The organism is Streptomyces sp. NPDC025793 (assembly GCF_055558375.1).
Genome location: NZ_JBVHMR010000008.1, coordinates 1 through 56,449 on the forward strand (window position 1 = coordinate 1; position 56,449 = coordinate 56,449).

48 protein-coding genes, 2 tRNA genes and 3 pseudogenes (1 of these 53 cut by a window edge) are annotated in these 56,449 nt (G+C 69.3%); 12 read left to right on the top strand and 41 right to left on the bottom strand.

The window, feature by feature from the left end:
• A pseudogene (locus tag ACZ4MF_RS17340) lies at positions 1 to 117 on the top strand (UTP--glucose-1-phosphate uridylyltransferase); the annotation flags it as partial.
• A 66-nt stretch (positions 118 to 183) separates the two neighbouring features.
• Here ACZ4MF_RS17340 and obgE read toward each other — a convergent pair.
• The 10 genes and pseudogenes from obgE to ACZ4MF_RS17390 form a co-directional block, all read right to left on the bottom strand.
• On the bottom strand, positions 184 to 1,629 hold the full coding sequence (obgE, locus tag ACZ4MF_RS17345; protein WP_356022708.1) for a GTPase ObgE: 1,446 nt from the start codon (positions 1,627 to 1,629) through the stop codon (positions 184 to 186).
• A gap of 125 nt (positions 1,630 to 1,754) precedes the next feature.
• Positions 1,755 to 2,009 carry a 50S ribosomal protein L27 gene (gene rpmA / locus ACZ4MF_RS17350; protein WP_071384751.1) on the bottom strand — a complete coding sequence of 85 codons (255 nt, stop codon included), beginning with the start codon at positions 2,007 to 2,009 and terminating at the stop codon, positions 1,755 to 1,757.
• A 14-nt stretch (positions 2,010 to 2,023) separates the two neighbouring features.
• A complete protein-coding gene (gene rplU, locus ACZ4MF_RS17355) occupies positions 2,024 to 2,344 on the bottom strand; it encodes a 50S ribosomal protein L21 (RefSeq protein ID WP_009188585.1) in 321 nt (106 codons plus the stop codon).
• A 189-nt stretch (positions 2,345 to 2,533) separates the two neighbouring features.
• Positions 2,534 to 3,595 (bottom strand): iron-containing alcohol dehydrogenase family protein, encoded by a 1,062-nt coding sequence (locus ACZ4MF_RS17360; protein ID WP_467492836.1) that lies wholly within the window; start codon positions 3,593 to 3,595, stop codon positions 2,534 to 2,536.
• Positions 3,596 to 3,754: 159 nt separating this feature from the next.
• Entirely contained in the window at positions 3,755 to 7,933 is a 4,179-nt protein-coding gene (locus tag ACZ4MF_RS17365) for an Rne/Rng family ribonuclease (protein WP_467492837.1), read from the bottom strand.
• Positions 7,934 to 8,195: 262 nt separating this feature from the next.
• Entirely contained in the window at positions 8,196 to 8,972 is a 777-nt protein-coding gene (locus ACZ4MF_RS17370; RefSeq protein ID WP_467492838.1) for a TIGR03936 family radical SAM-associated protein, read from the bottom strand.
• A gap of 46 nt (positions 8,973 to 9,018) precedes the next feature.
• Positions 9,019 to 9,747 (bottom strand): annotated as a pseudogene (locus ACZ4MF_RS17375) (hypothetical protein); the annotation flags it as partial.
• 122 nt (positions 9,748 to 9,869) lie between these two features.
• Positions 9,870 to 10,397, bottom strand: a complete 528-nt coding sequence (locus ACZ4MF_RS17380; RefSeq protein ID WP_467492839.1) for a peptidylprolyl isomerase — start codon at positions 10,395 to 10,397, stop codon at positions 9,870 to 9,872.
• A gap of 198 nt (positions 10,398 to 10,595) precedes the next feature.
• Positions 10,596 to 10,871: a hypothetical protein gene (locus ACZ4MF_RS17385; protein WP_356022722.1), complete on the bottom strand. Its 276-nt coding sequence runs from the start codon at positions 10,869 to 10,871 to the stop codon at positions 10,596 to 10,598.
• Positions 10,872 to 10,947: 76 nt separating this feature from the next.
• Positions 10,948 to 11,484: a hypothetical protein gene (locus tag ACZ4MF_RS17390; RefSeq protein ID WP_467492840.1), complete on the bottom strand. Its 537-nt coding sequence runs from the start codon at positions 11,482 to 11,484 to the stop codon at positions 10,948 to 10,950.
• Between the two features lie 724 nt (positions 11,485 to 12,208).
• Here ACZ4MF_RS17390 and ACZ4MF_RS17395 point away from each other — a divergent pair.
• The 3 genes from ACZ4MF_RS17395 to ACZ4MF_RS17405 all read left to right on the top strand — a co-directional run bounded on the left by ACZ4MF_RS17395 (position 12,209) and on the right by ACZ4MF_RS17405 (position 13,691).
• On the top strand, positions 12,209 to 12,676 hold the full coding sequence (locus tag ACZ4MF_RS17395) for a hypothetical protein (protein ID WP_356022726.1): 468 nt from the start codon (positions 12,209 to 12,211) through the stop codon (positions 12,674 to 12,676).
• Between the two features lie 210 nt (positions 12,677 to 12,886).
• Positions 12,887 to 13,174: a hypothetical protein gene (locus tag ACZ4MF_RS17400; RefSeq protein WP_071384760.1), complete on the top strand. Its 288-nt coding sequence runs from the start codon at positions 12,887 to 12,889 to the stop codon at positions 13,172 to 13,174.
• A 235-nt stretch (positions 13,175 to 13,409) separates the two neighbouring features.
• Positions 13,410 to 13,691: a hypothetical protein gene (locus ACZ4MF_RS17405; protein WP_356022729.1), complete on the top strand. Its 282-nt coding sequence runs from the start codon at positions 13,410 to 13,412 to the stop codon at positions 13,689 to 13,691.
• A gap of 96 nt (positions 13,692 to 13,787) precedes the next feature.
• On the opposite strand, the gene ACZ4MF_RS17410 is transcribed toward ACZ4MF_RS17405, so the two are convergent.
• The 8 genes from ACZ4MF_RS17410 to ACZ4MF_RS17445 all read right to left on the bottom strand — a co-directional run bounded on the left by ACZ4MF_RS17410 (position 13,788) and on the right by ACZ4MF_RS17445 (position 21,755).
• Complete coding sequence (locus tag ACZ4MF_RS17410; protein ID WP_467492841.1) at positions 13,788 to 14,132, bottom strand: hypothetical protein; 345 nt, start codon at positions 14,130 to 14,132, stop codon at positions 13,788 to 13,790.
• Between the two features lie 333 nt (positions 14,133 to 14,465).
• A complete protein-coding gene (locus tag ACZ4MF_RS17415; RefSeq protein WP_356022734.1) occupies positions 14,466 to 14,714 on the bottom strand; it encodes a hypothetical protein in 249 nt (82 codons plus the stop codon).
• A gap of 111 nt (positions 14,715 to 14,825) precedes the next feature.
• Positions 14,826 to 15,197, bottom strand: coding sequence for a hypothetical protein (locus tag ACZ4MF_RS17420; RefSeq protein ID WP_467492842.1), 372 nt, complete (start codon positions 15,195 to 15,197; stop codon positions 14,826 to 14,828).
• 30 nt (positions 15,198 to 15,227) lie between these two features.
• On the bottom strand, positions 15,228 to 15,473 hold the full coding sequence (locus ACZ4MF_RS17425; RefSeq protein ID WP_467492843.1) for a hypothetical protein: 246 nt from the start codon (positions 15,471 to 15,473) through the stop codon (positions 15,228 to 15,230).
• 259 nt (positions 15,474 to 15,732) lie between these two features.
• Positions 15,733 to 17,145 (bottom strand): condensation domain-containing protein, encoded by a 1,413-nt coding sequence (locus tag ACZ4MF_RS17430; protein ID WP_467492844.1) that lies wholly within the window; start codon positions 17,143 to 17,145, stop codon positions 15,733 to 15,735.
• 184 nt (positions 17,146 to 17,329) lie between these two features.
• A complete protein-coding gene (locus ACZ4MF_RS17435; protein ID WP_467492845.1) occupies positions 17,330 to 18,196 on the bottom strand; it encodes a tyrosinase family protein in 867 nt (288 codons plus the stop codon).
• A 199-nt stretch (positions 18,197 to 18,395) separates the two neighbouring features.
• Positions 18,396 to 20,948, bottom strand: coding sequence for an amino acid permease (locus ACZ4MF_RS17440; RefSeq protein WP_467492846.1), 2,553 nt, complete (start codon positions 20,946 to 20,948; stop codon positions 18,396 to 18,398).
• 201 nt (positions 20,949 to 21,149) lie between these two features.
• Positions 21,150 to 21,755 carry a hypothetical protein gene (locus ACZ4MF_RS17445; RefSeq protein ID WP_467492847.1) on the bottom strand — a complete coding sequence of 202 codons (606 nt, stop codon included), beginning with the start codon at positions 21,753 to 21,755 and terminating at the stop codon, positions 21,150 to 21,152.
• A 333-nt stretch (positions 21,756 to 22,088) separates the two neighbouring features.
• Between ACZ4MF_RS17445 and ACZ4MF_RS17450 the strand changes: the two genes are divergently transcribed.
• Positions 22,089 to 22,775, top strand: coding sequence for a hypothetical protein (locus ACZ4MF_RS17450; RefSeq protein WP_467492848.1), 687 nt, complete (start codon positions 22,089 to 22,091; stop codon positions 22,773 to 22,775).
• Positions 22,776 to 23,404: 629 nt separating this feature from the next.
• Here the strand turns inward: ACZ4MF_RS17450 and ACZ4MF_RS17455 are convergent.
• Both ACZ4MF_RS17455 and ACZ4MF_RS17460 read right to left on the bottom strand, forming a co-directional pair.
• Complete coding sequence (locus tag ACZ4MF_RS17455) at positions 23,405 to 23,623, bottom strand: hypothetical protein (RefSeq protein WP_467492849.1); 219 nt, start codon at positions 23,621 to 23,623, stop codon at positions 23,405 to 23,407.
• A 186-nt stretch (positions 23,624 to 23,809) separates the two neighbouring features.
• Entirely contained in the window at positions 23,810 to 24,277 is a 468-nt protein-coding gene (locus tag ACZ4MF_RS17460; RefSeq protein WP_467492850.1) for a DUF6083 domain-containing protein, read from the bottom strand.
• Positions 24,278 to 24,601: 324 nt separating this feature from the next.
• Between ACZ4MF_RS17460 and ACZ4MF_RS17465 the strand changes: the two genes are divergently transcribed.
• The 4 genes from ACZ4MF_RS17465 (at position 24,602) to ACZ4MF_RS17480 (ending at position 29,164) form a co-directional block, all read left to right on the top strand.
• Positions 24,602 to 25,063, top strand: coding sequence for a DUF7144 family membrane protein (locus ACZ4MF_RS17465; RefSeq protein WP_467492851.1), 462 nt, complete (start codon positions 24,602 to 24,604; stop codon positions 25,061 to 25,063).
• Between the two features lie 1,205 nt (positions 25,064 to 26,268).
• A complete protein-coding gene (locus ACZ4MF_RS17470) occupies positions 26,269 to 26,709 on the top strand; it encodes a hypothetical protein (RefSeq protein ID WP_467492852.1) in 441 nt (146 codons plus the stop codon).
• A gap of 9 nt (positions 26,710 to 26,718) precedes the next feature.
• Positions 26,719 to 28,548 (top strand): alpha/beta hydrolase, encoded by a 1,830-nt coding sequence (locus ACZ4MF_RS17475; protein ID WP_467492853.1) that lies wholly within the window; start codon positions 26,719 to 26,721, stop codon positions 28,546 to 28,548.
• A gap of 85 nt (positions 28,549 to 28,633) precedes the next feature.
• The gene (locus ACZ4MF_RS17480; RefSeq protein WP_467492854.1) at positions 28,634 to 29,164 is read left to right on the top strand and encodes a hypothetical protein; all 531 of its coding nucleotides are present in this window, start codon (positions 28,634 to 28,636) and stop codon (positions 29,162 to 29,164) included.
• Positions 29,165 to 29,673: 509 nt separating this feature from the next.
• On the opposite strand, the gene ACZ4MF_RS17485 is transcribed toward ACZ4MF_RS17480, so the two are convergent.
• The 4 genes and pseudogenes from ACZ4MF_RS17485 to ACZ4MF_RS17500 all read right to left on the bottom strand — a co-directional run bounded on the left by ACZ4MF_RS17485 (position 29,674) and on the right by ACZ4MF_RS17500 (position 32,852).
• Complete coding sequence (locus ACZ4MF_RS17485; RefSeq protein ID WP_467492855.1) at positions 29,674 to 30,804, bottom strand: catalase family protein; 1,131 nt, start codon at positions 30,802 to 30,804, stop codon at positions 29,674 to 29,676.
• Positions 30,805 to 30,844: 40 nt separating this feature from the next.
• On the bottom strand, positions 30,845 to 31,531 hold the full coding sequence (locus tag ACZ4MF_RS17490) for a Dyp-type peroxidase (RefSeq protein WP_467493095.1): 687 nt from the start codon (positions 31,529 to 31,531) through the stop codon (positions 30,845 to 30,847).
• 260 nt (positions 31,532 to 31,791) lie between these two features.
• A pseudogene (locus ACZ4MF_RS17495) lies at positions 31,792 to 32,202 on the bottom strand (Dyp-type peroxidase); the annotation flags it as partial.
• A gap of 101 nt (positions 32,203 to 32,303) precedes the next feature.
• Entirely contained in the window at positions 32,304 to 32,852 is a 549-nt protein-coding gene (locus ACZ4MF_RS17500) for a hypothetical protein (protein ID WP_467492856.1), read from the bottom strand.
• A 491-nt stretch (positions 32,853 to 33,343) separates the two neighbouring features.
• Here ACZ4MF_RS17500 and ACZ4MF_RS17505 point away from each other — a divergent pair, with 491 nt between their 5' ends.
• Positions 33,344 to 34,021: a GAP family protein gene (locus tag ACZ4MF_RS17505; protein ID WP_467492857.1), complete on the top strand. Its 678-nt coding sequence runs from the start codon at positions 33,344 to 33,346 to the stop codon at positions 34,019 to 34,021.
• A gap of 310 nt (positions 34,022 to 34,331) precedes the next feature.
• Here ACZ4MF_RS17505 and ACZ4MF_RS17510 read toward each other — a convergent pair whose 3' ends face one another.
• The 11 genes from ACZ4MF_RS17510 to ACZ4MF_RS17560 all read right to left on the bottom strand — a co-directional run bounded on the left by ACZ4MF_RS17510 (position 34,332) and on the right by ACZ4MF_RS17560 (position 49,807).
• Positions 34,332 to 36,293, bottom strand: coding sequence for a TIGR03960 family B12-binding radical SAM protein (locus tag ACZ4MF_RS17510; protein ID WP_467492858.1), 1,962 nt, complete (start codon positions 36,291 to 36,293; stop codon positions 34,332 to 34,334).
• 70 nt (positions 36,294 to 36,363) lie between these two features.
• Positions 36,364 to 37,887, bottom strand: coding sequence for a CYTH and CHAD domain-containing protein (locus ACZ4MF_RS17515; RefSeq protein ID WP_467492859.1), 1,524 nt, complete (start codon positions 37,885 to 37,887; stop codon positions 36,364 to 36,366).
• A 91-nt stretch (positions 37,888 to 37,978) separates the two neighbouring features.
• On the bottom strand, positions 37,979 to 39,172 hold the full coding sequence (gene rodA / locus ACZ4MF_RS17520) for a rod shape-determining protein RodA (protein ID WP_467492860.1): 1,194 nt from the start codon (positions 39,170 to 39,172) through the stop codon (positions 37,979 to 37,981).
• Complete coding sequence (gene mrdA / locus ACZ4MF_RS17525) at positions 39,169 to 41,427, bottom strand: penicillin-binding protein 2 (protein WP_467492861.1); 2,259 nt, start codon at positions 41,425 to 41,427, stop codon at positions 39,169 to 39,171. The genes rodA and mrdA overlap by 4 nt, the downstream gene beginning before the upstream one ends.
• A gap of 116 nt (positions 41,428 to 41,543) precedes the next feature.
• Positions 41,544 to 42,221 carry a rod shape-determining protein MreD gene (mreD, locus tag ACZ4MF_RS17530; RefSeq protein WP_467492862.1) on the bottom strand — a complete coding sequence of 226 codons (678 nt, stop codon included), beginning with the start codon at positions 42,219 to 42,221 and terminating at the stop codon, positions 41,544 to 41,546.
• A gap of 14 nt (positions 42,222 to 42,235) precedes the next feature.
• A complete protein-coding gene (gene mreC, locus ACZ4MF_RS17535; RefSeq protein ID WP_467492863.1) occupies positions 42,236 to 43,177 on the bottom strand; it encodes a rod shape-determining protein MreC in 942 nt (313 codons plus the stop codon).
• Positions 43,178 to 43,339: 162 nt separating this feature from the next.
• Entirely contained in the window at positions 43,340 to 44,359 is a 1,020-nt protein-coding gene (locus tag ACZ4MF_RS17540; RefSeq protein WP_071374336.1) for a rod shape-determining protein, read from the bottom strand.
• A 335-nt stretch (positions 44,360 to 44,694) separates the two neighbouring features.
• Positions 44,695 to 45,108 carry a nucleoside-diphosphate kinase gene (gene ndk / locus ACZ4MF_RS17545; protein ID WP_071374337.1) on the bottom strand — a complete coding sequence of 138 codons (414 nt, stop codon included), beginning with the start codon at positions 45,106 to 45,108 and terminating at the stop codon, positions 44,695 to 44,697.
• A gap of 63 nt (positions 45,109 to 45,171) precedes the next feature.
• Complete coding sequence (locus tag ACZ4MF_RS17550) at positions 45,172 to 45,534, bottom strand: DUF4233 domain-containing protein (protein WP_467492864.1); 363 nt, start codon at positions 45,532 to 45,534, stop codon at positions 45,172 to 45,174.
• Positions 45,535 to 45,544: 10 nt separating this feature from the next.
• Positions 45,545 to 47,059, bottom strand: coding sequence for a bifunctional tetrahydrofolate synthase/dihydrofolate synthase (gene folC, locus ACZ4MF_RS17555; protein ID WP_467492865.1), 1,515 nt, complete (start codon positions 47,057 to 47,059; stop codon positions 45,545 to 45,547).
• Positions 47,060 to 47,176: 117 nt separating this feature from the next.
• On the bottom strand, positions 47,177 to 49,807 hold the full coding sequence (locus ACZ4MF_RS17560; protein ID WP_467492866.1) for a valine--tRNA ligase: 2,631 nt from the start codon (positions 49,805 to 49,807) through the stop codon (positions 47,177 to 47,179).
• 137 nt (positions 49,808 to 49,944) lie between these two features.
• Here ACZ4MF_RS17560 and ACZ4MF_RS17565 point away from each other — a divergent pair, with 137 nt between their 5' ends.
• A complete protein-coding gene (locus ACZ4MF_RS17565) occupies positions 49,945 to 50,955 on the top strand; it encodes a hypothetical protein (RefSeq protein ID WP_467492867.1) in 1,011 nt (336 codons plus the stop codon).
• 147 nt (positions 50,956 to 51,102) lie between these two features.
• Here the strand turns inward: ACZ4MF_RS17565 and clpX are convergent, their stop codons facing one another.
• The 5 genes from clpX to ACZ4MF_RS17590 all read right to left on the bottom strand — a co-directional run bounded on the left by clpX (position 51,103) and on the right by ACZ4MF_RS17590 (position 55,914).
• On the bottom strand, positions 51,103 to 52,389 hold the full coding sequence (gene clpX, locus ACZ4MF_RS17570; protein ID WP_071374342.1) for an ATP-dependent Clp protease ATP-binding subunit ClpX: 1,287 nt from the start codon (positions 52,387 to 52,389) through the stop codon (positions 51,103 to 51,105).
• A gap of 170 nt (positions 52,390 to 52,559) precedes the next feature.
• A complete protein-coding gene (locus ACZ4MF_RS17575; protein WP_467492868.1) occupies positions 52,560 to 53,234 on the bottom strand; it encodes an ATP-dependent Clp protease proteolytic subunit in 675 nt (224 codons plus the stop codon).
• 67 nt (positions 53,235 to 53,301) lie between these two features.
• Positions 53,302 to 53,907 (bottom strand): ATP-dependent Clp protease proteolytic subunit, encoded by a 606-nt coding sequence (locus ACZ4MF_RS17580; RefSeq protein ID WP_351026752.1) that lies wholly within the window; start codon positions 53,905 to 53,907, stop codon positions 53,302 to 53,304.
• A gap of 350 nt (positions 53,908 to 54,257) precedes the next feature.
• Entirely contained in the window at positions 54,258 to 55,646 is a 1,389-nt protein-coding gene (tig, locus tag ACZ4MF_RS17585; protein WP_467492869.1) for a trigger factor, read from the bottom strand.
• Between the two features lie 191 nt (positions 55,647 to 55,837).
• Positions 55,838 to 55,914 (bottom strand) — tRNA-Pro (locus ACZ4MF_RS17590).
• A 191-nt stretch (positions 55,915 to 56,105) separates the two neighbouring features.
• Between ACZ4MF_RS17590 and ACZ4MF_RS17595 the strand changes: the two genes are divergently transcribed.
• Positions 56,106 to 56,179 (top strand) — tRNA-Gly (locus tag ACZ4MF_RS17595).
• A 66-nt stretch (positions 56,180 to 56,245) separates the two neighbouring features.
• Here ACZ4MF_RS17595 and ACZ4MF_RS17600 read toward each other — a convergent pair.
• Positions 56,246 to 56,449: the end of a tyrosine-type recombinase/integrase gene (locus ACZ4MF_RS17600; RefSeq protein WP_467492870.1), read on the bottom strand. 966 nt of this gene lie beyond the right edge of the window; only the last 204 of its 1,170 coding nucleotides appear in the window; the start codon falls outside the window, past its right edge; the stop codon is at positions 56,246 to 56,248.

A 56,449-nucleotide genomic window follows, 5' to 3' on the forward strand; every position in this document is an offset into this window, starting at 1 on the left:
AGCGACTATCTGCGTGCCATTGTCAGACTCGCGTGCGAACGTGAAGACCTGGGCCCGGACTTCCGGGCCTGGCTTCGCAGTTACGTAGCCGAGGACATGACGGACGCGGACAGCTGACGTCTGAAACACAAGAGGGCGGGCCCGGAGGAAACCTCCGGGCCCGCCCTCTTGTCCGACTGCCGCCTAGAACGGCTCGAAGTCGTCGAACTCCCGGCCGGCCTCGTCCCGCTCCGCCTGCTTGTCCCTACGGCGCTGCGCCGCGGGCCGCTGCGCGTCGAAGCGGTGGTCCTCACCGCGGCGGCCCAGCATCTCCGCGCCGGCCATGACCGTCGGCTCCCAGTCGAAGACGACCGCGTTCTCCTCGGGGCCGATGGCGACGCCGTCGCCGTTCCGGGCGCCCGCCTTCATCAACTCCTCCTCCACACCGAGGCGGTTGAGGCGGTCGGCGAGATAGCCGACGGCCTCGTCGTTGTTGAAGTCGGTCTGGCGGACCCAGCGCTCGGGCTTGTCGCCGCGCACCCGGAACAGCAGCTCGCCGCCGACCTCCTCGCGCGTGACGGTGAAGCCCGCGTCGTCCACGGCCTGGGGCCGGATGACGATCCGCGTCGCCTCCTCCTTCGGCTTCGCGGCACGCGCCTGGGCGACCAGCTCACCGAGCCCGAAGGACAGCTCGCGCAGCCCGATGTGGGCGACGGCCGACACCTCGAAGACGCGGTAGCCGCGGGCCTCCAGGTCGGGGCGGACCATCTCGGCGAGGTCCTTGCCGTCGGGCACGTCGACCTTGTTCAGGACGACGATCCGGGGCCGGTTGTCGAGGCCACCGTACTGGCGCAGCTCCTCCTCGATGATGTCGAGGTCGGAGACCGGGTCACGGTCGGACTCCAGGGTCGCGGTGTCCAGCACGTGCACCAGCACGCTGCACCGCTCCACGTGCCGCAGGAACTCCAGGCCGAGGCCCTTGCCCTGGCTGGCGCCCGGGATCAGACCGGGCACGTCGGCGATGGTGTAGACGGTCGAACCGGCCGTCACCACACCGAGGTTGGGCACGAGGGTCGTGAAGGGGTAGTCGGCGATCTTCGGCTTGGCCGCGCTGAGCACGGAGATCAGCGAGGACTTGCCTGCGCTCGGGTAGCCCACGAGGGCCACGTCGGCGACGGTCTTCAGCTCCAGGACGACGTCCCGCAGGTCACCGGGCTCGCCGAGCAGCGCGAAGCCGGGGGCCTTGCGGCGGGCGGAGGCCAGCGCCGCGTTCCCGAGCCCGCCGCGGCCGCCCTGCGCGGCGATGTACGACGTCCCGTGCCCGATCAGGTCGGCGAGGACATTGCCGGCCTTGTCGAGGACGACGGTCCCGTCGGGCACGGGCAGTACCAGGTCCTGGCCGTCCTTGCCGGACCGGTTGCCGCCCTCGCCGGGCTTGCCGTTGGTGGCCTTGCGGTGCGGGGAGTGGTGGTAGTCGAGCAGCGTGGTCACGGACTGGTCGACGGTGAGGATGACGTCCCCGCCACGTCCGCCGTTGCCGCCGTCCGGGCCGCCGAGCGGCTTGAACTTCTCACGGTGGACGGAGGCACAGCCGTGGCCCCCGTTACCCGCGGCGACGTGCAGTTCGACGCGGTCCACGAAGGTGGTCATGGTTCAGTGCCTCCAGAAACTCACGGGTATTACCTATGTCAACACGCGAAAGGCGGACCCGCCTTCCCGACCGGGAAGTGAGGTCCGCCTCGCGAAGTGAAGCGTTCGGCGCTGAATCAGGCGATTCAGGCGACCGGAACGATGTTCACGACCTTGCGGCCGCGGTGGGTACCGAACTCCACCGCACCGGCCTCGAGGGCGAACAGCGTGTCGTCGCCGCCACGGCCGACACCGGCGCCGGGGTGGAAGTGGGTGCCGCGCTGGCGGACCAGGATCTCACCAGCGTTCACGACCTGACCGCCGAAGCGCTTCACGCCGAGCCGCTGGGCATTGGAGTCGCGACCGTTCCGGGTGGACGATGCGCCCTTCTTGTGTGCCATGTCTCCTCAGTCCCTTACTTCGCAGCCGTGGGGATCGACGTGACCTTGATCGCCGTGTACTGCTGGCGGTGGCCCTGCCGACGGCGGTAGCCGGTCTTGTTCTTGTAGCGCAGAATGTCGATCTTCTGGCCCTTGTGGTGGTCCACGACCTCGGCCTGGACCTTGATGCCGGCCAGCACCCACGGGTCGCTGGTCACGGCGTCGCCGTCGACAACGAGCAGGGTCGAGAGCTCGACCGTGTCGCCAACCTTGGCGGTGGAAATCTTGTCAACCTCAACGATGTCGCCGACAGCAACCTTGTGCTGGCGACCACCGCTGCGCACGATGGCGTACACGCGGATCTCTCTTTCGCTCGTTCAGAACCGGAACCCCCGCAGGCCAGCCGCCCGACAACACACGGGCGACCTCTCCCGGCCCGCACTGCGCCCGGGAGGATGAGGTTTACGGGGATGTGGCGCGCTCAGTGACACGCCGACGGTCAAGGTTACGGGGCCGGGCTGTGGGGGTCAAACTGGACGGCTCGATCAGCCCGTGACCGCGCTGACGTACTCGGCGTACGCCGTCCTGATGTCGCTCGGCGACAGCGCGAGATGCTCCAGGACCGTGTACCGGCCGGGCCGGGTCTCCGGGGCGAACCCGACGGCCCGGACGAACTCCTCGTCGCTGAAGCCGAGCTCCTCCGCCACGACCGGCAGACCGTGCCGGCGCAGCACCTCGGCCATCAGCCGGGCCATGCCGTGCTCGCCCCGCAGGTGCGTCGCGAAGGCGGCGCCGACGCCCACCTGCTCGCCGTGGTTCGCCGCCCGGTGCGGATACAGATGGTCGAGCGCGTGGCTGATCTCGTGGCAGGCGCCGGAGCAGGGGCGGGTGTGCCCGGCGATCGACATGGCGATGCCCGACAGCGCCAGCCCTTCGGCCAGCACCGTCAGGAAGCCGTCGGCAGCGCATCCGCCCGGGTGGCGCAGCACGGCCTCACCGGCCTGGCGGGCCATGGCCACGGCCAGACCGTCGAGCTTCTCTCCGGTGACCCGGTGGGCCAGCTCCCAGTCCGCGACCGCGGAGATGTTGGACAGGGCCTCGCCGATGCCCGAGCGCACGAACCGGATCGGAGCCTCCCGTATCACCGCGAGGTCGATGAGAAGGGCGATCGGTGCGGGCACGCCGTACGAGCCGCGGCCCGCGTCGTTGTCCAGGTTGGAGACGGGCGAGCAGATGCCGTCGTGCGAGAGGTTGGTGGCGACGGCGACCATGGGCAGCCCGATGCGCGCCGCGGAGTACTTCGCGCAGTCGATGACCTTGCCACCGCCGATGCCCACGACCGCCTCGTACGCGCCGGACTTCATCTCGGCGGCCAGCCGGATCGCGTCGTCCAGGGTGCCGCCGCCCACCTCGAACCAGGCGGCGCCGGGCAGCGAGGGGGCGATGCGCTCGCGCAGCCTGACGCCGGAGCCGCCGCTGACGGCGACGGCGAGCCGGCCGGACTGCGCGATGCGCTCGTCGGCGAGCACGGCTCCCAGGTCGTCCAGGGCACCCGGTCGGATGTCCACGACGACCGGCGAGGGCGTCAGCCGGGTCAGTACTGGCACGCGATCCCCCGCCCCCTGGCCAGGTCGTCGTGGTTGCCGATCATCGGGGTTCTCTCCTTCGTCTCACGTTCGTCTCGCGGGACCCGCCGCGGAACAGGCGGAAACACAGGTGTGGCCCTGTCTGCGAACGGACAGGGCCACACCTGGTACGGCGACTGATCAGTCGTCGGCGGTGGCGACCGTGGTGGTCTTCTTCGCCGTCGACTTCGCGGCGGCCGTCTTGACCGCCTTCTTGGCCGTGGTCTTCTTGGCCGCCGTCTTCTTCGCGGCCGTCTTCTTCGCCGCGGTCTTCTTGGCCGCCGCCTTCTTCGCCGGGGCCTTCTTAGCGGTCTTGCGGGCCGCCTTCTTGGCCGGAGCCGCCTCCTCGACCGGGGCCTCGGCCTCGGCCTCGGGCGCCTCCGCGGCCTCCGTCGCCGACGGGACGACCACGACGGCCGCCTCCTCGGACGCGGTCGGCGCGGTGGCCTTGCGCACGGCACGCCGGCGCGGGCGGGCGGGGGCGGCGCTCTCGGCGGGCGCCTCCTCGACCGGGGCCGACGCAACGGCCTCGGGCTCGGGCCGGGCCACCGGCGCCTCTGCCACGGCCACGGTCTCGGACACCGTCACCACGGTCTCCTCGGCCCCGGCCGGGGAACCGGCCGGCGCGGACACCTTGCGGGTCGCACGACGGCGCGTACGGCCCTTGGGCGCGGCCTCCTCGACGGCCTCGGCCTGCGGCTCCGGGACGGCGAGCTCCTCAACGACCGGCTCGGCAGCGGGCACCTCGGCGACCGGCACCGCGGCGGCCGCGGGGGCCTCCTCGACCGGCTCGGCCTTCTCGGACCGCTGGGCCTTCTCGGCCCTCTCCGCCCGGGGCGCGCCCGCCGGAGCCGACGCACGACGGCTCGCCCGGCGCCGCGAACGGCCACGGGTGGCCGCCGCCTCCGCCTCGGCGACGCTGCTGTACAGCTCCTCGTCCGGCGCGAACTCGGGCGCGGGCAGGGCGACCGGCTCGGCGGCCTCGGCAGCGACCTCGGCGGCGCTCTCCGCCACCTCGGGCTCGACGGCCTCGCCGGTCTCCACGGCCACGGCCGCGATCTCGTGCACGTGCTCAGCGGCCGCGTGCTCGTGCACCTCACCGCCCTTGCCGCGCTTCTTGCGCTTGCCGCCACCGCCGCCGGCGGACACGCTCGGCTGCTCCATGTGCACGATGACACCGCGGCCGTTGCAGTGGACGCAGGTCTCGGAGAAGGACTCCAGCAGGCCCTGGCCGACGCGCTTGCGGGTCATCTGGACCAGGCCCAGCGAGGTCACCTCGGCGACCTGGTGCTTCGTACGGTCCCGGCCCAGGCACTCCAGCAGGCGCCGCAGCACCAGGTCCCGGTTGGACTCCAGCACCATGTCGATGAAGTCGATGACGACGATGCCGCCCAGGTCGCGCAGCCGCAGCTGACGCACGATCTCCTCGGCCGCCTCCAGGTTGTTCCTGGTCACGGTCTCTTCGAGGTTGCCGCCCTGGCCGGTGAACTTGCCGGTGTTGACGTCGACCACGACCATCGCCTCGGTCTTGTCGATCACCAGCGAACCACCGCTCGGCAGCCAGACCTTGCGGTCCAGCGCCTTGGCGAGCTGCTCGTCGATCCGGTAGGTGGCGAAGACGTCGACCTCGGAGGTCCACTTCGAGAGCCGGCCCGCCAGATCCGGCGCGACGTGCGAGACGTATCCGTGGATCGTCTCCCAGGCGTCGGCACCGCTGACGATGACCTTGGAGAAGTCCTCGTTGAAGATGTCGCGCACGACCCGGACGGTCATGTCCGGCTCGCCGTACAGCAGCGTCGGGGCGTTGCCGTTCTTCGCCTTCTTCTGGATGTCCTCCCACTGCGCCTGGAGCCGCTCGACGTCGCGGCGCAGCTCGTCCTCGCTCGCGCCCTCGGCGGCGGTGCGCACGATGACGCCCGCGTCCTCGGGGACGATCTTCTTGAGGATGGTCTTCAGCCGGGCCCGCTCGGTGTCGGGCAGCTTGCGGCTGATGCCGGTCATCGAGCCCTCGGGGACGTACACGAGGTAGCGGCCGGGGAGCGAGACCTGGCTGGTCAGACGCGCGCCCTTGTGCCCGATCGGGTCCTTGGTGACCTGCACGAGGACGGACTGGCCGGACTTGAGGGCGGACTCGATGCGGCGGGGGCCGCCCGCCATGCCCAGCGCCTCGAAGTTGACCTCACCGGCGTAGAGCACGGCGTTGCGGCCCTTGCCGATGTCGATGAAGGCGGCCTCCATCGACGGCAGCACGTTCTGCACCTTGCCCAGGTACACGTTGCCGACGTACGAGGTCGACTGCTCCTTGTTGACGTAGTGCTCGACGAGCACGCCGTCCTCGAGCACGCCGATCTGGGTGCGCTCGCCGTACTGGCGCACGACCATCACGCGCTCGACGGCCTCGCGGCGGGCCAGGAACTCGGCCTCGGTGATGATCGGAACGCGCCGGCGGCCCTGCTCACGGCCTTCGCGGCGGCGCTGCTTCTTGGCCTCCAGACGCGTCGAGCCCTTGATGGACTGCACCTCGTCGGACGGCTCGCTCGGCTTGCGCGGCTCGCGGACCTTGACGACCGTACGCTCCGGGTCGCCCTCGCCGGGCTCGGTGTCGGTACCGGTGTCACCGGCGCGGCGACGGCGGCGACGGCGACGGCGGCTGGAGCTGGAACCGCCGGACTCGTCGCCACGAGCCTCCTCGGCGTCCTCCTCCTCCTGCTCGGCGGTGTCCTCGGCGTCCTGCTCGGCCTGCTCGGCGGCCAGTTCGTCGGCCTCGGCGCCCTCGCCGTCGGCGGCCTCACCGCGACGGCGGCGGCGGCCGCCCCGACGGCGGCGGCGACGGGAGCCGGACTCCTCGAAGCCCTCGGCGCCCTCGGTCTCGTCGGCCTCCTCGCCCTCGATCTCACCGAGATCCTCGGCGGGCCCGGCAGCCTCGGCGGCCGTCTCCTCCGTCTCCTCGACGGTGGCAGCGGCCTCGACGGCCTGCGGCTCCTCGGCGGCACCCCGACGGCGCCGGCGGCGGCGCGCACCGGCCTCGGGGCGCTCCTCGGTGTACTCGTCGGCCTCCTCGGGCTCCTCCGCCCCGGCGGCCTCGGCAGCGGCTTCGGCGGCGGCGCGCTGCGGGGTCTGGAACCTCGGCTCGGCGAACACCGGCGCCTGGAACACGGCGACGGCGGGGCGGGCGGGCCTGCGCGAAGAGCGAGGCGCAGACGACTCGGCGGACTCGGTGGACTCCGCGGGCTCGGCCGCCTCGGTGACCTCGGCCTTCGCGGACCGCGCGGACGCGGAGAACCCGGACGCGGCGCGTACGGCCCGACGCCGGGCACGACGCGGAGCGGCTTCCTCGGCCGGAGCCTGCGCGGCTCCCTCGGCAGCGGGGGCGGGGGCTTCCTCGGCCACGGCGGCCTCCTCGTGAGCGGGGGCACCGGCGGGCGCGGACACCCGACGGGTGGCACGCCCACGGGTGCGGCGCGGGGCGGCCTCCTCGGCAGCGGCCTCCTCGGCGGGAGCGGCGGCCGGAGCCTCCTCGCTCACCGGGGCCTCGGCGGTCTCCTCCTGCGCGGGGGCACCGGCGGGCGCCGAGGCGCGGCGCGTGGCGCGACGACGCGGACGCGCGGCGGCCGTAGCCTCCTCGACGGCGGCGGGGGCCTCGACCGCGGCGCTCTCCGGCAGCTTCTCCTGCGGGGCGGGCTCGGCCTCGACGACGGCCGACGTCTCCTCGGCGGCCTTCGGAGCACCGGCGGGCGCGGAGGCGCGGCGTGCGGCGCGACGGCGCGGACGCGCACCGGCCGGAGCCTCCTCGACGGCGGGCTCGGCGACCGCCTCGGCGGCAGCGGGCTCGGCGGTCTCGGCGGCGGGCGGTGCGGAAACGGTGCGGGTGGCCCGGCGGCGGGTGCGGCGCGGTGCGGCGTCCTCGCCGACGACGACCTCGCCGGCCTCGGCCACGGCGGCGGGCCGCTCGGTCTCCGCGGCGGCGGGCGCGGCCGGTGCGACGGCCTCGGCGGCCGCCGGTGCCCCGGCGGGAGCGGACGCGCGGCGCGTGGCCCGACGACGCGGACGGGCGGCGGCCGGCGCCTCGGCGGTCTCCTCGGCCTCGGCGGCCGCGTCGTCGCCTTCGGCGACGATCAGTGCCGCGGCTTCCTCGGTGTCCTCGATGTCCTCGGTGTCCTCATCGGCCGGTATGGCCGGCAGGGTCACCTCGGTGGCCGCCCGGGCCGCGGCGGGCGGGCCCGCCGGGCGGGAGGCGGCACGGCGACGCCTGCGCGGCGGCAGGGTGTCGCTCGGAGTGTTCGGTTCGGAGCCCTCAACGGGCTCAGTCGGTTCGAGCATGCGGGCGTTTCTCCCGTCAGGCTCCCGGGCGCCGCACCTGGTCCGGCGCCGGCCTCGAAGGGCCGTCCGCCGTTGACGTCCGCGGCCCGCGCGATGCGCGATGGCCGCCGTCCGGGGCGCGGGCGCCGCACGGGAGCACTCTGTGTCCTGTCTCGCCGGTTCCGTACGCCTTGTCGGTACGGCCTGGCGAAAGTCTTCTGGTCGGTGCGCTGCCCGACCCAGGTGGCTCCCGAGTACGAGGGCGGCGCTACGACGTCCGTCCCTACGCGGAACCTTCCGGCGTCGGCGCCGTCGCGGCGGCAGCCGGTCTGGCCGTCAGGGCCTCGGCTGCCTCGCGGTCGGGCGCGAGCGGGTCGGTCACCGTGCCGGTCTCTTCATCGAACAGCCCCTGCGCCAGCCTGGTCACCGCTGCGGGGACCGGCGGCGCCAGGTCGGCCACGGCGCGGAGACCGGACAGGACGTCGTCGGGTCGTACGGCAGGCGTCACGTGCCGAACAACCAGCCGCAGTATCGCACAGGGCTGGTCGGTCGGCCTATCAGCCGGTGAACTGTGCGTTTCCAGACTCACCACGGCCGGGCGGGCGTCGAAGGTGCGGACGCCGTTCTTGGTCGTGCGCTGCACCTCGACGGTCTCGGCCTTGGTGAAGGCCTCGACCGCGCGCTCGGCGTCGACGGGGTCCACGCCGTCCAGCCGCAGCTCCCAGACGGAGGCTGTCAGCCGGTCGGCGAGGCCCGAGGTCCGCGCCTCGACCGCGTCGACGACGTCGAGCCCGGCGGGCAGCGACTCGTCGAGGAGGACGCGCAGCGTCTGCGGGTCACGCGCCTGTGTGAGCGCGATCTCCAGGTACTCCGCCTCGCTGCCCGTGCCGGTGGGTGCGGCATTGGCGTACGACACCTTGGGGTGCGGCGTGAACCCCGCCGAGTACGCCATGGGCACCTCGGCGCGGCGCAGCGCACGCTCGAAGGCGCGCTGGAAGTCTCGGTGGCTGGTGAACCTCAGGCGGCCGCGCTTGGTGTAGCGCAGTCGAATGCGCTGCACCGCGGGTGCGGGCGGCGGGCCTTCGGGCTGTCGCTTGCCCAGTGTCCTAGTCCTTCGTGAGAGCGGTCGTACTGCCACCAAGAGTACGTGCAGCGGGCCCCCGAGGTTCCCGCCGGTCCACCGCGACCGGCTGCCGGGGCTCGCCGAGCAGTGCCCGCCGTACGTCGGCGCGGACCTGCCGCACCGTGTCCCGCGCGCCGGCCAGCGCCCCGTGGACGGCCCGCCCCGCCGCACGCGCGCCCTGGGCGGCGGGCCGCAGGACGGCGTCGCGGACGAGGTGCCCGACGGGCGCGAGGAGACTCCGGTACACCCGGCGCACGGGTTCGACGAGGATCCACCGCAGGACCGCCCCGAGCGCCCGCCCCACGGCCCGCGACATCCGCCCCGCGACCCGCCACGCGTGCGTGAGGGCCTCCCCCGCCTCCCGCGCCACGACGGCGAGGACGCGGCCGACGGCACCGGCGACGGGGGCGAGGATTCGGGTGTACAGCCACCGTGCGGGCACGGCGAGCAGATACCGCCCCGGCAGGGCCAGCCCGTGCCCGAGGGGCGTGAGCACCGACCGGTGGAGCCACACGGCCGGTACGACGACGAGCACGCGCCCGAGCCACCCGAGCGCGCCGCCCACCGGCACCAGGACATACCGCCACAGCCCGACGACCGGCAGGACGAACAGCAGCCGCCCCACCCACGCCAGCACGTGCCCGGGCGGCCGCAGCAGCGTGTCCAGCGCAAACCGCCCGACGACGACGAGCGCGTCCCACACCACCCGCACCCTGCCGGGGCCCGGGCGACGGCTTCCGCGGTTCCATACCCGTCACGACGCCCCGGCCCGCCGGCCCGGATCCTCCTCCCGGATTGCGATGCCGTCACGACCGCGACGGCCGTCCGGACCGGTCAGCGGGTCTCGACGACGACGGACTCGATGACGACGTCGTTCACGGGCCGGTCGGTGCGCGGGTTGGTCTGCGCCCCCGCGATGGCGTCGACCACCTTCTTGCCGGCCTCGTTGGCCACTTCGCCGAAGATGGTGTGCTTGCCGGTGAGCCACGTGGTCGGGCCCACGGTGATGAAGAACTGGGAACCGTTCGTCCCCGGCCCGGCGTTGGCCATGGCCATCAGGTAGGGCTTGGTGAAGGCGAGGTCGGGATGGCACTCGTCGGCGAACTTGTACCCCGGCCCGCCCGTGCCGTTGCCCAGCGGGTCACCGCCCTGGATCATGAAGCCTTCGATGACCCGGTGGAAGATCGTGCCGTCGTAGAGCCGGTCCGTGGTCTTCGCGCCCGTCTCGGGATGGACCCACTCCCGCTCGCCCCGCGCCAGCTCGACGAAGTTCTTCACCGTCTCCGGCGCGTGATCCGGAAAGAGCCGGATCTCGATGTCGCCCTGATTGGTCTTCAACGTCGCGTACAGCTGCTCTGCCACCGTCACACCTCTCTGACTGATCGTCACGTGATCGTGACACGACCCTGGGTGCCGTATGCCCGGTTGGCCGCGCCGGCTGCGGCATTACCGCCGAACGAGTGACAGCAGGGGGTCGTGTGCCCGGTCGCGGACGCGGACAGCGGCGAGCCCCTTCCCGGGCGGGGAAGGGGCTCTGCGCGGTGGCCGGGGTACGGGCTGTCAGAAGGCCTGGTTGTTGCAGCCCATGTCCGAACCGAGGTGGCTCTGCTGCGCACCCGGGTTGCCTTCGCCGTTCAGCGCGTTGGCCAGCACACCGGTGAGGGCGCTGACGTTGCCGAGCAGTTCGACGTTCATGTCGTGCGAGCGGCACTCGGTGTTCTGCGTGACGTCGAAGTCACGGTCGGACTCGCCGTGTGCGTAGGCGGAGGCGCCGCCGAACGAGGCGACGCTGCCGAGGACGGCACCCACGAGGACGGCCCTCTGGAACTTGCGCATTGGTTCTCCGTTGGTCGGGCAGATGGATCTGCAACAGGGTCGAGAGTCGGGATTGCGGACGATCACGGGGCGGCGGTCAGCCGAGTTGCGGCAGCCCCAGCTGGCCGACGGGAGGTGCCGCGACCTGGCCGAGGCCGACCGGGGACAGCTCCGGCACGCTCGGCGCCCCGACCAGCGGGTTGACGAGCGGGTTCACCTGGGGGTTCACCTGGGGGTTCACCTGCGGGGTGACACGCGTCGGGCCGTCCGTCGGGCCCCCCTCGGGCATGCCCAGCTTCGGGGTGACCTGCGGCATCACCTGCGGCATGACCTGCGGCACGACCTGAGGAGCAGGCTGTGCGGGCGCGTACTGCTGCGGAGGCGCGTACTGCTGGGGCGGGGCGTACTGCGGCTGCGGCTGCGGCTGCGGAGGCGCGTACTGCGGCTGCGGGGCGTACTGCGGCTGCGGGTACGGCGAGGTGTTGGCCTGCGCCGCCCCCTGCGACGATGCCGAGGCGACGGCGTAGCCGGTCTGCTGGGGCGCCGGAGGGGCGTACTGCGGCGCCGGCTGCGGCACGTACTGCGGTGGAGGCGCGTACTGCTGCGGGTACGGCGGGGGAGTGACCTGCGCCATGCCCCGCGACGTGCCCGAGGCGGCGGCGTAGCCGGCCTGTTGGGGCGGCGGAGCGGCGTACTGCGGTGCCGGCTGTGGAGCAGGTGCCGGAGGGGCGTACTGCGGCGCCGGCTGCTCGGGAGCCGGTGCCGGAGCGGGACCGCCGTATCCATATCCATATCCGACAGGGGAGTCGGCATGGCTGACGCCCGCACCGATGGCGGACAGACCACCTGCCGCTGCTAGAACGAGCGCGGCCCTGTGAAGCTTGCGCATGAAACCCTCGGCCCTTCGATACCTGAAAAGGGGAAATCCATTGCATTCAATGCGGTCACGCGTGCAGTCGGTGCGGTACTCGCACGGCACCGTCAGCAGCGGTACTCCTGAGTAGCACGCGGACGTCGCATCGGAGCCGGGAGCGAATTCCCTCACCCCACTTCGAAGTCCACGGTCGCTGCCCTCTCGTGGTCGGAACGACGATTCCCGCACCGTGGTCACGGCATCCGAAGTCCCGTCACCCATTTGCCAGCCACCGGAACACGCGTCGCAGCCCCGGCGCCCTTACGACAAATGGGTGACCACGATCCGGAACCCGTATCCGGGTTCGCGCGCACCTCGTTCCCCACGGAGCGAGAACGATGGTCCACCGCAGCCGTTCAAGGCAGTTGTCCCAGCCACAACTGCGCTGCCCCATCCCGCATTTCACCAGGTTCCGTGAACAGGTCAATGAAGGGCCGAGGATTCCATGCGCAAGCTCCAGCAAGTCGCGCTCGTCATCGCAGCAGCCGGGGGTCTGACCGCCGTCGGTGCCGGCCCCAGCTCCGCCGCCACCCCGGCCTACAACGGAGCTGTGCCGCCGCCCGCTTCACAGCCGGACGCCCAGGCCACCTCGGCCACCTCCGCCGCTGCGACCGCGCAGAGCTACGGCACGCCGCAACAGGCCCCGTCGCGGGGCACCGACGTCGCCCCGCAGCTCAACCCCCAGCTGAACCCGCAGATCAACCCCCAGATTTCGCCCCAGACGCCGCAGTCGGTGCAGGGCGGCCCGGTCGGCCAGGCCAACCTGTTCCATCCGTCCCAGGAGTGCAGCCCGCAGACCCTGCTCGGCGCGAACGTCCCGGTCGGCCTGCTCGGCGCCGCCCAGACCCGCGGCATCGACTGCACCCAGGCCAACACCCAGTCGAACGCCCTCGCCAACGCGCTGCACGGCTGACAGAATCCGTCAACTCCGCCTATGAATGGGCCCCTTGACCATCACGATCAAGGGGCCTTTTTGCAGGCTTATATGACTTTTACGTGTTTCTGCTGTTTGATCACGAAAGCGGCGCGTCGTTGCCGGTTTTAGCGTATTTGCAACTAATCTCCCGTAACTGTAGAAAGTCGATCTGGCACAGATCGCATCCACTCACTCCACGGAGATGACATGCGCAAGCTTCGCAACGTTGCCGTTCTGGTCGCCGCACTCGGCAGCATCGGCCTCGTGAGCGGCACGGCCTACGCCGGCGAGGGCGGCGGCCACGGCGAGCACGGGGACAAGTTCAACATCACGCAGAGCTCTCAGTGCAGGTCGCACGACCTGAACCTCGACGTCCTCGGCGAGGTCGGCATCCTCAACGGCCTGCTGGGCAACGCCCTGAACGGCGAGGGCAACCCGGGCGCCCAGGCCACGAGCATCGGCTCGACCATGGGCTGCAACAACAGCGCCTTCTGAGGCCGCACCCACGGCGCTGAGCCGCCGGTCGGGTAACTGGTCCCGACACCGGGCCGCGGGCCGGGTGTCGGGACCATTCATGTGCGCCGACAAATCCCCGCTGCAGAGAAAAGCAAGCGAAAAGCATTCGGTTCGGCGCGTCGCTCGATTCTTTCGGGTATTTCGTATCACCATTCATCACGGCATAGATGGCGATTTCTCGCGCATCACATCCACCTCATTCCACGGAGATCTCATGCACAAGGTCCGCACCGCTGCCGTTCTCCTCGCCGCGTTCGGGAGCCTCGGCCTCCTGGGTGCCGGCACCGCCCACGCCGGTCAGGGCGGGGGCAAGGGCGACGAATTCAACGTCACGCAGAGCAGCACCTGTAAGTCGCACGACCTCAACCTCGACGTCCTCGGCGAGGTCGGCATCCTCAACGGCCTGGGCGGCAACCTGCTGAACGGCGAGGGCAACGCCGGAGCCCAGCAGTCCTCCCTGGGCTCGAACATGGGGTGCAGCAACTCGTTCAAGTAGGCCGGCAGGTAAGGCCGACGAGTAGCGCCGAACGACAATCCCCGGTATCCCGACCACTGGTTGGGAAACCGGGGATTTTCGTTGCTCCGGCAGCTCTCAGATCTCGATGTGCGGCTTCCTGAACCCCTTGGGCAGCTTTGCCGTGTTGGAGCAGTCCACGACCGGCCCGACACTGGCGGAGCCGCCGTCCATCAGCGGACCGTCCGGAAACACCACGCGCGGACGGCCCTCCGTCGAGCAGTCCTGCGCCTGCTGGAGGACGTGCTTGCCGTCCTTGTCCGAGCGGTTCTCGGTCTTGCGCACACAGACCGTGCTGCCCTGCTCGGTGGTCCTGCAGTCGCCCCGGGGGCCCTCTGCGTACGCGTGTCCGGCGCCGACGCAGAACACGGCGAGACTTCCGACGAGTCCCGAGACGGTAGCGATCTTCCGCGGACTGAACATGTCTTGTCTTCCTTTCTTCCTTTTACGACGAAGGCCCGGGCGCCTGCGCCAATGACTGGCGTGCGCCCGGGCCCGAGAGGGTCGAAACAGAGGATCCCGCGCCTGGACACGTACGGTGCGCGCCAGTTGCGGGAGTGCCACAGCCCGGACGCGTGCCCCGGCGGGGCCGTCGTGCGTCCGGGCTGCCTCTGCCACGGGTATCACTCAGCAGGCCGGTGAACTGACCGAATCGGTGCGGGTCCGGGATGCCGAGCTCGTGCGATACGCATCAGGTTTCCGAAGAGGGTCGATGCGCCCGTGGCGGCGACGAGGGGATGAGCCCTCGGTGCGGTCTTACTCGCCGCCCTCAGGGCCGCCCTGCGGGCCGTAGCCCTGCTCGGGGCCCTGCTCCTGCGGCCCGTGGCCCTGCGGCGGAGCGTAGAAGTTACCGCCGGTGGCAACGGCGTTGGCCGTCGAGTTGGCCACGGCGGTGATCTGCGGGGGCGCGTCCTCGCCGCCGGCTGCGGAGCTGACCCCGGCGCCGAGGGCGCACAGCCCCGCAACCGCCGCCGCTACAACTGCAACGCGCTGAAACTTACGCATGGATAGACCCTTCGTTACCCAGGCGGAGCGCCTGGCTTGACTACTTAATGTGAGCATATACAGACGCTCCGTAGTTATTGAGGATCTACGCCACATGTCGCGTCACGCGGTTCAACGGGGCATGTCGAGCGGCATCCGCCTGCCGTTGGCGCCGGCGGGAACTCCCACCGTCTTAGGTGCATTTGCGGGCACTCCGACCGTCTGGGGTGAACACGTCACCTCGGGCCCGAGCCGCTCGATCCCGTTGCCCAGGAATCCGGGCACCGTCACGGGCTGCACCGGCTTGCAGGTCTCCTGGTGCGGGGGGGACTCGCCCTCGGGCACCACACCCTGGATCCGCTGGGTGCAGGTGAGATTGCCCAGGAGGTCGCTGGTGCAGCCTCCCGGACCACCTGCGGCGTGCGCCTGGGCGATGCCGATGCAGGACACGGCGATGCCGCCGAGGAGCCCCGAGACGGCCGCGATCTTCTTCCTGCTGAACATGAGACGCGCCTTCCTTTACAGAGGTGCCGTTCAGCCGGTGAAGGCCTGGTTGAACTGGCCGCAGTTGCTCTCCAGGTTGTCGGCGAGGCCGAGCACGCCGACCGGGACGTTGGCCACGCCCGCCTCCTGCGGGCTGCACTCCTGGTACGGACGGAAGAGGTCGACCTGCTGCGGCTGGTCACCGCCGTAGGAGTCGGCGATGGCAGTGCCGGCGCCGATGGCGGACAGGCCACCGGCCGCCAGTGCCGCGATCACGACCTGCTGAAGCTTGCGCATGGAGCCCTCGGTTCTGTGCTGGTACAGCGAAGCTGATTGCCTAGAGTGACGAGTTAAACACTAGCAGTAGCAACGTGGAGCATTCCACAACGGACATCCATCCCGAGGGGGATATAGCCGCGCAGAATCCCCGGATGGGTGCCAACTGACCGATAAAAGGCCTGGATTGCCGGGCGACGCAGGCCGTCACGGCACGCGGACCCGCGTCAGGTGCCGTACGGCACCGACACCAACACGGGTGAAGCCGAGGAGAGTTGCGTCAGGAGAACGCGGGCTCCGCGACCCGTGGACGATCGCCCGCGGGTACCGAGACGATCAGGTCCCGCAACGCCTCGGCGTACCGCCGCACGTTCTTGTACGCGAGGTCGGTGTCCGGGTAGCGGCAGGCGAACCACAGCCCCTCGTCCAGCCGGTTGATCCAGGCGCACACCTGGTCGCCGTACGACACCCGGAGCAGCCCGTACGCCTTCTGCTCGGTCCAGCGGGCCGAGCCGGGGATGAGGCGCGCGTCCACGTACGAGATGATCGAGTACATGTCCGGCGAGGTGGGCTTGAAGTCCGCGCCCAGCAGCCGCAGTACCCGGGCCAGCGGAATGCGGGCCAGCGACCGGTTGGCCCGCAGTTCGGCGCGGACCGTGCCGAGCGCGCTCGCGAAGTCCGGTGCCGCGGGCACCTCGATCGGTGCGCCGCCGACGTACCAGCCCACGGAGTCCGACCAGGCGGACTTCACCCGCGTGTGGAACGGCACGACCGTGCGGTAGACCGGCTGCCCGCCGAGTTCGTGGACGATCAGGCTGGTCGCCGCCAGGATGCCCACGAGGCTGCCGCCGTAGGGCCGGCAGTGCGCCTCGAACGCGGCGGCCGCTTCCGCGTCGACGAGCGGCTCGCACACCAGCTTCTGGGCGGGCAGCACACCACCGGGCCGCAGTCCGAGGTCGACGGGGAACTCCGGGAGCCTTCCGTCGCACCGGCCGATGAACTCCCGCCAGCGCGCGACGATCGCGTGCGTGTCGTCGATGCCGTCCGCGTTCGCCCGCTCCAGCTCGCAGAAGTCGACGTAACTCCCCACGGGCGTACCGGTGACGGACCGGCCCGTGACGCCGGCCGTGTACAGCGCGTGGACCTCGTCCGGGATGCGCTGGAGGGAGTAGGCGTCGACGTTGGTGTGGTCGAAGGCCAGGTACACGCTGGTGGAGTCCTCGCGCACGACGGCCGCGTAGATGAAGTTCGGCCAGCTCAGCGCGTCCGCCGCGGTGTCGAACCGGTCCTGCAGGTACCGGATCAGCGCGCCCGCGTCGGTGAAGTCGCCGACCACCTCGCGGCGCAGGGTCACGTCGTTCTCGTCGAGCGTGAACCGGTGCATGTCCTCCCCGGCCCATCTGAAGCCGCTGCGCAGCGTCTCGTGGCGCAATGTCCAGCCGCGCAACGCCCGTTCCAGCGCGTCGAGGTCGGCCCGGCCCGGCAGGTCGAACGCCGCGCCGATCCAGGTCGGCACGAACAGCCCGTCCTCCCGCACCGAACGGGCCGTTCTGATGTGCGACTCCTGGATGTACGCCGGCGGTCGCGGATCCGGCGGCAGGGCCGCCGCGGCCGCGATGGTCGCCGGGCCGAGCGTCCACTCGACGAGCCGCCCGGGCCGGACCTCACAGCGCTGAATGTCAGAAACTCGCACAGTGGCGTCTCCTTCGCAGAAGACACCAGCTTGATCAAGGGGGAGCCGTACGCGAGCGGTGGTCGCTGTGTCGTCGGCTTTTCAGCGGGATGTGTGATGTCTCGAACGGAGAAGCGACCCCTCAACGGCCTTTGCCACCAAGGACTCTGCCCGCGTGGCGGTTCCCGTGACACCGGAACGCCCCTCACTCGTACTGGTAGATCCCGCTCATGTCCTCCAGCGCGGCCGGTGTGACGTCCCACGGTGGCAGCCTCTGGTCCCGGGCCACGACCCGGCCGCGCTCGATGTCGCGCGCGCCCGGGGGCTCGACGGGGAGGTACCCGCTGCCGGAGTGCCGTTGCTGCCAGCGGGTCCACTGCAGGTCGATGAAGGCGTGATGCAGCCAGAAGACGGGGTCGTTGGGGGAGGCGGCGCCGAGCATCACGCCGCCGACCCAGTGGTGCACCCGGTTGTGGTTGTGCCAGGAGACGCTGCCCCGGCCTCTCCCCCATCCCTCCAGCTTGTTGCGGAAGCCGCGGGTGACCGTGGAGTTCCAGGGCCGGACGTCGTAGACCGGGTCGGCCAGCGCGAATTCGAGCTCGTCGCCGGTCGGCAGCTGGATCGGGCTGCGGGCGCGACCGAGGTCGCGGGTGAGGTACTGCACGTCGGTCACGCGCTCGGTGAGCCTCCAGTGACCCGCCCGGTAGGCGAACGGGCCGGTCATCACCTGCCGGTCCGAACGCCGTCCGTTGCCGCCGAGGAGGTCGTCGGTCCACGGGAGGGAGTTCGCCGTGCGGTCACGGGTCCAGTCCCAGTACGGCACGGTCACCGACTCGTCCACCCGGCGCAGCGCCCGCTCCAGTTCCAGCAGGAGCTTGCGGTGCCAGGGCAGGAAGGAGGGCGTCATGTGGGCGGTACGCAGATGGTGTTCGCCGTCGGGCGAGTTGTGCGTGATGTGGATGTGCACGAACTCGTCGTATTCACCGCGGCGTTTGATTTCCAGCAGAGCGCTCACGAGCCGCCGTCGCTCGGACCGGGTCAGCCTGTTGACGTTCTTACGGGTGTACGCCATGCTCGCCCTCCTCGTGCACCGGCCCCGAGCGGCAGTGGTCGGCCCTGCGGCAGTCCGGTTCGTCGGCCGAAGCGGTAACTGCCGGGCGATCCTCCAGGTCACCGCCGTGCGGCCGGACCGGTGACGGAGCAGTGCGGGCAGCACGCTTCTCCGATTGGCATTCAGAATTGCTTTTTCTCACGACAGTCGGCGGACGAGTTCAGGGGGCGGCGCCCGGCTGCAGGTCCTGCTCGGTCCAGATCGTCTTGCCGGTGGAGGTGTAGCGCGTGCCCCAGTGGTGGGTCATCTGGGCGATGATGAACAGGCCGCGGCCCCCCTCGTCATCACTCGCGGCGTGCCGCAGATTGGGCGAGGTGTGGCCGGTGTCGGAGACCTCGCAGATCAGGGTCCGGTCGCGGATCACGCGTACCTGGATCGGACCGCCGACGTAGCGGATGGCGTTGGTGACCAGCTCACTGACGATGAGCTCCGTGGTGAACGCCAGGTCGCCCAGCCCCCAGTCGCCGAGCTGCTTGCTGACGGCGGTGCGGATGGTGGCCACCGCCGCCGGTTCCGGGAGCACCGCCCATTCGGCGTGCTGGTTCCGGTCGAGCAGGCGCGTACGGACCATGAGGAGCGTCGCGTCCACGTCCACGGGCCCGGGCAGCAGGCTGGTCACCACCCTGTCGCACCGCTCCTCCAGGGATCCCCGGCCGTCGGCCAGGACGCGGCGCAGCTGGGCGAGCCCGGCGTCACGGCCGTCGGCCGCCTGGAGGAGACCCTCTGTGAAGAGGACGAGGAGGCTGCCTGGTTCAAGGTCCAGTTCAGTGCTCTGGTAGGGCAGGCCGCCGATGCCCAGCGGCGGCCCGAGCGGCAGTTCCGGACAGCCGGCGACGCCGGTGCGCGGTGGGACGATCGCCAGCCCCACCTGTTCCCCGGCCCGCGCGACGGCGCACTTCCCCGAGACGGGGTCGTACACCGCGTACAGGCAGCTCACGCCCAGGGCCGCGTCGACGTGCGGCATCCGGCGCCCCGGGCTCCGGCGGCCCGCCCCGGCGTCGTGCGCGGTCTGCTCGACCAGGTCGGTCAGGCGGGACAGCAGTTCGTCCGGACTCAGGTCCAGCCGGGCCAGCACGCGCACCCCCGTCCGCAGGCGGCCCATGGTGGCCGCGGCGCCCAGGCCGTGACCGAGCACGTCCCCGACGACCAGGCCGACCCGGGTGCCCGACAGGGGAATGACGTCGTACCAGTCGCCACCCACCCCGGACCTGTTGTCGGCGGGCACGTAGCGGCTCGCCGATCCGACGGCGGCGTGCCGCGGCAGACGGCGCGGGAGCAGGCCCCGCTGGAGTTTGAGGGCCACGCCGTAGCCACGGGTGACCGCCGGCATCAGCAGGACACCGACCAGCAGGGCCCCCAGGCCGAGGACCGTGACCCCGCCCGTCCTGCCGATCAGCGGCAGGTCGACGGCGGTCGTGCCGTACGCGGGGTCCGCGTAGACGACGAACGCGGCGTACAGGAACAGCAAGGCCATCATCAGCCCGCCGAGCCCCGGCAGTACGCCCTTGAAGACCAGGTCACGGGTGCTGCGGCCGAGGACCTTGCGGTGGTGCCAGAGGCAGGCGAAGCCGGTCACCGCGTACTGGAACGCGATCGCGAGACCGACCGAGTCGATCGAGTCGGCCAGGACGTTCCGGCTGAACGACGACAAAAGCACGAACAGGGCGATCGAGACCGCGCCCATGCCGAGGGTGCCCCAGGTCGGGGTGAAGAACCTGCGGTGGATCCGGGCGAACCGGGAGGGGACCGCCTTGTGGACCGCCATGGAGAAGACGGTCCTGGCCAGGGGCAGGATGGTGGTCTCGGCGGAGGCGAGGGCGGAGGTCAGCACCATGAGGATCAGCAGCCTCGACAGGAGCAGTCCCGTGCCGTGACGTCCGAACACGGCCGCGCCCAGCCCGGACAGCACGTCGTCCGAGTTGCGGCTGTTGCCGAGTCCGATGCCCGAGGTGCCGACTCCCGCGAACGCCTGCGCCGACGTGGACACCAGCCCGTACATGACCAGGAGCAGCACGGTGGTCATGACCGCGGCGCGTCCGGGGATGTGCGCGCTGTCGACGGTCTCCTCGTTGACCGAGAACGCGGTGTCCCAGCCCCAGTAGATGAAGACCCCCGCGAGGATGCCCGAGGTCAGGGCCTTTGCCGAGGGCACCTCGAAGGGGTTGAACCAGGTGGCCGAGACGTGGATCGCCGTCGCGGGCGGCGCGGCGTAGACCCTGACCAGCGCGGCGACGGCGAAGACGGCCAGCACCACGACTTCCAGGCACAGCAGCCAGCGCTGGACGGCCGCCGAGAACTCGATGCCGACGTAGCAGATCGCGGTCAGTACGGCGATCCAGACGACCCCCGCCACGGTGGTCCACAGCCGGTTGTCCGCCAGTCCGTCCAGGCCCACCAGCCGGAAGCCGTAGGCTGCGGCGATCTTGGCGAGGCTCGACATGACGATCACGTCGGCGACGATGATGCCCCAGCCGCCCATCCAGCCGAGGCGCGGTCCGAAGGCGCGGGTGGCCCAGGTGAAGGTGGTGCCGCAGTCGGCGTTGCTCGCGTTGAGCTCCCGGAAGGCGTACGCGACCAGCAGCATCGGTATGAACGCCAGCATCGTGACGATCGGAGCCTGCAGTCCGACCCCGGCCACGATCACGCCGAGCGTGGCGGCCAGGCTGTACGCCGGGCCGGTGGAGGCAAGACCCATGGCCACCGAAGAGAACATGCCAAGGGCGTCGTTCTTGAGCCCCTTCCGGCCGGCCCCCGTACCGGGAGCGGGGCGGTCGACCGGCACGGGGGCGCCGAAGTGCCTCACACTTGATTGCACCGCCGGGCGGCTCCCCTCCGCAACAGCTACCCGTGCCGCCGGACGCCGGGCTCAGGGACGGCGCAACGGGGGTCCTACGGGTCCGATGCGGGCGGGCTGTCACCACTCACCGTGATGACCGACCACCCGGAAGCTGCCCACGACACCGTCCTCACCGAACACGCCCCCGTCGCCGAAGACTCCCCCGCGGCCGAACACGCCCTCGGCACCGAAGACGCCCCCGTGGTCGGTACGGGTCACCTCGCCGAAGGTCTCGCCGTGGGGACCCACGGTGGTGACCGGAGCACCGCCGTCGCAGGTGAAGCCCCGGAAGACCTCGACGGTCCTGCGGCTGTCGTTGAAGACGCTGAAGCTGCTGGAGCCGGTCGCGGTGATGCAGCCCTCGGCGGAGGCGGAGTACGTACGTTCGTTGAAGTAGATCCTTCCGCCTCGCTCACGGCCGCGACCGCCTTCGTCACGGCCGTGGTCGCGTCCACCGCCGTCGCGGCCCTCCCCCTTCTCTCCGCCCGCGCTCCTGCCGCCCACCGGGGCAGCGGGGGCAGCGGGAGCCACGGCAGGAGCGGCTCGGTGCGCGGGCCGGGCCGCCTGGTGGACGGCGGAGGGCGTCGGGGCGGATCCGTCGGCCGAGGCGTAGGGGATGCCGGCGGCCACGAGGACGGTCACGCCCACTCCGGTGCCGAGCACAGCAAAGGTACGCGGAGACATGTCACTTCTCTCTGTCGCGCGGACGTCGGCCGGGCGACCGATCTGCGACGAACGTACCGACAGCCCCGACAACCGGCATTTCAGATAAATCACCGGTGTGACGGCTTGGCCCCAAACGGGTAACCCGTCGCCGCTGACCGGCGCCCGGCGTCCAGGTCGCGAACCCCCGGCCGCTTCCACCGTGGTTCGCCGCCGCACCCGGTTGAGTGACAAGCAGTACGGCTCCCGAAGACGTTCGCGATAGGGCGAGACGATTTCTATACGTTCTTCCAGGATTCGGACATTCAGGCCAGCAGGTGACCCCCTGCGTCCGCCCCTCACGGAGGTCACGGGATGAACCATCGCCCCTGGGTTACAGCACCACTGGCGGGCGTGGCCATCGCCCTCGCGTCCCCACCGGTCGGCGCCGCCGCGCACGCGCCCCTACGGCACCCGCCCGCCTCCCTGCGGGTGCGTGAAGGAGGCCGCGACGACGACCACCGCAACCCCTGGCGCGACTGCCACAGCCGCCGCCGCGTCGTCCTCATCACCCCGACCCTCAGAGCGTTCCTGACCAACGGCCGGCGCGGACCGGAAGCCCTCGTGCTCAAGGGAACCCCGAAATCCAAGACCTGGTCACCGGAGCAGCCCTGGAGCAGCTTCACCGTCGCAAAGTTCCTGGACGTGAACTACTCCGCCACCACCACCGGCCAGTACGCGTTCGCCATCAAGGAATTCTTCAGAGTGCACCCGCTCTTCGTCGTGAACACCTACGACAACCACAAACGCGCCTTCCCCTTCCCCGAAGCCCGCTGCAACGACCACGACGACCACGACGGCGAAGACCGCGACCGCCCGCACGGCGGCAACTCCTCCACCCCGCCCTGCAAGGACGCCCCCGCACCGCGGGACGGAACGGCCGCCGGCTGGAGCACCGGCCTGCTCAGCACACAACACGTCCTGATCGCGGCGGGCGGCCTGCTCATGCTCCTCGGAATGCTCGCCACCGCCTGGCACCGCCGGCGCCGCTCCGACGACTGACCACGGCGCCCCGGCATCCCCACGCCACGTCGGTGCCTCACGCCCCCGTCGGCCCCAGCGCCTCGGCGGCGCTGCGCGGCTCGGTGCGCGGCTGCTGGCCGAGCTTGTGCCGCAGGACGGACGAGTGCCGGTAGACCTTCCTTGCGGGTGTGGGGCCGCTCCCGCAGCCCGGCTTTGAGGGCTGGACGGAAGAGCTCCGGCGCGGAGGTCGGGTCGATGACGCGTCGGACCACCGCGGCGGCGGACTGCGGGTCCGGCGTGATGCGCACCTTGGCGATGCAGTCCCCGTGTCCGACAGCGCCCATCGTCCAGTAGCTCGACAGGGCCGGGGATGTCGAACATCTTCAGCGCCGGTCCGGTGGCGCTGCCCAGTCGTGCGTCGGCTCCGGCGTGGGCGAGCCGTTGGAGAAGCGGATGAGCGCGTCGTGGGTTCCCAAGGTGGCGTAGATGCCTTGGGTGCACTCGGGGGAATCCCGTCCAGGATCTCCACCTGCCCTCGAACCAGCCCATAGCCCTTGGCGTGGGCATCGCGGAGGGCCTGGCCAGTGCCGCCGTCCTTGCCCGAGTCGGTGATGTGGCTTTCGCGTCCTTCGAGAGCCGGTCAGGGGTCCCAGGGGGAGGAATCGCTCTCAGCCCTCCGGTTCGGCGAGCCGGTGCAGGCCCCGCGGTCCCGGCACGAGGCAGTACTCACCGCCGCGGGTGACCACGAAGCCGGGCAGGTTCCACAGACGGCGCCGGACCGGCTTCTCCTCCTCAAGGCCGGGTGGCCGCTGAATGTAGCCCTGGCGCCTCGCCGCAGGCCACGGGGTTTCCGCCCGTCCGCGCTGGTCGACCACATGGTGCTGCATGACGCCTGGGGCCAGTCACCTGCGGCAGCCCATCACCCGAAGTCCCTGGTTTGGAAGATCGCGTATGCGGACCGGGCCTGAGCTGACACTTCGCTGACCTGCGGTTTCCCCGCTGCTCCCCGCCGCTTGCTACCCGACCGGACACGCGAGGGGCACGGGCCGGACCTCCCGCCCGCTGGGGGTGATCTACGGCTCACCCCACTCGGGGACGCACATCATCCTGTGAGCCGGCACGACGGGTTCGCTCGGCAGTGGATCGATTCCACGGACCCGTACGGCCACGATATCGGCGGGGGTGAGGGGTCGGGTCGGAAGTCTCATCAAGCGCCACCTGTAGGCCTCTGGGACGTCTTTGGCGGGCAGCTCCACCATGGCGAGACTGACCCATCGGTCGTAGGTCGTGGGGTACAGGCGAATCGAACCGCCACATTCCGCGCAAACCGGTGGCCCGATCCAGGTCACGTCATCGGGGTCGGGTTCAGGTCTGGGGGCGGCTGTCGCTCCGTCGGCTTCGGCCATCTCGTTGGCGAGGACGTTCCAGCACCTCTCGCAGTACCTCGCCATGAGGCTGATCCGGCCGCGCTCGCGTACGGTGCCGCCGGCTTCCCCGCAGCGAAGGCATGCGGACTGGTCGCCATCCCGAATCGCCCCCATGCGTTCGAGTGTGGGCGAATCTGAACGGGTTCCAGTAGGTCGCGATTCGGACGTATTTGTCGATCACGCAACCAACCACCTCAACCCACATCTACCCCAGCTCCCACGGCCCGGGGACGGCTCACCCCATAGGGCCGCCGGCGACGCCGCAAGCCACCAGCGACTCCATCGGCGCTCACGCGCCTCAACAGGGGTACGGGGGCACCCTTCGCGGCACCCCCGGCAATGCCGTGATGACGACGAGGGTTGCAGTCGCGGTGTCGAAGGATTGCAGTGATGCTGTCAGGGGGAGCGTGGCTGGCCTCGCACGGGCAGTGTGCGTCGGTGACCGCGCTGTACAGGAAGGGTGCTGCCATGACAACGGTGCCGGACAGGACACGGAGAGGACCCGGAAAGCCCGGCAGCGGCGAAACGATCGACGATGCTTCCTCGTTCGCCGGGACCATGATGCTGCTCAGCGGGCCCCTCAGCATTCTCATGGGCGCGTCCGGCATCGCACAGGACACCCTGTTCTCCGCGTCCCGGTACGCCTACCGGTTCGACCTGACCGCCTGGGGCTGGATTCACCTTGTGATCGGAGTGGCACTTGTCATCACCGGCCTGGGAGTCCTGACAGACCAGAGCTGGGGGCGCGGGGCCGGTGTAGCCGTGGCAGGGATCAGCCTGATCACCCAGTTCATGTTCGTTCCGTACTACCCGTTGTGGGCCATCCCTGCGATGACACTTGACCTCCTGATCCTGTTTGCGCTGACGAGGGTCCATATCGAGACCAGGGGCGGCCGGTGAACCCAGAACTTCATCCTCCGCCGCAGCACAGCGCCCCACAGCAACCCACCACGCTCCCCAGCTCCCATCCCGTCCGCCGTCGACCCACACACCGTGGAGCAGGCGTGGTTCATGGCGTCCAGGTGGAGCTGCGCCACTGTACGAACGACTGTGAGGATTCACCGCGTCGCTGCTCGGCTCCCACTTGACGACGTAGAGCAAGTTGCAACCCGGTTGCGATGGGCACTCCACAGCGCCGCCGCGGACTCCCCAGTCACCGAACACCAACGGGCCCCCTCCCATTGGACCTCGGACCCACTCCACCTCGGAGACGATGTGCGGAGCTCGTCCAGGGCCCGGCAGCGGCGTCCGGGAGGACACGGGCGGCGCCGACGGACGAGAGCTCGAAGCCCCGGCCGCAGCCAACGCCGCAGCCACCTCCTCCTCGCTCACCCCCGCCAGCGCCTCAACCACCTGATCGAGTGCCTCGCCCATCTCAGTGCGCGTGACCGCTCGAAGCCGGCGTCGGACCTGCGTTGAGGGTGCGTGTGATCCCTGCGGCAACCGTCGTGGCGAGAATCCAGCCGACAGGTGGTGCTTGCTGCCCCTCTTACCGCGGTCGACCGGCGACGAACCGGTGGCCTCGCCCCCCCCTTCCTTTTGCTCGGATGTTGGAGGCGTTCACGCAGGCCCGCAACCAGCCCAACTCGTCGACCGCGTGCAGTTCAGCTAGCAGGAGGCGGTGCAACTGGTCGAAGACACCGGCCTCGTGCCACCGGCCCAGCCGACGCCAACAGGTCTGATCGGAGCCGACCCCTGTTCCAGCCGCTGCAGCTACCGGCTCACGTCGTTGTAGAGGGCGCACAAGATGCCCTGCAGGCACAGCCGTTCGCCCACCGGCTTGGGCCAGGCGCCTTCTGCGGCCAAGGCGTCAGCAGCAGCTCGATCAGCACCCCCAGGTCGTCATCCACGGACCACGGCCGGTTGCCCACACCCTGCGAACGTCGAGATCATCCGCACTGGCCACGGCCGACCAGTACACACCCACAAGATCGTGTTACGAGCTCTGAGAGCCCGACACGCAATGCAGCCACGCTCGTCGCAAACATGGGTACGAATACTCAATCGCTGTGCTGTCTGACGCCGATACGGTAAAGCCACGTTCCGGCTACGGTATGAGTCGATCACCGCACTGTGATACTGCGGACACGGGGGAGGAAGCACGCATGGCGTGGGACGAGTGGGAGCAGCTCAAAACAGCTGCGGCCAACAGGCACGGCGCTCACATGCAGTTGAACCATGTGCCGTCGGAGCCGGGAGGATCCGGCACTCTGGTGTCGAACAAGCCGGCCTGGTCCAAGGCAGGCCAAGCCGTCGGCTCACTCAGCGGCTCCATCACCACGGCGCTCGGAAAGCTGACGGACGGGCAGAAGGGCTTCGTCGTGGAGACCGGCTGCCAGACGTCTGCGGCTCAGAAGGAAGTCCACGACTCGTGGGACCGCTACGTCAAGGCTGTGAGCGGACGCTGCACAAGGCTCTCGGACCTGCTGGAAAAAGTCGGCAACGACCTGTTGAAGACCGATGAGTCCGTCATGGCCGAGATCGGCAACCTCAAGGTGGACTACGCGGATACGCCTGCGGTCGGCGGCCAGGACAAGGGGCGGTAACCAGAAGTCATGGACCTCGCAACCCTGAAGGCGATAGACCCCAAAGAGTTTCGGGACGCGGCCGACGGATACCGCAGCACCAGTGACATGGCCGGCGCGGCGAAGGACCGCATCGACAACGAGATCATCGCGGCCATGAGGAAGGCCCTCAACAGCGAGGCCGCGACCGCGGCGATCGGCCAATTGTCGGAGCTGGGCAAGAACTTCCACTACACCCAGATCGAATGCGGACTGGTCAGTACGGCTCTCGAGGCGTTCTCGTACGAGATCGAAGCGGCCAAGAAGAAGCTCCAAGCGGCCATCGACGGCGCGCAGGCGGCGAAGCTCACCGTGAACGCCGACGGCTCGATCACCTATCCGGCGGGCGGAGAGAAGGATACGGACGGAAAGGTTCCCGGGGGCGGCACGGTCAGTGGTACGGCGGGCGGCCTGTTCGAGGGCGTCATCACGGCAGTGAGCCGCCAGTCCGCCGAGCTCGACCCCAACCCGAACCACCGCCTCGCACTGGACTACGCGGATGAGATCGCCGGCGCCCTGAGGGAGGCGGCGGAGTCCGACGAGAAGTGGGCGCCGAAGCTGCGGGCGCTGACGGCGGACGACGATCTCACCGTCTCCGACAAGGACCTTGCCGACGCGTCCTCGGACACGAGCGGCGTGCGCGACGCGGGCAAGGAGTACCTCGACTCGCTGCCCCAGCCGCCCAAGGACGGCAAACCGACGGACAACGCGAAGTGGTGGAAGGGGCTCAGCCCGGAGCAGCAGGCCGCATGGATCTCCATGCGTCCCGACTCGGTCGGCGCGCTCGACGGACTCCCCGCCACGGTTCGGGATGAGGCCAACCGGACAGTGCTCTCCGAGGCGCACGGTGTCGCACAGGTCACATACGACGCCTGGTTGAAGGATCACCCTGAGCCCCCGCGGTACCAGGACCATATCAACATGCACACCGGGGTGAAACAGGGCAAGGAGGAACTCCCGGCGTGGGAGGAATGGGAAGCCGAACGGGAGAAGATGCACAAAGGGATTGACGGCATGAACGCGATACAGGACCGTCTCGACGCGACGGGTGCCAACAAACTACCCGAGGCATACCTGCTGGGCTTCAGCGCGGCGGGAGACGGTCGCGCGATCATCGCCAACGGGAACCCGGACACCGCGGATCACCAGGCGGTCTATGTGCCGGGTACGACATCAGATTTGGACAGCATCGGGGGGAACATCAACCGGATGACCAATCTCTGGCAGACAGCCCAGACTGTATCTGATGGAAAATCCGTCTCCACAATCACCTGGCTCGGCTACGACGCACCTAACGACGTCGTAAAAGACGCGACTTTCACCCACTACGCATACGATGGTGCACCGGCTTTCGATAAATTCCTCGATGGACTCGATGCATCACATTCCGGTGATGCGGCAGCGCACCGTACCGTGATCGGCCACTCGTACGGATCGAGCCTCGTGGGCGCCGCGGCCCAGACCGGGGATCTCCACGCCAACGACATCGTCTTCGCGGGCAGTCCCGGTGTGGAGGTTTCCAGCGCCGATCAGCTGGACGTTCCGAAGGGGCATGTGTGGAACGAGTACGCCGACGGGGACCCGGTTCCAGAGCTCGGCCGCATGATCCATGGCGGAGGTTTCGGGCGCGAAATTCCCGCCGATTCAGGGTTCGGCGCCAACCAGATGGCCACGGACACCCAGGGGCACAGCGGTTACTGGAATGCGGGCTCCGAGAGCCTGAAAAACCAGGCCCTGGTAGTAGTCGGTAAATACGACGACGTGAAGATGGCGCCGGAGCCGACCAGACCGTATACACCGCACACGGTATGGGAAAAATAAGAACGCCCACATAGAGGTGCTGGCACGCAGGCAATGAGACGATGACCGACCCACATCCCAGTCCGACGGAATAAGGCTCCCTGCCATGAAGGAAAAGCTGAGCACTCTTGTGCTCGCCGCACCCCTTGCAATCATCACTCTCACGGGATGCAGTATGTCTGACCAGAACTCCGATGAAACCAAGTCCGCCGGAACGAGCACCACAAAGGATGCCTCTGATGCGCTACTGAAGGTATCCAGCGGCATATACGACTTGATCGGCGTCAAGGGAAAAGCATCCGACGGTTCCACAGGGGTCCAGGAATGCCCAGGAAAGGACCCGGAAAAATACTTCCAGATCTTTCACCCGTGGAGTTTGCGGCCAGCCTCGGCGAGTGACGTCGAAAAGGCAATGAAGAATCTCAGGGCGGAACTCCCGAAGCATGGCTGGAAGATCGTCGAATACGGTCCGGACACCAGCAAGAACAAGAACATCAATCTGACCGCCGACAATGACGAGAAGAAGGCCGGCGTAAACGTCGTTCAGATGTTGAAGGACAACCCGCCGATGCTGAGCCTGACCGTCGTGTCCGGCTGCTACAAGGTCCCGGACGGTCAGACGGTCCAACACTTCTGAGCACGGCTGGTACGAGCGCCTCAAATTTCGAAAACGATCGCGATTGGGCCATCGTGAGGCGTCTCCAGCACATGAGACTGCACGCGAGTGAGATGAGGGCGTTGTGCAGGTCGAGGCGTCGTTCCCATCGGACGGCCAGGCGCTTGGAATGGTGCGGGAGCGAGAGCGAGGAGGGCAGCTCCACAACGTAGCGGAGCTTGACCATTCCCTTGCTGTTGCGCAAGGGCCTCCGCGGAAGATCACCGGCAGGATCCGGTTCTCCGTCGTCAGGGGCCCTGTACCTGCCGAGGCGTACAGGGCCCGATCAACTACTTGTTGACCACCGTCAAAGGCAGCAACTTCTTCCCCGTCGGCCCCACCTGGATCTGCGTGTCCATGGCCGGGCGGCTAACTACGTGCAACCACCGCGCCAAGGCGCCGCGCCGATCGACGCACCTACTGTCGAAGACGCATGTCCAGACCTCCTCGTCGCAATCTGATGTCACTCCGAGCTGAGGGCGACGTCGGCTTCACTGGGGCGGACCAAGCACCTCGTCGGCGCTGCGGGGTTCTGTGCGCGGCTGCTGGTTGAGTTTGTGGCGTGCGATGGAGGAGTGCCGGTAGACCTCCTTGCGGGCCCGCATGATGTTGCCCAGGGGCGCGTGTTCGGCAGTGACCCGCCAGGGCGTGAAGGACAGTGAGTCCATCTTCTCCAGGTTCTCGGGGCCGGAGATGTCCTGCTGCGGCAGCCGAAGCTTCGCCACGGTGACGGCCGGCGAAAGCTGTTCGGGCCACTCCACGGTCGTATCCTCCACCGGCATGCGCGCCAGGTCGGTGCAGAGCTGGACCTGGATGTCGAAGGCGTAGGGCCGCTCCTGCAGCTCGGCTTCCAGGGCCGGTCGGAAGACCTCCGCCGCCGAGGTCGGATCGATGGCGCGCCGGATCACCGCGGCGGCGCAGTCCGGGTCGGGGGTGATGCGTACCTTGGCGATGTAGTCCCCGTGCCGGACAGCGCCCATCGTCCAGTAGCTCGACAGCAGTACGTTTGCCGGAGGGGTCTTCGACAGGCGCAGGAAGGCCAGGAACTCGTCCCATGCCCAGTTGTCCTGGTCCAGGGTCCCCTTTCCGGTCACGAACTCGGTGAAGAAGCGATGTGCTCCGGGTCGGCCCTGGGAGAAGTAGGCCGGCGCATTCAGGAACAGTTCCTGGATGAACAGGTAGTGCTCGACCGTGTTGCAGAAGAAGATCGGTCCGTTGATGTTGGCGTAGTCGAAGGTGCCCGTGTCCGGTTCGTCTTCCAGCAGGGTCGGGCCGGGGATGTCGAACATCTTCAGCGCCAGTCCCGTGGCGGCACCCAGTCGTGCATCGGCTCCGGCGTGAGGCGAGCCGTTGGAGAAGCGGATGAGCGCGTCGTGGGTTCCCGGAGTCGCGTAGATGCCTTGGGCGTACTCGGGGGGTAGCCCGTCCAGGATCTCCACCTCCCCTCGGACCAGCCCGTAGCCCTTGGCATGGGCGTCGCGCAGGGCCCGGCCGGTGCCACCGGCTTCGACGGAGTCGGCGATGTAGTTCTCAGTCTTGCTGATCACTGTCTGCAGGTTGCGGTCGAAGTCCGGATCGTCGGTTTCAACGTCAGGCGTGTAGCGGACGAACTGTGCTGCCATGGTGTCGAACCTTCCTCGCGGACCGTGGTGGGAACTGTTCTCAGTCCTCCAGCTCAGCCAGCCAGCGCAAGGCACGGAGCCCCGGTACGAAGCAGTACTCGCCGCCCCGGGTGACCACGAAGCTGGGCAGGTTGTGCAGACGACGCCGGACCGGCTTCTCTGGGATGGTCAGGGTGCCGGTTCCGCCGTGATGGCCGGCTACCGCGTCCTTCTCACCGGGGTAGCCGATGAAGTTGCCGTCGTTGATCCACTGGGTCTTGATGAACTCGAACTGTCGTTCCAGATGGGCGCCGAGGAACACTCCGACCAGACCACGGTCGGCGCCGTCGTCTTCCAACACGCCCTCCGGCAGCGGTGGGCCGTAGGTGGTGCCGCGGCGGATGAGGCGGTGCATCCGTGCGTCGCCGATGATGGTGGAGTCGCGGGGGTTGGTGCGTCGGATGTGGGCACCGGCGGGACATCGATAGCCGCGATCGTCGTTCTCCCGGTACAGGAAGTTGTTGACGCGGTGCGGGTCGGCGGCCAGCTCCGGGTCATCGTGCTCCGGCGCCAGTGCCAGCGGTGCTCCGCTCGGCCAGCGCCCCACCATTTTGGCCGCCAGGAGTGCCTCCTCCTCGGCGTCGGAGCTGTTCGCGCGCAGAAACCGGCGCCAGGCCGCCACATTGGTGTGGGCCTTGCGCACGGCTGCGTAAGTCCCGTTGCGGCCGAGCACTTCGAGGGTGGGCATGGGTGGCAGGCTGCCGGTTTGGTTTCGTCGGGGTAGCCGAGGAGGAACTCGCCGGCCTTGATGGGGGCCTCCTGCGGGTTAGAGCCGGGCAGCCCGACGCCCTCGATGTTCGGGTGGCTGATGCCGTCCCGGAAGCCGAAGGCGGTGCGCCCGCTCGGGAGCTGGCGGACCTCCTGCTGCCAGATCACCTGGACACCGGGCGTGTCCTCGAAGGCAACACGGGCCTGTTCCAGCTTCTTGCCCAGCTGCGCCCCATCGGAGGCGAGGGCGCTCAAAGCGATATGGACGTCACCCGTTCCGAACGGTGCCTCCCAGTGAGCCGGCGCACTCTCGCCCACGTCGCCGATCAGCTCCGCCCGGGCGGCCATACCCTCACGAAACGCCTGCGGAAAGCCGTCCAGCGACTCCTGGGGCACCCCCAGGGCCCGCAGCCCCTGATGGGTGAACGCCACCGCCACCCAGGCATCCTGGCTCCGGTCCGCGCTGGGCAGACCACCCGAGGTCACCGGAAGCAGCCGCCGCAGCAGGGCGCGCCCGGCGTGGCGGTCATCGACGCGCAGGAAGATGTACTTTCCCTCGTAGGGCACGGGCCGCGGACGTAGGGCCCCGCTCTGGACGTCGTCGATGTCGATGCGCACGCCGGCCGCGCCTTGGCTGTCCGCAGTGTTCATGATCGTTTGCGCCTCCACATCGGTCTCTGCCTGGGCAGCCCTGCGGCGGCCGACCTGGACCGGCCGACGCGGTCCAGCATGGGATTGGGCCGGCGGGTCGGTTATGTCTGGCTCCTATGCCGAGGCTTCCTCCAGCAGCTTCTGGAAGGCGGGCGTGGCCACCAGTTCCGCGTTGGCCGGGTTCTCCAGCGCCGTCCGGAACTCAGGGTGTCCAGCACCTCCTGGAACGCTTCGTCCACGCGCTGGTCCTTGTAGATCTGCTGAACGGTCAGCTCGGGGTAGGCGCTGACGAAGACCCCTGCGGGCTCCTGGTGGGCGAGGAACCAGTCCTTGACCCCTGGATCTTTGATGCCGGGGAACCCTTCGCTGTGCGAGAAGACCTTGTCGAAGCGCTCCCCGACCACCGTCTTGGCGAAGTCGTCGATGTAGGTGTCCCAGGAACCGTCGAAGACGCCGGCGAACATGAACCTGGTGTCGTTGTCGAAGATGACGTGCCGCGCGTCATGCAGCGTGCCGATCTGGCGCACCGCCGCATGGACATCCTTGTCATTCGCCGCGTCGGCCATCGCAGCGAGATCCGCACGCAACGCATCCGCCTCACCCGGCTTGATCTTGGTGAAATCGGTGAACTCGTTACAGACCCCGTCCATCCTGCCCGGGTGCTCATGGTGAGCCGATGGGGTTCCGCCTGTCGTCGCAGCCCTCGCGAGGTCCTCCTGCCACGCATCGGTGCGAGGGGCGCCAAGCGCTCGGACATGGGGCGCGATCGCCCTCACGTCTTCGATCCTCCCTGCGGCTGGGCGGCCACGCATCTCGGGTCAGGGCCGTTGTGGTCGCATTGGGTGGTGCCTCGAAGCTCCGGCAGTTGCGGGGGTCGCCTGCCCGGTGCAGCAGGCCGATGCTGGCGTCCTCGCGTCCCGAGAAGCTCCCGAGGACAGATCCTGCCAGGCGCAGGAAGATGGAGTTCGGTGAGACGTGCCGAGTACGTCGTCATCACCGTTGCCGGGCAGCCGCCCACTTCCCCGCGGTCGCGAAGACAGCGTCGCAGCCCATCGCGCACCAGCCCGTTGCGCCGCCCAGGCGGCCGGGTCACCCGCTTCCGCCGCCCCCTGCTCCACTGGATCGCCCTCCGGAGGCAACCATGGGCCACGTCCTCGGTGACGTGCTGGGTTTCGCGGCCGCAGTCGCCGTCAGCCCGCTCCCGATCATCGCCATCATCCTCATACTCGCCACGCCCCGGGGACGCCTCAACGGAGTCCTCTTCACCGTCGGCTGGATCCTGGGACTCTCGGCTCTCGGCACGGTGATGCTGGCGATCGCCTCTCCCGCAGGTGCCTCCTCCCACAGTCACCCGGCCACCTGGGTCGGAGCCCTCAAGCTCGCACTGGGTCTGTTCCTCGTCCTCTTCGGCGCCCGGCAATGGCACCGGCGCCCGAAGGATCCCTCGCAAGCCCAGCTGCCGAAGTGGATGGGCGCGATCGACCGCCTCACCCCGGTCAAGGTCTTCGCACTCGGACTGGCCCTGGCCGCGCTCAACGCCAAGAACGCCCCGCTGACCATCGCAGCGGGCGCCGCGATCGGCTCAGCCGACCTGCCGCTCGGGCAGCAGATCGCATCACTGGCGATCTTCGTCCTGATCGCCACCCTCGGGCTGCTGGCCCCACTGGGAGTTTTCCTGCTCGGCGGAGAGCGAGCCAAGACCACGCTTGCCGACTGGAAAAACTGGGCGGCTCAGCACAATGTCGCCGTGATGGCCGTCCTGTTCTTCGTCCTCGGGCTGAAGCTGCTCGGAGACGGCATCTCCATCCTCGTCTCCTGACGGGCGCACCAAGGCATGAGGATGTGGTCGCGCACAGACATGCAACAGACCAACGAGCCCTCCTCCCCATCGGGAAAGGGGGCTCGCAGGGCCGGGCAGTCACGCACGGACCTGGAATGGGCCTCAGACCCACTCCACCTCGGAGACGATGTGCGGAGTACGACCAGGGCCCGGCAGCGGCGTCCGGGAGAACACTGTCGGCGCCGACGGGCGAGAGCGCGAAGCACCAGCCACAGCCAACGCCGCAGCCACCTCCTCCTCGCTCACCCCCGCCAGCGCCTCAATCACCCGATCGAGTGCCTCGCCCACGTCAGTGCGCGTGACCACTCGACGCGGGCGTCGGACCTGCGTTCTTCACCGTCAAGGGCAGCAACTTCTTCCCCGTCGGCCCCACCTGGATCTGCGTGTCCATGGCCGGGCAGACGCCGCAGTCGAAGCACGGGGTCCAGCGGCAGTCCTCGACCTCCGTCTCGTCGAGGGCGTCCTGCCAGTCCTCCCAGAGCCAGTCCTTGTCCAGGCCGGAGTCGAGGTGGTCCCAGGGGAGGACTTCCTCGTAGGAGCGCTCGCGCGTCGTGTACCAGTCGACGTCCACGCCGAAGGGGGCCAGGGCCTTGTCGGCGCAGGCCATCCAGCGGTCGTAGGAGAAGTGCTCGCGCCAGCCGTCGAAGCGGCCGCCGTCGTCGTAGACCGCGCGGATCACGGCGCCGATACGGCGGTCGCCACGGGACAGGAGGCCTTCGACGATGCCCGGCTTGCCGTCGTGGTAGCGGAAGCCGATCGAGCGGCCGTACTTCTTGTCGCCGCGGATCTTGTCGCGAAGCTTGGCCAGGCGGGCGTCCGTCTCCTCCGCGGAGAGCTGCGGGGCCCACTGGAAGGGCGTGTGGGGCTTGGGGACGAAGCCGCCGATCGAGACGGTGCAGCGGATGTCGTTCGAGCCCGAGACCTCGCGGCCCTTCTGGATGACGTGCGTCGCCATGTCGGCGATCTGGAGGACGTCGTCGTCGGTCTCCGTCGGCAGGCCGCACATGAAGTAGAGCTTCACCTGGCGCCAGCCGTTGCCGTAGGCCGTCGCGACGGTACGGATGAGGTCCTCTTCCGAGACCATCTTGTTGATGACCTTGCGCATGCGCTCCGAGCCGCCCTCGGGGGCGAAGGTCAGACCGGAGCGGCGGCCGTTGCGGGTCAGCTCGTTCGCCAGGTCGACGTTGAAGGCGTCGACCCGGGTGGAGGGGAGCGAGAGGCCGATCTTGTCCTCCGTGTAGCGGTCGGCCAGGCCCTTGGCGATGTCGCCGATCTCCGAATGGTCCGCGGAGGAGAGGGAGAGGAGGCCCACCTCCTCGAAGCCCGTCGCCTTCAGGCCCTTGTCGACCATCTCACCGATGCCCGTGATCGAGCGCTCGCGCACCGGGCGGGTGATCATGCCCGCCTGGCAGAAGCGGCAGCCGCGCGTGCAGCCGCGGAAGATCTCGACCGACATGCGCTCGTGGACCGTCTCGGCCAGGGGCACGAGGGGCTGCTTGGGGTACGGCCACTCGTCGAGGTCCATGACGGTGTGCTTCGACACGCGCCAGGGGACACCGCTCCTGTTCGGGACGACGCGGGCGATACGGCCGTCCGGGAGGTACTCGACGTCGTAGAACGCCGGGATGTAGACCGCTCCGGTCTTCGCGAGGCGGAAGAGCACCTCCTCGCGGCCGCCCGGGCTGCCCTCCGCCTTCCACTGGCGGATGATCTTCGTCATGTCGAGGACGGCCTGTTCGCCGTCGCCGATGATCGCCGCGTCGATGAAGTCGGCGATCGGCTCGGGGTTGAAGGCCGCGTGGCCGCCCGCGAGGACGATCGGGTCGTCGGTCGTGCGGTCCTTGGACTCCAGCGGGATACCCGCCAGGTCCAGCGCCGTCAGCATGTTGGTGTAGCCCAGCTCGGTGGAGAAGGACAGGCCGAACACGTCGAAGGCCTTCACCGGGCGGTGGCTGTCGACCGTGAACTGAGGGACGCGGTGCTCGCGCATCAGCGCCTCCAGGTCCGGCCACACGCTGTACGTGCGCTCGGCGAGGACGCCTTCCTGCTCGTTGAGCACCTCGTAGAGGATCATGACGCCCTGGTTGGGCAGACCGACCTCGTACGCGTCCGGGTACATGAGCGCCCAGCGGACGTCGCAGCTGTCCCACTCCTTGACGGTGGAGTTCAGCTCGCCGCCCACGTACTGGATCGGCTTCTGCACATGCGGGAGCAGGGCTTCGAGCTGCGGGAACACCGACTCGACAGACATCGGGGGAACCTTTGTGAGCTGACAGGGGTGACCATCAAGCCTAACCCGGCCGGGCGGTCGTCCCGAACGCTCAGCCGGGGGTCCGGTGCGTGATCTCCCGCCACAGGCCGGGCAGCTCCGCCTCCGCGGCCGCGGCCCGCGCCTCTTCCCTGCCGTACAGCAGCCCGTACGTGAACCCGCTCTCGCCCGCCGCGTGCGCCCCCGCGGACAGCTCGCGCAGGGTCCGGCGGGCCATGACGCTGTCCTGGTGCTCGCCGAGGAGGGTCGTGAGGGACTTCATGTCCTTGGTGAGGGCGCGGGCCGGCTTGCCGAGGGCCTCGGTGGCCGCCTCGGCCGCGTACCGGGTGCGCTTGGCCTTCTTGCGGGCCTCGTGCACGGCGATGTCGCGCTCCTCGCCGGGCGGGGCGTCGAGCGCCTGCCCGATCAGGTCCGACAGGGTCGCGAGGTCCTTGTGTACGGCCTTGTCGAGCACCTTCTGCGGCGGCTTGCCGGCCGCGGGGCGCAGGGGCGGAGTGGTGAGGAGGGTGTCCACGGTGTCCAGCAGGGTCAGATAGCGGCGGGAGTCCAGGACGCCGGTGAGACGGCCGTGCGCGCTGCCGTGGCGGGCCTCGGCCCAGGAGGCGAGGCGGGCGCGGACCGGGCCGGTGACCAGGTCGGGCGGGAGGGCGTCGAGGGCGGTTGTCAGGCGGTCGGCCAGCACCTCCTGGTCGCGGTCGACGCCCAGCTCGCCCGCGAGCCACTTCAGCTCCGCGCCGATGGGGTCGGTGACGCTCCGGTCGAGGACCGAGCGGAAGCTGCGCAGGGTGCTGCGGGCGCGGCGGGTGGCGACCCGCATCCGGTGCACCGAGTCGGGCACGTCACGGCGGACGGCGGGGTCCAGCTCGACCAGTACGTCCCGCTGGGCGCGGAGGTAGGCGAGGACGTGGTCGCCGGCCGTCACCGGCGGCCGGGCGCCCTTGTTCCGCTGTCCGGCCCTGCTCTTCCCGTGGTGTCCCCGGCCCGAGGTCTGCTCCAGGGCCCGGGCGAGCTTCGACGGCGACGTCGAGGGGCGTACGCCGGCCTTGCGCAGCCGCTTGTCCACCAGGTCCAGGAAGGCGGGGTCGCCGTCGTCGGCCAGTTCCACCTCGATCTCGGTCCACTGGGCGGCTCCGCCCTTGCGGGTGAGGCGTTGCGCGGTCACGGAGTCGACGCTCGCTTCGGCCAGCAGTACGCCGTCGGCGTCGAGCAGATGGCGGACGTCGCGTGCGGAGCGGAGGCGGACCAGGGGGATCAGTTCGGCGTCCCTGACCCGGGAGCGGACGAGGGCGGCCAGTTCCTCGGGGACGGTGTCGGAGAGCGGGGCGCGGATCTCGTCGCGGACCCCGGGGGCGACCGGGAGCTTCAGATGCCAGCCGGCGTCCGAGCCGCCGGTGCGGCGGCGCAGGGTGAGGGAGGCGGCGGCCAGGCGTTCGTCGGCGGTGTCGTAGTAGGTGGCGTCGAGGTCGACCACGCCCTTGTCGAGCACGGCCGCCACCCCGCCGACGCCGGTCAGGTCGGGCAGCCCGCTGTCGTCGGATTCGTACTTGCGCTCGATCTCGCGTTTCGCATCCGCCATGGACTGAATCTAGTGCGGCGCGGGTCGAAGCGGCAGGGTCCACTCCGGGTGAATGGCAGGAAAACTCCCGTCATCCACCCGGAAACCGACCTCACGCCGACATGGGTCTCTGCACCTTGATCGACTGGAGCAGCCCGACGGCCACCCAGACCGCGAACATCGACGAGCCGCCGTACGACACGAACGGCAGCGGCAGGCCGGTGACCGGCATGATGCCGAGGGTCATGCCGATGTTCTCGAAGGACTGGAAGGCGAACCAGGCGACGATCCCGGCGGCCACCACCGTGCCGTACAGCTCCGTCGAGTCGCGGGCGATGCGGCAGGCCCGCCACAGGATCACCCCGACCAGGGCGATGATCAGGCCCGCGCCGAGGAAGCCCAGTTCCTCCCCCGCGACCGTGAAGACGAAGTCCGTCTGCTGCTCGGGCACGAACTGGCCGGTGGTCTGCGAGCCGTGGAAGAGGCCCTGCCCGGTCAGACCGCCCGAACCGATGGCGATCCGGGCCTGGTTGGTGTTGTAGCCCACGCCCGCCGGGTCCAGGTTCGGGTTGGCGAAGGCCGCGAAGCGGTTGATCTGGTACTGGTCCAGGATGTGCAGCTGCCAGATGGCGACGCAGCCCATCACGCCGACGGCGAGCAGGCCGAACACCCAGCGGTTGGAGGCGCCGGAGGCCAGCAGGATGCCCAGGATGATGGCCACCATGGCCAGCACCGAGCCGAGGTCCGGCATCAGCAGCAGGATCATGCACGGCACGGCCGCGAGACCGAGGGACTGGGCCACGGTCCGGTGGTCCGGGTACGTCTTGTCGCCCGCGTCCACCCGCGTGGCCAGCATCATCGCCATGCCGAGGATGATCGCGACCTTGAGGAACTCGGCGGGCTGGATCGAGAAGCCGCCGATCACGATCCAGTTGCGCTGGCCGTTGATGGTGGCGCCGAGCGGGGTGAGGACCACGAGCGCCAGCAGGACCGACAGGCCGTAGAGGATCGGCACGGCGTTGCGCAGGGCGCGGTGGCCCAGCCAGATCGTGCCGATCATCAGGGCGAACCCGATGCCGAGGTTCATGAGATGGCGGACCAGGAAGTAGGACGGGTCGCCCTGGTTGATCTCCGTGCGGTTGCGGGTCGCCGAGAACACCAGCAGCGAGCCCAGCAGGGACAGCGTCAGCGCGGCGAGGAGTATCGGCCAGTCCAGTCGGCGGGTCAGCGAGTCGCGGGCGAACAACCTGGTCCAGCCGGCCCGCGCCGGGCCGTACCCGGAGACGGAGAAGCTGTTGCCGGTCATGAGGGCAGCCTCCGGCTTCCCCGCTTCGGGGTCCGTCGCGGCCGCCTGCGGGTGTTGCGGTTGCCCGTGGTGGGCGAGGGCGAGGTGGCGGGCTGCTGGTCGGTGCCGTTGCTCGGGTTGTTCTGCTGCGAGGCCTCCTCGTCCTTGCCCGGATCGCCGGTGACCTTCGGGGCGGCGATCGTGCCGTCCGGGCGCACCTTCGGCAGGGTCTTCTGCGGCTCGGGCAGCAACGCCTTCTTGTTGTCGATGGAGCCGTCGCCCTGGACGCCGTAGAGCGCGCTGTAGATGTTGCGCACGGCCTCACCGGCGGCGCCTGAACCCGTACCGGCCTGGGAGATCGTCATGATCACCGAGTAGTCCTTGGAGTACGTGGCCAGCCAGCCGGTGGTCTGCTTGCCGTAGACCTCCGCCGTGCCGGTCTTGCCGTGCAGCGTGATCTTGTTCTGCGGCCAGCCGTTGAACTTCCACGCCGCCGTACCGCGCGTGATGACGCCCGCGAAGGCGTCGTTCATGCCCTTGAGCGTGGCCTGGCTGACCGGAAGCTTGCGCGCGACCTTGGGCTTGATCTCCTGGAAGGTCTTGCCGTCGGGGCTGATGACCGCCTTGCCGATGGTCGGGACGTACTCGGTGCCGCCGTTGGCGACGGCGCCGTAGATCATCGCCTCCTGGATCGGCGTGACGAGCGTGTCGCCCTGGCCGATGGAGTAGTTGATCTCGTCACCCTCGCGCATCTTGTTGCCTTCGAGGCAGTTCTCGTAATAGATCTTCTGGACGTAACTGCCGTCCTTCTTGCCGTACTTGCACCAGACGTCCTTGTTGGCCTTCCAGTAGTCGAGCTTCCACTGGCGGTCGGGGACGCGGCCGGTGACCTCGTTGGGCAGGTCGACGCCGGTCTCCTTGCCGAGGCCGAACTGGTGGGCCGTCTTGAAGAACCAGTCCTTCGGCTGGCCCTTCTTGGGGTTGATGCCGCCGTCCTTCTTCCACTCGTTGTCGCCGAGGCCGTAGAAGACGGTGTCGCAGGAGACCTCCAGGGCGCGGCCGAGGGAGATCGGGCCGAAGTTCTCGCCCTCGAAGTTCTTGAAGACCTGGCCGCCGACCGAGTAGGAGCTGGTGCAGGGGTAGCCGCCGTCCCAGGCGTAGCCCGCCTGGACCGCGGCGGCCGTGGAGACCACCTTGAACGTCGAACCGGGGGCCGCCTGACCCTGTATGGCCCGGTTGAGCAGCGGGTAGTCGGAGTCCTTGCCGGTGAGGGCCTTGTAGTCCTTGGCGGAGATGCCGCCCACCCAGACGTTCGGGTCGTAGGTCGGCGCCGAGGCCATGGCGACGATCCGGCCGGTCTTGGCCTCCATGACGACGACGGCGCCGGAGTCGGCCTTGTAGTTCTCGCCGGTGTTCTTGTCGAACTGCTGGCGGGCGGCCTTCATGGCCTTGTCCAGCTCGTACTCGGCGACGCGCTGCACCCGGGAGTCGATGCTGGTCACCAGGTTGGAACCCGACTCGGGCGGCGTCGCCTTGGCCTTGCCGATGACGCGGCCGAGGTTGTCCACCTCGTAGCGGGTCACGCCGGCCTTGCCGCGCAGTTCCTTGTCGTACTCCCGCTCCAGGCCGGAGCGGCCGACCATGTCGGAACGCAGGTAGGGCGATTCACTGTTCTTGGCCTGCTGGATCTCGGCGTCGGTGACGGGCGAGAGATAGCCGAGCACCTGGGCGGTGTTGGAGTTGCCCGGGCCGGGGTAGCTGCGCACGGCCTCGGGTTCGGCGCTGATGCCGGGGTAGTCCTCGGAGGCCTCGCGGATCTGCAGGGCCTGCTTGGGCGTGGCCTTGTCGGTGATCGGGATCGGCTGGTACGGCGAGCCGTTCCAGCACGGCTGGGGGGTCTTGGCGTCGCACAGCCGGACCTTCTGCATGACCTCCTCGGGCTTCATGCCGAGGACGCCGGCCAGCTTGGTGAGGACGGCCTTGCCGTCGTGCGGCTGCTTGAGCAGGTCGGTGCGGGAGGCGGAGACGACCAGGCGGGTCTCGTTGTCGGCGAGGGGCACGCCCCGGGCGTCCAGGATGTCGCCGCGCACGGCGGGGTCCACGACCTGCTGGACGTGGTTGCCGGACGCCTCCTTCTGGTACTGCGCGCCCTCGCGGATCTGGAGGTACCACAGGCGGCCGCCGAGCGTGCCGAGGAGGGAGAGGACGAGGATCTGGATCACGACGAGCCGGATCTGGACGCGTGGGGTCCGACCGGTCTCGGGGATGTTGGTCACTGCGGCTGCCTCCCCCTCTCAGAGCATGAATGCGAGTACGCGTACGAATGATGAACGACCAGCCTGTGAACGCGCGTTCCGCGACGGCTGACTCGTTCGGGTGAACTCGGCGCCGCTCACAGCCGCTTGACCCCCTTGATCCGGCCGACCCGGGTCGTGCGGGTGCGGGCCTTGGCCTTGAGTACGCCGAGACCGCCGCGCTGGTTGCCGATGCGCAGCCCGGTGCCGGACGAGAGCCAGCCCGCGGTGACGTCCCCGGCCTTGGCGGCGGGGCTCGTCTCGGCCAGCGGGTCGTTGTCGGCGCGGCGGGCCAGCCACATGATCGCGGGGACCACGAAGGGGGCGAGCAGCAGGTCGTACAGGGCGGCCGAGATCAGCAGGCCGGGCAGGCCGACATGGCGGGCGGCGGTGTCGCCGACCAGGGCGCCCACGCCCGCGTACAGCAGCGTGGAACCGATGGCGGCGGCGACCACGACGGCCATCGGGCCGGTCGCCGACTTCAGCCGGCCGTTCTCCGGCCTGATCAGCCCGGCGAAGTAGCCGGTGACGCACAGGACGAGCGCGTAACGGCCGGCGGCGTGGTCGGCGGGCGGGGCGAGGTCGGCGAGCAGGCCGGCGCCGAAGCCGACGAGGGCGCCGCCGACATGGCCGTACACCATGGCGAGACCGAGGACGGTGAGCAGCAGCAGGTCGGGGACGGCACCCGGCAGATGCAGGCGGGCGAGGACGCTCACCTGGATCACCAGGGCCACGACGACCAGCGCGCTGGAGAGCAGGATCCGGTTGAAGCGCATGGGGAAGTCAGCTCCTAGTGCTGCTGGCCGGGCGAGTCGGACGCGTTGGCCGAGGGGGTCACCGTGACGGTGACCGTCGGCGTCGGAACCGGCTTGGGCTGGACCGGGAGCACGGTGTCCCGCGGGTCCTTCTTCGGGGCCTCGACGACCACACCGACGATGTCGAGCTTGGTGAAGCCGACGTACGGGGTGACGTAGATCGTGCGGGTCAGGCCGCCGTTGGACGGGTCGACCCGGGAGACCACGCCGACCGGCACGCCCGGCACGAACGGGCGGTCGTTCTGCGAGCCGAAGGTGACGAGGCGGTCGCCCTTGTGCACCTCCGCCTTGCCGTCGAGCAGTTCGACGCGCAGCGGGCGGTCGCCCTGCCCGGAGGCGAAGCCGAGTTCGTCGCTGCCCTCCATCCGGGTGCCCACGGTGAAGTCGGGGTCGTTGGCGAGCAGGACGGTGGCGGTGTCCGGGCCGACGGTGGTGACCCGGCCGACCAGCCCGTCGCCGTTGAGGACGGTCATGTCCCGCTTGATGCCGTCGTTGGCACCGGCGTCGATGGTGACGGTCCAGGAGAAGCCCTGCGCCGACCCTATGGCGATGACCTGGGCGCCCTTGATGCCGTACTGGCCCTCGCCGGCGATCTTCAGCATCTTGTCGAGCTGGTTCAGCCGGCTGCGGTTGCGGTCGTCGCTGCCCAGCTTCGCCTTGAGGGCCGCGTTCTCCTTCTCCAGGGCGGCCAGGCGGCTGTGGCGGGTGCCGGAGTCACGGATCGCGGAGACGGCGTTGCCGACGGGATCGACCGCCGAGGACAGGCCGTTCTCGACGGGGCCGAACACCGCGGCCGCGGCCTGCCGGGCACCGTCGACCGGGGAGTTCCGACCCCCTCGGATGTCCACCGTGATCAGCGCGAACGCGATGGCGACCAGCAGGACCAGGAGCAGCCGGCTCTCTTTCGTGTCCCTCACGTGCTGCGGCCGTGCCCTTCCTCAATAGGAATTCGGAAGCCCCTTTGCGGCGGCGTGCGAAACGCAGACCAAAAGGGCCCGTTCAGGGGAGCTTATGCCTCTATATCAACGATCCGCCGCACGAGAGGAGTATGTCTCGTACGGCGGAATCGAAGAGTTACGTCATCTGCGCGGCTGGGCGTCCAGCACCTGCTGGAGCGCCTCGAACTCCTCGACGCACTTGCCGGAGCCGAGCGCGACGCTGTCCAGCGGGTCCTCGGCGATGTGGATGGGCATGCCGGTCTCCCGGCGCAGCCGCTCGTCCAGGCCGCGCAGCAGGGCTCCGCCGCCGGTCAGAACGATTCCTCGGTCCATGATGTCGCCGGAAAGCTCCGGCGGGCACTTGTCGAGGGTCGTCTTGACCGCGTCCACGATCGCGTTGACCGGTTCCTCGATCGCCTTGCGGACCTCGGCGGCCGAGATGACGACAGTCTTGGGCAGCCCGGACACCAGGTCCCGGCCGCGTACTTCGGTGTGCTCGTCGGCGTCGAGGTCGTACGCCGAACCGATCGTGATCTTGATCTGCTCGGCCGTGCGCTCACCCAGCAGAAGGCTGTACTCCTTCTTGATGTACTGGATGATCGCGTTGTCCAGCTCGTCGCCCGCGACGCGGATGGACTGGGCGGTGACGATGCCGCCGAGCGAGATGACCGCGACCTCCGTGGTGCCGCCGCCGATGTCCACCACCATGTTGCCCGTGGCCTCGTGGACCGGCAGGCCGGAGCCGATGGCGGCGGCCATGGGCTCCTCGATGATGTGCACCTGGCGGGCGCCGGCCTGGGTGGACGCCTCGATCACGGCGCGGCGCTCGACGCCCGTGATGCCCGAGGGCACGCAGACGACGACCCGCGGCCTGGCGAGATACCGCCGCTTGTGGATCTTCAGGATGAAGTAGCGCAGCATCCGCTCGGTGATCTCGAAGTCGGCGATCACGCCGTCCTTCAGCGGACGGACGGCCACGATGTTGCCCGGCGTCCGGCCGATCATCTTCTTCGCTTCGGCACCGACCGCGAGGATTCCACCCGTGTTGGTGTTGATCGCGACGACGGACGGCTCGTTCAGTACGATCCCGCGACCCCTGACGTACACCAGCGTGTTGGCGGTCCCGAGGTCGACAGCCATGTCACGGCCGATGAACGACATTGAGTTCCCCATCCGGATTCATCTGGCCTTCCTGTGCTTTTGAGGGCATATCAGGTCGGCGAGGCGGGTGCTGTGACGTGAAGGCTTCCATCGTAAACGCGCCTGCACGGCCACTGCGCGAGGGTCTCCGCCATTGTCACCAGATGGCGGGCCGCCTCGCCTGTGGAGACGGTCCATCGGAGGCACGCGTTCCCCCGATCGGCAAGGCATATGCCAAGGGACGGCCGGAAATGTTCGGCCGCCCCTGGCCGGGTGTCGTCGAACCGGCCCGAATCGATCTGACACTCCGTCAGAAAAATTAGCGAAAACTCCTCGCGCTGTTCAGGCGCGACCCGTCACGCCCGGCCCGGGAAGAAGATCTTCACCTCGCGCTCGGCGGACTCCTCGGAGTCGGAGGCGTGGATCAGGTTCTCCCGGACGATCACTCCGTAGTCCCCGCGGATGGAGCCCGGCGCGGCGGCGATCGGGTCGGTCGGGCCGGCGAGCGCACGCACGCCCTCGATGACCCGCTCGCCCTCGACGATCAGCGCGACCACCGGACCGGAGGACATGAACGCGACCAGCGGCTCGTAGAAGGGCTTGCCCTTGTGCTCGCCGTAGTGCTGCTCCAGGGTCTCCTGGTCCAGGGTCCGCAACTCCAGCGCGGTGATCTGCCAGCCGGCCTTGCGCTCGATGCGGCTGATGATCTCGCCGGTCAGGCCACGACGGACGGCGTCGGGCTTGAGCAGGACGAGGGTGCGCTGGGTCACGAGGTGCTCCTTACGACTGACGTGTGCGGTGCAACGAGGCTACAGGGCGTGTCCGTACGCCCGTCACACAGCGTCAGGTGTAGAGGAGGCGGACTCCGTGCGGGCGGCGAATACGGCCTTCGCCTCGTCCACCTTTCGGCCGAAGTGCACCGACGCCCACCACAGGGCCGCGAACACCGCGCCCATGAAGTACATGGTCGGGACGAAGATGCCGGAGGCGATCAGCGCGATCTGGAGCACCCAGCCGAGGGCCACCCCGCCCGGCCGGGTCACCATGGCGCACATCAGCACGCACAGCACCATGGCGATACCGCTGACCAGCCACACCGTCGACACCGACAGGCTCGGGTCCTTCATCGCGACGAGCCCGGCGAAGCCGATGATGAAGAACTCGCCGATCAAGGTCGAGGAGCACAGCGTACGCATCTCTTGAGCCTCAGCCCTTCCCCAGCAGCAGCCGGGCCTCGCCGACCGTGATGACAGAACCGGTGACCAGCACGCCACCGCCCGCGAACTCGCCCTCCTCCTCGGCCAGCGTGATCGCGGCCTCCAGGGCGTCCGGCAGTCGCGGCTCGACCTGGACGCGCTCCTCGCCGAACACCTCGACGGCGATCGCGGCCAGCTCGTCCGCGTCCATGGCCCGCGGGGTGGAGTTCTGCGTGACGACGACCTCGGCGAAGATCGGCTCGAAGGCCTCCAGCAGGCCGCGCACGTTCTTGTCGCCGCTCGCGCCCACGACGCCGATCAGCCGGGTGAAGTCGAACGCCTCCCGCACGGCCTCGGCCGTGGCCTCGGCGCCCGCCGGGTTGTGCGCGGCGTCCAGCACGACGGTCGGGGAGCGCCGTACGACCTCCAGCCGGCCCGGGGAGGACACGGCCGCGAAGGCCTTGCGGACGGTGTCGGTGTCGAGCGGCTGCGCGCGCTGGGCGCCGACGCCGAAGAACGCCTCGACGGCGGCGAGCGCGACGGCCGCGTTGTGCGCCTGGTGGGCGCCGTGCAGCGGGAGGTACACCTCGGGGTACTCGCCGCCCAGGCCGCGCAGCGTGAGCATCTGCCCGCCGACGGCGACCTGCCGCGCCACGACCCCGAACTCCAGCCCCTCGCGGGCCACGGTGGCGTCCACCTCGACGGCCTTCTTCAGCAGCACCTGTGCCGCGTCGACCGGCTGCTGGGCCAGGATCACCGTCGCGTCCTGCTTGATGATCCCGCTCTTCTCACCGGCGATCTCGGCGGGCGTCTCGCCCAGCCGGTCCGTGTGGTCCAGGTCGATGGGCGTGATCACGGCGACGTCGCCGTCGATGACGTTGGTGGCGTCCCAGGAGCCGCCCATGCCGACCTCGACGACCGCGACGTCGACGGGCGCGTCCGCGAAGGCGGCGTACGCCATGCCCGTGAGCACCTCGAAGAAGGACAGCCGGAAATCCTGCGCGGCGTCGACCATCTCGACGTACGGCTTGATGTCCTGGTACGTCTCGATGAACCGCTCGGCGGAGATCGGGGCGCCGTCCAGGCTGATCCGCTCGGTGATCGACTGCACGTGGGGGCTGGTGTAGCGGCCGGTGCGCAGCTCGAAGGCGCCGAGGAGGGCCTCGATCATGCGGGCGGTGGAGGTCTTGCCGTTCGTGCCCGTGATGTGGATCGAGGGGTACGAGCGCTGCGGCTCGCCGAGCAGGTCCATCAGCGCGGAGATGCGGCTGACCGAGGGCTCCAGCTTGGTCTCGCCCCAGCGGCCGGCCAGCTCCGTCTCGACCTCGCGCAGGGCCCGGTCGACCTCGGGGTCCTCGGGCCGCCCGGGTACCTCGGCCTGCGGCTGCCCGCCCTGGGTGCGCAGCGTACGGCTGCCGGCCTCGATCACCGCGAGGTCGGGGTCGCGCGTGGTCTCGGCCTCGACGAGTTCGTCGAAGCTGTCGAGAGGGTCGGGCCGGTCGTCTTCGTGCGGGTGGTCGCTCACAGGGTCAGTCTACGGAGGGGGAGTGACAAAGGGTGCGGCGGCTTGTACGGCCGCGGGCCCGGCGTCCGCTCGACACCGGGCCCGCGTTCCTCCGCGCCGCGGAGACCAGTCACTTGATCAAGCTGCCGGCAGCTTCTCCAACTGGGCCGTGATCCGCGCGATGTCCTCCTCCGCCTTGGCCAGGCGGGTGCGGATCTTGTCCACCACGTGGTCCGGGGCCTTGCCCAGGAAGGCTTCGTTGCCGAGCTTGGCGTTCGCCTGGGCCTTCTCCTTCTCGGCCGCGGCCAGGTCCTTCGCGAGGCGCTTGCGCTCGGCCGCCACGTCGATCGTGCCGGAGAGGTCGAGGGCGACCTCGGCGCCGGCGACCGGGAGGGTGGCCGTCGCGGTGAACGAGTCGCCCTCCGGCTGGAGACGCAGGAGCTGGCGGATGGCTGCCTCGTGCGGCGCCAGCGCCGTACCGTCCAGGGTCAGGCGGGCCGGGACGCGCTGGCCGGGCTGGAGGCCCTGGTCGGCGCGGAAGCGGCGGACCTCGGTGATGACCGACTGGAGCGACTCGATCTCCTGCTCGGCCGTCCGGTCGCGGAAGCCACTGTCCTTCGGCCAGTCGGCGATCACGATCGACTCGCCGCCCGTCAGCGTCGTCCACAGCGTCTCGGTGACGAACGGGACGACCGGGTGGAGGAGCTTCAGGGTGACGTCCAGGACCTCGCCGAGGACGCGCTTGCTGACCTCGGCCGGAGCGCCGCCCGCCATGAAGACGGTCTTGGACAGCTCGACGTACCAGTCGAAGACCTCGTCCCACGCGAAGTGGAAGAGGGCGTCGGAGAGCTTGGCGAACTGGAAGTCCTCGTAGAACGCGTCGACTTCGGCGACGACCGAGTTGAGGCGGGAGAGGATCCAGCGGTCCGTGGCGGACATCGCGGAGGCGTCCGGCAGCGGGCCTTCCACCGTGGCGCCGTTCATCAGCGCGAAGCGGGTGGCGTTCCAGATCTTGTTGGCGAAGTTGCGGGAGCCCTGGACCCAGTCCTCGCCGATCGGGACGTCGACACCGGGGTTCGCGCCACGGGCGAGCGTGAAGCGGAGCGCGTCGGAGCCGTACTTGTCCATCCAGTCCAGCGGGTTGACCGCGTTGCCGAAGGACTTCGACATCTTCTTGCCGAACTGGTCGCGGACCATGCCGTGCAGGGCGATGGTGTGGAACGGCGGGGTGCCGTCCATCGCGTACAGGCCGAACATCATCATCCGGGCGACCCAGAAGAAGAGGATGTCGTAGCCGGTGACCAGGACGGAGTTCGGGTAGAACTTCGCGAGCGACTCGGTCTGTTCGGGCCAGCCCAGGGTGGAGAAGGGCCACAGGCCGGAGGAGAACCAGGTGTCGAGGACGTCGGTGTCCTGGTGCCAGCCCTCCGCCTCGGTGCCGGGCGGCTGCTCGTCGGGCCCGACGCAGACGACCTCGCCGTTCGGCCCGTACCAGACCGGAATCCGGTGACCCCACCACAACTGCCGCGAGATGCACCAGTCGTGGAGGTTGTCGACCCAGTCGAAGTACCGCTTCTCCATCTCCTGCGGGTGGATCTTGACCTTGCCCTCGCGGACGGCGTCACCGGCCGCCTTCGCGAGCGGGCCGACCTTGACCCACCACTGCATCGACAGGCGCGGCTCGATGGTGGTCTTGCAGCGCGAGCAGTGGCCGACGGAGTGGAGGTACGGCCGCTTCTCGGCGACGATCCGGCCCTCGGCGCGCAGCGCGGCGACGATAGCCGAGCGGGCCTCCAGGCGGTCCATGCCCTGGAAGGGGCCGTGGACCGTGATGACGGCGTGCTCGTCCATCACCGTGAGGGACGGCAGGTCGTGCCGCTGGCCGATCTCGAAGTCGTTCGGGTCGTGGGCCGGGGTGACCTTGACGGCGCCGGTGCCGAACTCGGGGTCGACGTGCTCGTCGGCGACGACCGGGATGGAGCGGTCGGTCAGCGGGAGCCGGATGAGCTTTCCGACGAGGTGCTTGTACCGCTCGTCCTCGGGGTGGACGGCGACGGCCGTGTCACCCAGCATCGTCTCGGCACGGGTCGTGGCGACGACGATGGTGTCGTCCCCCTCGCCGTACGTCATGGAGACCAGCTCGCCGTCGTCGTCCTGGTACTCCACCTCGATGTCCGAGATGGCCGTCAGACAGCGCGGGCACCAGTTGATGATGCGCTCGGCGCGGTAGATCAGCTCGTCGTCGTAGAGCCGCTTGAAGATGGTCTGGACGGCCTGCGACAGCCCCTCGTCCATCGTGAAGCGCTCACGCGACCACGCGACGCCGTCACCGAGGCGGCGCATCTGCCCGCTGATCTGCCCGCCGGACTCGCCCTTCCACTGCCAGACGCGCTCGACGAAGGCGTCCCGTCCCAGGTCGTGCCGGGACTTGCCTTCCTTGCCCAGCTCGCGCTCGACGACGTTCTGCGTGGCGATGCCGGCGTGGTCCATGCCCGGCTGCCAGAGCGTCTCGAAGCCCTGCATGCGCTTACGGCGCGTCAGCGCGTCGATGAGCGTGTGCTCGAAGGCATGACCCAGGTGGAGGCTGCCGGTGACGTTGGGCGGCGGGATGACGACGGTGAACGGCGGCTTCTCGCTCTTCGCGTCCGCCTCGAAGTAACCGCGCTCTACCCAGCGCTCGTACAGCGGCCCCTCTACATCGGCCGGCGCGTACTGGGTCGGCAGTTCGGGGTCGGGCGCGGGTGGCTGCTGCTGAGCGTTCTCGGTCACGGGGGTCAGTTTAGAGGTGTCACGGGGTGGTCCCGAAACGCGTTTGTTCTGTAACGGTGCGCACCCCGGTGCCGCGAGTTTCCCGTGGCTGGTCCAGGATGTGTGGAACACATAAGCGTCCTAGGGGGAACCCAGAAATGAGCAACAACCAGCCGGGCCCGTACGGCCAGCCGCCCCAGCAGCCGGGTCCGTACGGCCAGCCGGGGCAGCCGGGTCCGTACGGTCAGCCGGGGCCCTACGGCCAGCCGGGCCAGCCGGGCCCGTACGGCCAGCAGCCGCAGGCTCCGCAGCCCGGCTACGGCTACCCCCAGCAGGCCCCGCCGGCGGCCCCGCCGCAGCCGGGTTACGGCTACCCGCAGCAGGGCGGCGTGCCGCCGCAGCCGAACCCGTACGGCCAGCAGCCGGGGCCTTACGGTCAGCAGCCGTACGGGGTGCCGCAGCCGCCGGCTGCCGGGGGCGGCGGCAAGAAGGCGGCCGTCATCATCGGCGCGGTGGCGGTCGTGGCGGCCATCGCGGTCGGGGCGTACCTCGTGATCGGCGGGGGTGGCGGCGGGGGTTCCGTCGCGGACGACGGTGCCCACAAGCTGGTGGCGCCGCAGTCGGTGATCAACGGCACCTACACGAAGAACGCCGACGCCGGCTCTTCGGACACCATGACCGACTCGGACCGCTCGGACTTCGAGAAGTGGGGAGTGAGCAACCCCCAGCAGGTGACCGGTGTCTACGACAGCGGCACGGGGCTCACCAAGAAGGGGCTCAACTTCAAGGGCGTGTACGGGACCATCAAGGATCCGGAGGCGGTCGTCGATGCCATGTTCGCCAAGGCCAAGGCGGGCTCGGAGAAGAACCGGAGCGACGACTCCGGCTTCCAGGGCAAGCTGATCGGCAGCCCCCAGACCGTCAACCCCTCGGGCCTCTCCAACGCCGTCATGAAGTGTCAGGTGGCCCAGCTCGACACCTCCGGCTCCGCGCAGTCCGGGGTGCCCAAGACGGTGAAGATGCCGGTGTGCATCTGGGGTGACCACAGCACCGTCGCCCTGGTCACGGCCTACAGCGTCGCCTCCATCGCCTCGGGCGACGGCGGCACGGTCGACGACACGGCGTCGCTTGCGGCCAAGCTGCGCAACGACGTCCGCGTCAAGGCCTGACGCCGTCGGCCGTCATAGCGAAAGGGCCCCGGACGGTTCGCCGTCGGCAGGGGCCCTTTTCCGCTACGCAGGCGGCGGCGTACGACCTTTCCAGCCCCTGAGGGCGCCCGACACAGGTGCGTCGGGCGCCTTGTTTCGCAGAGCTGCTTACGCCGACTTCTGCTCCCCCGACCCCCGCCCCCGCGAATCCCGCGGAATGAGAGTCGGGTTGACGTTGGAGAGGACGACGTCGGCGGTGATGACGACGCGGGCGACGTCCTTGCGGGACGGGACCTCGTACATCACGCCCTGGAGGACTTCCTCCATGATGGCGCGCAGGCCGCGGGCGCCGGTCTGGCGGAGGATGGCCTGGTCGGCGATGGCCTCCAGGGCCTCGCGCTCGAAGTCCAGCTCCACGCCGTCGAGTTCGAAGAGGCGCTGGTACTGCTTGACCAGCGCGTTGCGGGGCTCGACGAGGATCTTCAGGAGGGCTTCGCGGTCGAGGTTGTGGACCGAGGTGATCACCGGGAGACGGCCGATGAACTCCGGGATCATGCCGAACTTGACCAGGTCCTCCGGCATGACGTCCTCGAAGACGTCCTTGGACTCCAGCTCGCGCTTGGAGAGGATCGTGGCGCCGAAGCCGATGCCCTTGGCGCCCGCGCGGGCCTCGATGATCTTCTCCAGTCCGGCGAAGGCGCCGCCCACGATGAACAGGACGTTCGTCGTGTCGATCTGGATGAACTCCTGGTGCGGGTGCTTGCGGCCGCCCTGGGGCGGGACCGAGGCCGTGGTGCCCTCCAGGATCTTGAGCAACGCCTGCTGGACGCCTTCGCCCGACACGTCGCGCGTGATCGAGGGATTCTCGCTCTTGCGGGCCACCTTGTCGATCTCGTCGATGTAGATGATCCCGGTTTCGGCCTTCTTGACGTCGTAGTCGGCCGCCTGGATCAGCTTCAGGAGGATGTTCTCGACGTCCTCGCCCACGTAGCCCGCCTCCGTGAGCGCCGTGGCGTCGGCGATGGCGAAGGGGACGTTGAGCATGCGCGCCAGGGTCTGCGCGAGGAGGGTCTTGCCGGAGCCCGTCGGGCCCAGCAGGAGGATGTTGGACTTCGCCAGCTCGATGGCGTCGTCACGGCCGCTCGCGCCGCCGTTCTCGCCCGCCTGGACCCGCTTGTAGTGGTTGTACACCGCGACGGAGAGGGCCTTCTTCGCCGCCTCCTGGCCGACTACATAGCCTTCGAGGAACTCGTAGATCTCGCGGGGCTTGGGCAGTTCCTCCCAGCGCACCTCGCTGGTCTCCGCGAGCTCTTCCTCGATGATCTCGTTGCAGAGATCGATGCACTCGTCGCAGATGTACACACCGGGCCCTGCGATGAGCTTCTTGACCTGCTTCTGGCTCTTGCCGCAGAACGAGCACTTGAGCAGATCGCCGCCGTCACCGATGCGTGCCACGGTGTGCTTCCCCTTCGCCTGGGAGACGACCGGACGCTTTCGAGTCCAGCGGCTCCTGGTGCTGCCTTATGTCGACGGTACCTTGCCGGGCCCCGTGTTCGGGCCCCCCTTGGCAGGGTTCACTTTGACGTGCACCGCGCCAAGAGGGGCTCAGAGTATGCCGCTCCGCGTCAGCGGACCGCGGCGTTGTTCAGCTTGCGGGTGGAGATGATCTGGTCGACGAGGCCGTATTCCAGCGCCTCCTCGGCCGTGAGGATCTTGTCGCGCTCGATGTCCTCGCGAACCTTCTCGATCGGCTGGTTCGAGTGCTTGGCCAGCATGTTCTCCAGCTGCTCACGCATCCGGGTGAACTCGTTGGCGATGATCTCCAGGTCGGAGAGCTGACCGCGGCCGGTCGAACCCGCCGGCTGGTGGATCAGCACGCGCGAGTTCGGCAGGGCCATGCGCTTGCCGGGCGTTCCGGCGGCGAGCAGGATGGCCGCGGCGGAGGCGGCCTGACCCATGCAGACCGTCTGGATGTCGGGCTTCACGAACTGCATCGTGTCGTAGATCGCCGTGAGGGCGGTCATGTCGCCGCCGGGGCTGTTGATGTAGATCGAGATGTCCCGGTCCGGGTCCATCGACTCCAGGCACAGCAGCTGCGCCATGACGTCGTTGGCGGAGGCGTCGTCGATCTGGACGCCCAGGAAGATCACGCGCTCCTCGAAGAGCTTCGCGTACGGGTCGTACTCGCGGATGCCCTGGGAGGTGCGCTCGACGAAGCGCGGGACGACGTAGCGGGCGTCGGGGCGGGGCCCTTCGTACATGCCGCTGGCGGCGCCGGGGAAGCCGGAGGAATTGGTCATGGGGTTCACCGTCCTGGTGGCGTTCGGGGGGCTGGGGTCTCGGCGGTGCGTGGCGTGGCCGGGCCGGTCAGGCACCGGTGCCGCCGCCTCCCGGAACACCCGAGGCGTGCGTGATGATCTCGTCAATGAGACCGTACTCCTTGGCCTCTTCCGGGGTGAACCAGCGGTCGCGGTCGGCGTCGCGGAGGATCGTCTCGACGCTCTGGCCGGAGTGCTGCGCGGTCAGCTCGGTCATCGTCTTCTTGGTGCGCAGTAGGTACTGGGCCTGGATCTTGATGTCCGAGACCGTACCGCCCAGGCCGGCGGAGCCCTGGTGCATCATGATGTCGGTGTGCGGCAGGGAGAACCGCTTGCCGGCGGTGCCGCCGGTGAGCAGGAACTGGCCCATCGAGGCCGCCATGCCCATGCCGATGGTGACCACGTCGTTCGGGATGTACTGCATGGTGTCGTAGATCGCCATGCCGGCCGTCACCGAGCCGCCGGGGCTGTTGATGTACAGGTAGATGTCCTTGTCGGGGTCGGCGGCAAGGAGCAGCAGCTGTGCGGTGATCTTGTTGGCGATGTCGTCGTCAACCTGCTGGCCGAGGAAGATGATCCGCTCGCCGAGCAGCCGGTTGTAGACCTGGTCGCCGAGGCCACCACCGATGGAAGGCTCGCCGGCGGCGGAGGGCATCAGATTCGTCACGTATCCACCTGCTCGTCTTACGACGGCGCCGGGCCGTCTCATTGTTCTGCCTTTCATGGACCCTAACGCGATGCTCCCTTCCGGGAATCCCGCAGATGACGGTGTTCGCCGGGGGCGTAGCGGCTCCACCGGGTGCCGGTGCCTTCTCGCCGTTGGATGTGCGGTGCGTCGGCGGCTGCGGGTCCGTTGCGGCTTGTCTCGCCCACGCGGCGGAGCCGCATATCTATACAGCCCCGCGCCCCTTGAGGTCGGTCAGTCCCCAGGTACGACGAACGGGCCCCCGGGGCGAAGTGTCCCAGGGGCCCGTCGTACGCGCTTCAGAGGCGCCGCAGGGCCGCTCAGCCCTCGGTCTTCTCCTCGGAGGCCTCGGCGGCCTCGGAGGTCTCCGACGCCTCGGCGGCCTCGGTCTCCTCGTCCTCGTCGTCCAGGTCGACGATCTCGCCGTTGGTGTCCTTCACCGTGGCGGCCTCGACCACGACGGCCAGGGCCTTGCCGCGGGCGACCTCGCCGACCAGGAGCGGCACCTGGCCACCCTCGACGACGGCCTGGGCGAACTGGTCGGGGGACATGCCGGAGGAGGCGGCGCGCCGCATGAGGTGCTCGGTGAGCTCCTCCTGGTTGACGTTCAGCTGCTCCTTCTTGACCAGCTCGTCGAGGACGAACTGGGTCTTGATGCCCTTGACCGCGGCCTCACGGGTCTCGGTCTCGAACTCCTCGGCGGTCTTGCCCTGGATCTCCAGGTACTTCGCGAGGTCGAGGCCCATCTGGCCGAGCTGGTGGTGCTCCAGGTTGTGCTTGCGGGTGTTGACCTCGTCCTCGAGCAGCTTCTCGGGGACCGGGACCTCGACCAGCTCCAGGAGCTTCTCCAGGACGCGCTCCTGCGCCTGGGTGGCCTGGTCGAACTGCTTCATGTTGGCCAGGCGCTTGCGGCTGTCGGCCTTCAGCTCGTCCAGGGTGTCGAACTCGGAGGCGAGCTGCGCGAAGTCGTCGTCCAGCTCGGGGAGTTCACGGGCGGCGACCTGGGTGACCTTGACGGTGACCTCGGACTCCTTGCCGGCCGCGGAGCCGCCCTTCAGCTCGGAGGTGAAGGTGGCCTCGCCACCGGCCTCCAGGCCCTTCACGGCGTCGTCGATGCCGTCGAGCAGCTCGCCGGAGCCGATGGTGTAGGACACGCCGCTCGCGATGCCGTCCTCCAGCACCTCGCCGTCGACCTTGGCCTCCAGGTCGATGGTGACGACGTCGCCGTCCTCGGCGGCGCGCTCGACCGGGGAGGTGGAGGCGAAGCGCTCGCGGAGCTGCTCGACCGACTTCTCGACGTCCTCGTCGGTGACCTCGACGGCGTCGACCTCGACCTCGATGCCGGAGTAGTCCGGGATCTCCAGGGCGGGGCGGACGTCGACCTCGGCGGTGAAGTTCAGCGTCTCGCCGTCCTTCAGCTCGGTGATGTCGACCTCGGGCTGGCCCAGCGGGTCCAGCTCGGCCTCGTTGACCGCCTCGGTGTAGAACTTCGGGAGCGCGTCGTTGACGGCCTCCTCCAGCACCGCACCGCGGCCGAACCGCTGGTCGATGACCCGGGCCGGGATCTTGCCCTTACGGAAGCCCTTCACCGTGACCTGCTGGTTGATCTTCTTGTACGCCGCGTCGAGGCTGTCCTTGAGCTCCTCGAAGGGCACCTCGACAGTGAGCCGAACCCGGGTCGGGTTCAGGGTCTCCACGGCGCTCTTCACGGTTCGGTCTCCTTGTGGCTGACTTCTTGGTTTCTGCCGGAGCCAGACAGGTCCGGCGGATTCGCCGCCCGGAGGAGTACGTAGGCCATGGGGGCCGGGACACACGGGCGCGCAGCTTGCATAGTAACCGCAGCCGGTCAGCGCCCCAAAAGGCGATCATCGCGACCGATCGTCACGATGTCGTGAGCCGGTGGTCGGGGTGGCGGGATTTGAACCCACGGCCTTCCGCTCCCAAAGCGGACGCGCTACCAAGCTGCGCCACACCCCGTCTGGTGCGACACGTAGGGTACATGCCCCGGCCGCCCGCGTCGGCCGCATTCTTCGGGGCGGCGCACGAGAGGGCCCACGGGGGCTCGCGGGGGTCCGCCGGAGCGCCGGAGCGAAAGCCGTTGGCCTCGGCGCCGGGCGACCCGCTACGATGCCTCCAGTGCCGAGGTCACCGACCTGCGGCGCACGCTTGCGGGCGTAGCTCAATGGTAGAGCCCTAGTCTTCCAAACTAGCTACGCGGGTTCGATTCCCGTCGCCCGCTCCATACGACTCAGGGCCAGGTCAGAGGACTATTCCTCCACCTGGCCCTGATCGTTTCCGGGGGTTCCGATCAGTCCGCCGTGTCCCCCGTGTGCCCCTTGGGCTTTCGATCTTGCTTCTTCTTTGACTTCGGCTTCTTCTTGCGGCCCTTGCTGACGAGGTCGCTCACGGCGTCGGCGATCAGTCGGTCACGGCCAGCGCTGGCGTGCTGGTAGATCAGCGCGGCGCGGGCTGTGCTGTGGCCCATGCGCGTCATCAGCTCCCGCGTGCTCGC

Coding starts and splice junctions, on each gene's coding strand:
- ACZ4MF_RS17440 (WP_467492846.1), bottom strand. CDS start 20,948: ATGTTCTCTTCGGTGGCCATGGGTCTTGCCTCCACCGGCCCGGCGTAC.
- ACZ4MF_RS17400 (WP_071384760.1), top strand. CDS start 12,887: ATGCGCAAGCTTCGCAACGTTGCCGTTCTGGTCGCCGCACTCGGCAGC.
- ACZ4MF_RS17485 (WP_467492855.1), bottom strand. CDS start 30,804: ATGGCAGCACAGTTCGTCCGCTACACGCCTGACGTTGAAACCGACGAT.
- ACZ4MF_RS17445 (WP_467492847.1), bottom strand. CDS start 21,755: ATGTCTCCGCGTACCTTTGCTGTGCTCGGCACCGGAGTGGGCGTGACC.
- ACZ4MF_RS17385 (WP_356022722.1), bottom strand. CDS start 10,871: ATGCGCAAGTTCCAGAGGGCCGTCCTCGTGGGTGCCGTCCTCGGCAGC.
- ACZ4MF_RS17420 (WP_467492842.1), bottom strand. CDS start 15,197: ATGTTCAGCAGGAAGAAGATCGCGGCCGTCTCGGGGCTCCTCGGCGGC.
- ACZ4MF_RS17500 (WP_467492856.1), bottom strand. CDS start 32,852: ATGGACGGGGTCTGTAACGAGTTCACCGATTTCACCAAGATCAAGCCG.
- ACZ4MF_RS17425 (WP_467492843.1), bottom strand. CDS start 15,473: ATGCGCAAGCTTCAGCAGGTCGTGATCGCGGCACTGGCGGCCGGTGGC.
- ACZ4MF_RS17435 (WP_467492845.1), bottom strand. CDS start 18,196: ATGGCGTACACCCGTAAGAACGTCAACAGGCTGACCCGGTCCGAGCGA.
- mreD (WP_467492862.1), bottom strand. CDS start 42,221: ATGCGCTTCAACCGGATCCTGCTCTCCAGCGCGCTGGTCGTCGTGGCC.
- ACZ4MF_RS17490 (WP_467493095.1), bottom strand. CDS start 31,531: ATGCCCACCCTCGAAGTGCTCGGCCGCAACGGGACTTACGCAGCCGTG.
- ACZ4MF_RS17390 (WP_467492840.1), bottom strand. CDS start 11,484: ATGGCGCAGGTCACTCCCCCGCCGTACCCGCAGCAGTACGCGCCTCCA.
- ACZ4MF_RS17455 (WP_467492849.1), bottom strand. CDS start 23,623: ATGCAGCACCATGTGGTCGACCAGCGCGGACGGGCGGAAACCCCGTGG.
- ACZ4MF_RS17575 (WP_467492868.1), bottom strand. CDS start 53,234: ATGACCAATTCCTCCGGCTTCCCCGGCGCCGCCAGCGGCATGTACGAA.
- ACZ4MF_RS17460 (WP_467492850.1), bottom strand. CDS start 24,277: ATGGGGGCGATTCGGGATGGCGACCAGTCCGCATGCCTTCGCTGCGGG.
- ACZ4MF_RS17565 (WP_467492867.1), top strand. CDS start 49,945: ATGAGCAACAACCAGCCGGGCCCGTACGGCCAGCCGCCCCAGCAGCCG.
- ACZ4MF_RS17475 (WP_467492853.1), top strand. CDS start 26,719: ATGGACCTCGCAACCCTGAAGGCGATAGACCCCAAAGAGTTTCGGGAC.
- obgE (WP_356022708.1), bottom strand. CDS start 1,629: ATGACCACCTTCGTGGACCGCGTCGAACTGCACGTCGCCGCGGGTAAC.
- ACZ4MF_RS17410 (WP_467492841.1), bottom strand. CDS start 14,132: ATGTTCAGTCCGCGGAAGATCGCTACCGTCTCGGGACTCGTCGGAAGT.
- ACZ4MF_RS17510 (WP_467492858.1), bottom strand. CDS start 36,293: ATGTCTGTCGAGTCGGTGTTCCCGCAGCTCGAAGCCCTGCTCCCGCAT.
- ACZ4MF_RS17470 (WP_467492852.1), top strand. CDS start 26,269: ATGGCGTGGGACGAGTGGGAGCAGCTCAAAACAGCTGCGGCCAACAGG.
- ACZ4MF_RS17450 (WP_467492848.1), top strand. CDS start 22,089: ATGAACCATCGCCCCTGGGTTACAGCACCACTGGCGGGCGTGGCCATC.
- ACZ4MF_RS17515 (WP_467492859.1), bottom strand. CDS start 37,887: ATGGCGGATGCGAAACGCGAGATCGAGCGCAAGTACGAATCCGACGAC.
- ACZ4MF_RS17365 (WP_467492837.1), bottom strand. CDS start 7,933: ATGCTCGAACCGACTGAGCCCGTTGAGGGCTCCGAACCGAACACTCCG.
- ACZ4MF_RS17550 (WP_467492864.1), bottom strand. CDS start 45,534: ATGCGTACGCTGTGCTCCTCGACCTTGATCGGCGAGTTCTTCATCATC.
- ACZ4MF_RS17415 (WP_356022734.1), bottom strand. CDS start 14,714: ATGCGTAAGTTTCAGCGCGTTGCAGTTGTAGCGGCGGCGGTTGCGGGG.
- rodA (WP_467492860.1), bottom strand. CDS start 39,172: ATGACCGGCAACAGCTTCTCCGTCTCCGGGTACGGCCCGGCGCGGGCC.
- ACZ4MF_RS17480 (WP_467492854.1), top strand. CDS start 28,634: ATGAAGGAAAAGCTGAGCACTCTTGTGCTCGCCGCACCCCTTGCAATC.
- ACZ4MF_RS17395 (WP_356022726.1), top strand. CDS start 12,209: ATGCGCAAGCTCCAGCAAGTCGCGCTCGTCATCGCAGCAGCCGGGGGT.
- ACZ4MF_RS17540 (WP_071374336.1), bottom strand. CDS start 44,359: ATGTCGTTCATCGGCCGTGACATGGCTGTCGACCTCGGGACCGCCAAC.
- ACZ4MF_RS17505 (WP_467492857.1), top strand. CDS start 33,344: ATGGGCCACGTCCTCGGTGACGTGCTGGGTTTCGCGGCCGCAGTCGCC.
- rpmA (WP_071384751.1), bottom strand. CDS start 2,009: ATGGCACACAAGAAGGGCGCATCGTCCACCCGGAACGGTCGCGACTCC.
- ACZ4MF_RS17405 (WP_356022729.1), top strand. CDS start 13,410: ATGCACAAGGTCCGCACCGCTGCCGTTCTCCTCGCCGCGTTCGGGAGC.
- ACZ4MF_RS17580 (WP_351026752.1), bottom strand. CDS start 53,907: ATGCCCTCCGCCGCCGGCGAGCCTTCCATCGGTGGTGGCCTCGGCGAC.